This is a genomic window from Candidatus Enterococcus huntleyi, from assembly GCF_009933175.1.
Taxonomy (GTDB): domain Bacteria; phylum Bacillota; class Bacilli; order Lactobacillales; family Enterococcaceae; genus Enterococcus_K; species Enterococcus_K huntleyi.
On sequence record NZ_MAEJ01000032.1, the window covers coordinates 57672 to 112538 of the forward strand.

A 54867-nucleotide genomic window follows, 5' to 3' on the forward strand; every position below is an offset into this window, starting at 1 on the left:
GATTCTTTACCTGAAGCGAGTTCTATCAATCAACTTAGGAATGAAGAAGATTCGTTTGTCATGTTGGTTCGAGTTGATAGAGAGAAGTATTTGAAAGAGACAAAATTGATGTAAAGCATAGAGAAAGCCGTACCAATGAATCAAGACAAAAAATGAAGGGAGCAACGTTACAGAAACGTTCACTCTCTTCATTTTTATTTTAATCTATCTTCGTTTAATTTGCAGTCCGAATGGGTTTGATCGTTGCTTGGTTAGAATTGAAGCGTTGGATTACAAGCGAGCCGGCCAGAAAAACGAGACTAAAAGCGATGACAATTAAGATGTCAGTGGAGTTAGCGCTTAGAGATTCACCACCGACCCACGCGTTACTTAGGGCAGAAGATAGGCGAACGACTGGGTTGACCATTTCTAAAATGTTGCGTAGGTTTTCTGGGAACATTGCTACAGGAATCGCTAATCCGCCAGCAAACATTTGTAACATGAAGAGTCCAAGTCCAACACCTGAAAAAGTCGTCGCTTTCTTGATGAGGGCTGAGAGTAACATGGTTAAAGTAAATTGTAAGAAATGTGCCACAACCAGAATAACTAAGCAAGGAATCAGGTTATTCAGTGGTAAGCGGATGCCGTCAAAGACGACGCAGAATGTTAAGAAAAATGCGATTAAGATCAGCTCCAAGACCAATAAACAAAGGAATAAGGCCACCGAATACTTCATTTTGCTGATGCCCATCAGGCGGAATTTGATCAGATTTCCTGATTCCTCCGCGCTGACTAGTAACATACCAAAGATGTTCATGACGGCATTCAAGATGATAATTAATAGATAATTTGGAATCAAATATTGGATCATCGCTTGGGTGTCTGGCCCTGTATTGAAGAGAGTCGAGAAAGCGATGTAGAAGCCGATGGGCATTAAGAAGGCAAAGATAATGCCGGTATTGTCACTGACGATTCGTTTCATGCTGTATTTGAATAATGCGTTATTTTTTTTCATGGGTAAGTTCTCCTTTTTCTCCTAATGTATAGCCGATTGTTTTCAAAAAGGCTTCTTCAAAGCTGTAATCTTTCAGTTGGATATCAAATCCGCCACAGTTTACGATGGCGCCATAGACTGCTTTTTCTTCGGTTTTCGTGTAGTTCAAGACAATTTTGTTGCCACTTGTCGAATGCTCATAAGGGAAATGCTCGTAATCAAAGTTTGAATCCATCAGGAAGACGGCACTACGTTTATCTTCAAACGCCTCTTTGACAATGTCAGCGACCGTGCCTTCTTTGATGATGCGCCCTTCCTCCATGACCAACACGCGATCAGCCAGGTATTCGACTTCATCTAGGAAATGGCTGGTTAGAACCATTGTGATTTTCCGTTCCTCTTTAATCTTTTTCAATAAATCCCAGATCATTCGGCGAGCAACGCTGTCCAAGCCAGTCGTAATTTCATCGAAAATGATGAGTTTTGGATTGCCAATGACCGCTAATAAAATGGAAACCTTTTGTTTTTCGCCACCCGATAATTTATCTAAGTAGCCATTCTTCAATTTCTGAATTTGGAATAAATCCAGCAGCTCATCGACCGTTTCATTCGATTCATATAAGGCGATGTACAGCTCAATAATTTCTTTCACCTTGATGCCTTTTTCAAATATTGAGGTTTGCATTTGAACATGCACGTTCTTCGGTAAATCCTTTTTATCAAAGCTATAACGAATCTCGCCTTCGCTGGGAACCAGATCGACGATGGCTTTGATCAAGGTACTCTTGCCGGCGCCATTGTGACCCACGATTGAGACAATTTCGTTTTCATTCAATGAGAAAGTCACATCGCTCAAGGCATTTCTAGGTTGGTTTTTATAACGTAAGTAAAGATTTTTGCAAGTTAACATATGTATTCGCTCCTTTTTGTTTGTGTTGTTCTTCTTCTTGAATACATCATATCATCGGCCCAAGATGCGCACATGAGTAATTTGTGCAATCTTCATAATTTGAGAATTTATTTTAAAATTAGTTCCAGTTGTGCACCAGGAACGCTATCAGATAGGCCACTAGACAATTTCTAGACAAGCTATCTGAAAAGTGTGAGGAGCGCTAATAAAATACCGAAAAGAAATCCAATAAGAAAAATCATCAAAAAGTTCATTAAGAGAGTTCATTAAGAACGACCACTAAGAACGACCTGGAGAAAGTTAATTAGAAAGTTGAGCAAAGAGCGAATAAAACTCTCACCCACACAGCTGGTTTGTCGCACTATTTTAGACATAATTTTATACGTAAAGTCTACTTATATAATAAAGCTATTAATGGAGTAAGGATAGATGGTAAGGCTGATTTTTGAGGCAAGGTTGCTGATCGAGTAAAAATTAAGGCTGATAATGGCCCTTATATAGAAGGAAAGATGAATGATTCGGGGAAGACTTCGGAGGAAATAGCTGGCTAGAGTACAAATAAAGAGCCTGCACCTTGGACAGCGATGGTTATCGTGTCTAATAGGTGAGGCTCTTTATTTCCTGTTTCTTGCTTAATTATTTACGTATATATGAAACGTTTAGTAGTAACGTCTTGAGTGACCGCGACCGGTAATCATTCGAACAATCCAAACAGCGATAGCGATTGGGATGAGTAATTTAATGGCAAACCAAAGCAATCCGCTTACGATACCTAGCACGGCGCTTAGGATAATTCCACCGCCGATACAAAGGGCAACAAACATTAAAACTGTAACAACTGGATTATTATTTCTCATGGGAACTTCCTTCTTTCTTGTTTTCTATATACGTAGTTTATCAAACAAAAAGAATGCTGGCGTCCACCTTAAGACCTATTTTTAGCTACGACTTATTTCAGATATAGTGGGTAAGAAGTTGTTGTTTAAAAAGTTATGCACAACTCAGTGGCTGAATACCATGAATCGTGAGGAAAAATGAAGCTTCAAAATAGGTCGGTGAGTTATGCACAGCTGTTTATAACGAAAATATAGAAAACAAGCAAAAAATCATATGAAAATCGTAAAAATTAGCGGAAAATCATCAAAGAGAAACGATAAATATGCGAAATGAGAAAAAAGTAAAGGATTTTGAATAAAGTTATCAACTGTGGATAAATATTCTTTCGGAATAAAACACTGAAAAATTCAGATAATAATCGTCCTTTCTTGTGGAAAAATATTTTATTTTTCCGTTATTTTAAAATTTCAAAATAGACTTATCCACAACAGGTGGATAAGTCTAAGAACGAATTAGTTAAATTTTTTATTTTGATTAGGTTGAAAGATAATTCTTATATAAAAGGATTTATTTTCATTTTGATTAATTTTTTGAACGAATCAAGAGTGGATATCAAAAGTACAATAATTCCCTATTTATATATCAAATTTGTTATATAATTTGATGAAAATAGAGGCGTGCACGCTGAATTTAGTGTTAATTCTTCTAAAAAAGAGAAATTGATATTATGTTATTTTAAATTACTGAAAATAAATATACTAACAGCACTGTTTTTCTATTAGTTGCTGGAATATCTTAATAAATTAGCTTAAAATCAAGGTTTTTAGCGTCATACTGGCAGATTTACTTAATGCCTACTGAGTAATATTTTATTTTTATATGGAGATTCTATGGGAATTTATGTTTTTTTACTATAAATCATTTTTTTATCTGATTGATCAAAAAATGAATAAATATTCGATAATTCTGAATAGAAATTGGCTGAAAATAATTAGTGAAATACCTAACAAATAGGCTTATAATAGAAGAGACAAAAGAGCGTTGAGGAGGGTTCAAGAATGAAAGCAACGATTATGAGTGAAGATTTTTTAACTGAAGGCGGCTGTAATGCCTGTGCACCGGTACGGAGTGTGACCTATTTAGTAGAATTCTCGGAAGGACGTCCTGAGACAATTGAAGAGTTAGATGTGGAATCTCTTGTAGTAATGTTTGCTTTAAAAACAGGCTGGAAGCAAGCGATGATTATGACAGATGACTTTGAAGATGCTATCCAATTCAAGAAGGATCAAGCTAAAGTTGTGCAGACTGAGGATTATAAGAGTTTGACCTATGCGTCAAATGGGACTGTAATTAAAGCAGCAAAAAAAATAGATACATTGGATCAGTTGGCAGAAAAAACAAACGAAATTTTGCAGACTTTCTTTGGCGTAGAGCCAGTCGAATTTGAATTCAATGTCTAAACGAGTCACAAAGAGAAGAAATGACGGACCAATCATTCGAGAAGAGATGAAACTTGTCGCTTGTATGATTGAGCTGTACTACAAGAAGAATCAGGGTGATATTCCTGAGGGGCGGATGGCTAGCTATGCTGAGAAGCGCTTAGCATTCTGTCAATTTGGCGAAGGGAAAACAACTTGTCAAAAATGTCCAGTTCATTGTTACCAAGAAATTTATCGTGCCCAAATGAAATTGATTATGCGCTATTCAGGACCAAGAATGTTACTCGTTCATCCGATATTAACGCTGAGACATGGATTTCGAGGGCTAACAAGAAAATTATCTTAGTATAGTAATGGCAGACAAGTTAGATAACACAGCTTAAGCAGATAAACCTAGCAAATAGAATAGATAGAAATAATAGAATGACTAGAACCAATAAAAAAGCACGTTCAACGAATGATCATCCATCCGTTGAACGTGCTTTTTTATTTTTAATGAACGGTGTTTCCCTTGATATGCTTGACTAAATTCAAAAAATGTTACACGTGAAACATTTTCCGAAAATCAGTTGGTTCTTTTTCAAGTCCTTCATATTTTCTGGATTTATTTATTTTGTATGTAAAATTTTAGGGCTCATTGTGAGTTTTAGCTTTATTTTTGCAGTCTATTTTTCGTAACTAATCGATAGGGTTTAGCGAAAAAAATCCTTTTCAGAAAAAAACCTTACTATTTCTAAAAATAAAATTTTGTTTTTACAGTTAACTTACGTTACTACTAATGAAGGCAAAAATAAATTTAGGGTTGGAGGAAAATCATGAGTATCACTGGAGATTTAAAGAAAAAGAGTTCGTCATGGAAATATATCAAATGGGAAGACGTATATGTGGCTAAATATAAGAAGAATTTTCTGTTGATGCATTTAGACTACGTGTCCACGAATAAAAGCAAAAATAAAACTAGTAAGGGAGGAAAATGATATGAGTCAGTCAAGGCTTACAGTGAGAGAACTTTTTCAGGAGGATTTTGATAAGCTAGAAAAGCAAATTCAACACCAATACTTGAAGGATGGTTTGGCAGATGTAGCGTTGCAACAACATCGATGTCTGCAAATTAGAAGTCGTTTTACTGGAATATTACGGATGGAGTTGTACGGGGAAGAACTGATTAGAGGGATTTATTTGCATGGTTATCGGGCAGATGAGCAGTATTGGCCGGTGAGATTGTATCCCTATTTTAGGAAGTATTTTTCAAATAGGGAGGATAAGCAGATTACTGAAAATTTCAGATATTCTTTTAATTACCAATTAAAGGTTACTGGTGAGCTGGCGGTGGATATGGAATCATTGATTGTGAGTGAGGAAATTCGGGATGAATCGATTGTATTATTAATGAAATTATGATGAATGAAGGAGAGCGGGGGAGTCATGGAGAGGATAATATAACAAGGTAAAGGCACGCGATGAGAGAGAATCTTGAAAGTGAAGAGTTACATGCGTTGCTGACTAATAAAATAAGGACAGCCAACAACAGAGTGTTTTTCTCCGTCGTTGGCTGTCCTTTGTAGATTTCTTTCGTTTGGCTGACTTATTTTTCTTTCTTGGGTGGCATAATTGTGATGATGATTTTTGCTAAGAGTTTGCGCACGACGGTTACGACCTTATGTTTTGAGAGGACGTGGGTGGCTAACAGAGAGGCGAAGAGTAAGATGCCAAAATGTAACCAAGGGTTTTGAATCCATTGAGCCAAGTAGAGAACTGGACCGATGAAATAAATGTGCAGTAGATAGACGGACAAGGTATTGGCGCCCCAAGGTGTATAAAAGTGCTTCTTACTTTTCACGAGGGCAAGGAATACAAACACAAAGCCGAAGCCGATCAAATACTCGATGATATCTAGTAAAATATTTTGATAGAGCGGTAATTTGAAAAAGCTGAAGGGACGATCGCCCCATAATATTTCTGCGGGAAAGTCTAAGAGATTCCAAGTGATGGCTAGGAGGATTCCAGCTGAAATGATGCCGATACTAGCCAACTTTCGCCAAGGATATTGTCGAATTTTTTCAACGGAAGCTTCGTTAAAAAAGTAACCGGCTAAAAAGTAAGGCGAGAAGCTGAGTGTGCGTGCGAGCGCCATAAATGTGCCGAATTCAGTGACAAATCCTGCTAGAATACCGGCGAGTAGACTGAGCATAAAAACGTGGCGGACGCGGATCAGATCGGGCAGCAGTAAGCGCCAAATGAACATCGTGTAAAAATACCAGAGGGTCCAGCCGGGATTTAAAATCGTAAAGGAATCAATGTTTCCTGATAGAACTAGACCGATACTGAGGATCGAATTTAGCAAAAGAAAGGGAATTAAGAAATTAGTAACGGCTGTTTTGCGGCCTTTATTTAAATTTTTCGAGAAGTAGCCTGAAATAAAGACAAAGACGGGCATGTGAAAAAGATAAATGAAGGTATAAAGTGTTTCTATAAAGGGATTATCTAGTCGAAAGTATTCTAGCGCATGGCCGAAAACGACTAAAAAAATCAGAATTCCTTTGATATTGTCAAATAAAATACTGCGATTTGCTTGATGAGAGATGATGGTCTCCCCCTTTTTATAGTAGGTAGTGGAAGTGTAACACATTTTTATAGGGCATGGATAGGTTTACGTGATATAGTTAGGTAAGGTTATTAAATCAGGTTCGTGGAATACTCTATCGTACATAAAAAAGGAGGCGCCTATGCGCTATTCAGCTAATTTTGTCAAACAGGTCTTTAAAATTGTGAATATGAAAAAATTGGTGGGTAAAGCGATGGTTTCGCCCCCAAAACGTCGAAATATAACTAAAAAACAGCTAGAAAGAACGGATCTAAATATCGTCTATCAAAAATTGGGGACACATGAGCTACTAACATTGTTGCCTGATCAGCCGACGCAAAAACACGTTCTTTATTTGCATGGGGGTGGCTACTCTTTGGAGGCTTCACCATTCCACAAAGACATTCAAGAACGATTTGCTAAGAAATTCAATCTGAAGGTGAGTTATTTTGACTATCCATTGGCGCCTGAAAATACGGCAAAGCAAACAATAGAGACAACGGAAGAGGCTTTTGAGCGATTACAAGAGTTGTATCCAGATGATTTATTTTATTTGTTTGGGGATTCCGCAGGTGGAGGATTGGCAACTGCGCTAGCGCAACGGTTGCGAGATAAAGAAGTCAAACGTAGACCACGACGAATCGCGTTAGTGTCTCCTTGGCTGGATATTTCTTTGAGTGACCCTCGTTCAGACGAATTACAAGAAGCGGATGTTCTGTTGGAGAAAGAATTATTGGCGAAGGCTGGTAAAAACTATGCTGGGGAATGGGCATTAGATGATCCGAGAGTGTCTCCCTTGTATGGAAACTTCGATTTTCTTGGCTATTTATTAGTGATTGCAGGGACAGCTGAAATTTTGTATCCAGACGTTCTTCGTTTGCAACAAAAAATCCAACAATCGACGGGGACCAATCTTCAAGCGACGATTGTACCAGATATGATGCACGATTTTGTGGTCTATCCTTTGAGAGAATCGGTGCAGTATGTCGATCAGATAGGGCAGTTTTTTGGAGCTTGAGTTGAGAGATAGATAAGTGTGGGGAACGAGTGTAGTTTAGATAACTAAGAGGAAAGTTGACCGAATAATGGAAAGAAAATAATCTAACCTATGGGATTATTTTTGGAAAGAATAGTTTATTTCAAGATTTTCAGTTTTATTAAGTTGAAGACAATATCTTTGTACGTTATTTACGTGCCTAGATATTGTCTTTTTCTACTTAAAAGAGAAAAAAAGCACCTACCCAAATTAAACTTAGCTAGGTGCATTTTTATTAAGAAACATAGGTATACACTTTAATATGTTGAGGATAATTTCCCCAAAATTCGCCGAAAAGTGTTAATCCACCAACATTTTTTGAGATTTCTTCTGAAGCGATCCGTAGTGTAAAGAAATCCGAGTTCTCCAACCCTAGCTCATGAATATTTAGATTTGAAGTGGGAATCCCTCCAATACTAGAGTCAAATCGATCTACTCGAATATGTTTTCTTTCTCCGTATTGACTACAGGTATCCGGCCACCAACTAGGAGTCAAACGTCCTCTGACATCTGAGTAATTACCGGAAACAGTATCTACACCAATCTTGTGTTGATTAATGTAATACGTAATATCACTAGGCCAAGTGTTATTCGAAATAGGAAACTCTGAAGAGATTTCAAAACTAATTTCAAGAAGCTCGAGATGATCTTTAGGTTGGATTTGATTTGGAACCTTATATTCAAGATACCCTTTGCTTAACCAAACTAACTCAGCATCCACTCGGTTTGTATCGAGAAATGAGCGTGGTTGATCCCCCATCCCTATGAAACTATCTTTACTAGTTAGGCCACAAGTCGGCTCGACGCTGAAATCAGTAAAGTGGCCAATTTTTACCTCAGTCTCATATTTCCGATAATTGGGAAAAATCTTTTCTGGGAAATCGATTCCGATATTATCTACCCCTAGAGATGCCAGTTTTTGTAGCCCAGACTTGCCTGGAGATCGCCGAGTTTTTACAATGCCACATTCTTCTAGTTGTTTTATGTGCCTAGTGACCATAGCATTACTTATCCGCAATCGCGCTGCTAATTCACCAATATTCATTTCGTGGTTACCAAGAAGCTGAATAATCGAAAGTCGAGTCTCGTTTGCTAGCGCTTGAAAAATTGGTAGTGAGTCTCTAGTCGTGTCTATCCTCATATGGATTACCTCCTTTTGTTTACTAAATAGTAAAATGTAATCGAAAATTTGATTTATATTTCTCTTTTGGTTTACTTAACCGTCAACCGTATTAAGATTTACAATATAACATTGACTACGCTTACAATCGCTGATATTATTTCTTTATTGATTAAACAGTTAAATTCACAATCATTTTAGCACTTGATTAACCATTTAGTCAATAAAATTTTAGGTTAGGGGAAATGTTTATGTTAATGAAAAGAATTGTAAAACGGTCACTGGGTATGGGTATAGGTTTATTAGCAGTTGGTTTCTTATTAGCTGGATGCGGTTCTGCAAAAAAAGAAGTGACTCTATGGAACCCTTTTACAGGTAAAGATGGCGAGTATTTCCAAAAGATTGTCGATTCATACAACGAAACAGATCCAGAATATACAATTAAAAATGTAACTGTTCCTGAAATGTATACAAAAATTAACACAGTTATGAATTCAAAAAAAGATAAAGATGTACCAGATTTAACAGTAATGCACGTAGAGCGGGTAGAACTATTCCAGTCTCAAGGTGTAATTGATCCAATGACAGATGTCATTAAAGGACAAAAGAATTTAAATGAAGATAATTATATTGCACAAGCATGGGATTCTGGTGAAGTAGATGGGACTCGTTATACGATACCTTTAGATGTACATTCATCTCCTGTTTTCTATAATAAGGATCTTCTAGAAAAATATGGACCTAATGTGTTAGATGATGAAGTAATCACAGTACAAGAAATTGAAGAAGTTACGGAAAAAGCAAAAAAGGATAACATCATCACCTATCCAGTAAATCTGGAATCGTGGACATCGTTATCATTTACTACAGAGTTAGGTGGATCTATTGAAAAAGATGGTATGCCTAATTTAAATACTCCTGAGATGAAAAAAGCCATTGAAACATGGAAACATTTTGTAGATATTGGCGCTTGTCAAGAAGATGGTGATGACCCTGTTCAACTGTTCCAATCAGGACAAGCAGTTTTCTTCCAAGATGGAACGTGGGGTATTGCTGGTCATAAAGAAATCAAAGACTTAAATTGGGGAATTACTAATACTCCTGCATTTTCACCTGATAAAATTTCAAACTGGACTTCATCACATCAATTTGGATTGTTGAAAAAAGAACGTTCACCTGAAGTGATTGAAGCAATTGGTGCATTCCTTGAACATGTTAGAAAAAATTCTGAAATCTGGGCAGAATCAGGCCAAAACCCAGCTAGTCGAGTTATTTTTGAAGATGAAGGATATAGTAAATACCCTCAATCTTATTTAGTTAGTAATGAAAAAGAACTAGATTCACTTAAGATTTATAATTTTAAAAATAATGGAATCACACTTGACGCTCTTGGAACCTATGTTAGAGATATGATTTATGGTCGAATTGAAATTGATAAAGGACTTGAAGATGCTCAGAAACAAGCTGAGGATAAGTTAAAAGAGGGTATCTAATATGATGAATAGTGTAGTAAAGGAAAAAGGTAAGGAAAAAAAATCCAGAACAGGTAGAACGAATAATTCTAGACTTAGACCATGGATTTATGTCGGACCACATTTATTACTGTTTTTGATATTTGGTATGATCCCGTTAGTATACGGGATCTATATCTCCTTGACACAATGGGATATGGTTGGAACTGCCAACTTTGTAGGTTTACAAAATTATAAAGAAATTTTATTTAATACTTCTTCTACATTTCACACGCAATTCTTTAGTGGTTTAAAAAATACGCTGATCTATGTTGTGATCAGCGTACCTTGTTTCATTGTATTTCCTTTGTTAATTGCATTGGCTTTAAATGCAAAACCAAAAGGAGTTACTTTATTTCAGTCAATATTTTATGTTCCTGGTTTGTTCTCTATTTCAGCAGTTTCGATTATTTGGATGCTCGTATTTAACAAACGATTAGGACCAATTAGTAATGTTTTTGGTTCAAATGCCAATTGGTTTACAGAGCAGCCATATGCATGGATTGTTATTTTAGTAGTTTCTATTTGGTGGGGAGTCGGTGGAAACATGGTCATTTACCGAGCGGCACTCAATGGAATTTCCAGAGATTTATATGAAGCGGCAGATATTGATGGTGCAGGATCGTTCCGAAAATTTTTTAGTATTACCTTACCATCAATTAAATTCCAGTTGCTTTATACCTTTGTAATGACAACAATAGGTAGCTTTAATATATACGGACAGCCGGTGATGTTGACGAATGGTGGGCCTACCCAGTCTACTACGGTATTAATGATGTATATACGAAATCTTGCCTTCGGAAGTGGTCAATCAGTAGCGGGTATGGCATCCGCAATGGCTGTACTATTAGGAATTGTTATGGTTATAATTTCGGCATTTCAATTTGTTTTACTTAATAGAGATTCAACGAAAGGATAGGGGGAATAAGAATGAAGTTAACAAAGTCGAAAACAGTAGCTTATATATTCCTGATTGCATTGACCGTAATATGGGTAGTTCCATTGATATTTGGTATTTTTACATCATTCAAGTCTGAAACAGAAATAAGCGCCGTTGGGTTTAAATTGTTACCCATCCATTGGACCTTGGGTAATTATGTTGAAGTTTTATCAAATACGACAAATGCGCCAATGCTAAAATGGTACGTGAATTCAATTATTATCTCAGTTACGCATACAGTTTTAGTGTTAATTATTGTCTCCTTGGCCTCTTATGGCTATACAAGAATTAAATTTAAAGGAAGAGATCTTTTATTTTGGGTATTGATGTCAGCATCAATGTTTCCTTCGGTAGTGAATATTATTCCTACGTATAAAATCGTTGATAGTTTGGGCTGGGTAAATACTGTTTGGTCTTGTATTGTACCAGGGCTAGGCGGCGTCGCTAATATATTCCTTGTTCGCCAATTTATGCTAGGCATACCGATGGAATATGATGAGTCAGCTAAGATGGATGGAGCAAGTGATTTTACAATCTATTCGAGAGTTATTTTGCCTTTGATAAAGCCAATCCTTACCGTTGTCGCATTATTTACTTTCACTGGTTCATGGAACGATTTTCTATGGCCATCCATTGTATTTAACGATATCGACAAGATGACTGTGACCGCTGGGTTACAACTGCTTAAAGGCATCTATGGTGATTATATAAAAGTGGGAAGTTTAATGTCTTCAGCAGTATTGGCTTTAGTCCCAACCTTTTTATTATTTCTCTTTGCTCAAAAGTATTTTATGGAATCAATGTCTTTATCAACAGGTGTGAAAGGATAGATGTGTCATGAATCGGAAGAATGAACGGATTTTGGTACGTATCGGAGCTACTTGGAACATCATCAATGGTGTGATTACCTTGTTTTTTTATAGTCCTTGGATTCGTAACAGCGCTTTGATGGGTATGACAGAACAAAATAAAGGATCGAATTTTTTATCTGAGAATCTTAACACGTTTGTTATGACTTATGGGCTACTATTTATTCTATTAGGTGTTTTGAATTTATACTTAAGTTGGAGAATTATCGACAATGAAGTGAGCGTTAAAATACCTGCATGGTTCGTAGTTGTTGGCTTATTAAGTTATTTAGTGACAGATGCTATTAGCGCTATTGTATATATTATTGCAGGATTTCTGTGTTTAGCTAAAAATAAAGCAATAAAATTAAGCCATAGTTAGGAGTTTGGCATGTATAGAGAGGAATATCCAAGACCACAGTTCAAAAGAAACGATTGGGTAAATTTAAATGGAACGTGGCAATTTAGTTTTGATGATCAACAAGTAGGAAAGCAAGAAGGCTGGTATTTACAACCCTTTAATTTATCAGATGTTATTGAAGTACCGTTTGTTTTTCAGTCCAAGGCTAGTGGAATAGAAGATACTGGCTTTCATGATGTTGTATGGTATAAACGAGATTTTGAAATACCTAAGGACTGGAAAGACAAAAAAATTATTTTACATTTTGGTGCCGTTGATTATCAAACTTCACTGTATGTGAATGGACAATTTGTAGGAGAACATATTGGCGGACATACCTCATTTTCATTTGATATAACGCAGTATGTAACCTTCCAAGAGGATCAAATAACACTGTGTGTGTTTGATCCTTCAAAAGATGAACGAATCCCTAGAGGGAAACAATATTGGCATGAGCAATCGGCAGCAATCTGGTACACTCGCACCACTGGTATTTGGCAAACAGTTTGGTTGGAACCTCTTTGTAATGATGTATCGTTGGATAACGTATTTTTCACTAGTGATTTAGATAATGGGAGCATACAAATAGCTTATGATTTTTCTGGAAATATTCAAGGGAAAACACTTAAAACGGTAATTTCATATGGTGATAAAGTATTGATAGAATCTGATCAAAAAATTCATGATAGTGCAGTAAAAAATAGTTTTTATCTATTTAATCATGAAGCGGATCGCAGTGACTTTCATGGTTCAGGTTGGACATGGACACCAGACACGCCTAATTTATATGATGTGAAAATTGAGGTCTTGAATGAAAATCACCATATTTTAGATTCAGTGGATACCTATTTTGGGTTAAGAAAAATTCATGTTCAGGATGGTATGGTCCACTTGAATAATCGACCGTTTTACCAGAAATTAATTTTAGATCAAGGCTATTGGCCCGAAACATTAATGACCGCTAAAACGGATGAAGATTTTATTCGTGATATTGAGTTGGCAAAAAAAATGGGCTTTAACGGGTGTCGGAAACATCAAAAGGTCGAAGATCCAAGATTTTTATATTGGGCTGACCGATTGGGATTTGTTGTTTGGGGAGAATGTGCTTCGCCATCAGTTTTTTCAAGACTAGGTGTTGAACGTCTGACAGTTGAATGGATGGAAATTATTTCAAGAGATTATAATCATCCGTCAATTCTTACCTGGGTTCCAATTAATGAAAGTTGGGGCGTTCCAGAAATTAGTTTTAGCCGACAACAACAACATTTTTCTCAGTCAATTTATCACCTAATCCATTCACTAGACACCACTCGATTGGTAATTTCTAATGATGGTTGGGAAATGACCGAAACGGATATATGCGCTGTTCATAGTTATGTTCATGGAAATAAAGAGGAGAAAGAGAAATACCATCACTTTGTTGAATCTTTAAGAACGCGTGAAAATGTTTTAGGTTCAGAACCAAATCGTCGAAAGATTTATTGTCCAGGGTTTATCGATAATGGCGCGCCTATTCTATTAACTGAATTTGGTGGGGTTAGCTACACTAAAGAGAAAGAAGGCTGGGGCTATACTAATGTCAGTTCTCAAGAAGAATTCCTAGCTGACTATCGACGAATAATGGAAGCAGTCTATGCTTCTGAAGTATTGAATGGATTTTGTTATACCCAACTTACGGATGTTGAGCAGGAGCAAAACGGACTGCTAACAGCTGAACGCGAGCCAAAGTGTTCAATAGGAGCCTTAAAGGAAATAAATGATTTATGGCATCCTGATACGATAAACAAACGAGGAGAGAAGTTATAGTGAAAGTTAACCGTGTTGCATCAGTTCCGCTGATATTAAGTGATCCCTACTTTTCAATTTGGTCACCAGCAGATTGTCTTTATGATACAGATACTCAAAGCTGGACCGGAAAAGAGATGCCAGTTCGTGGTTTTATTCAAGTGAATGATACGACGTTCAGATTTATGGGAGATGATTTACTCATTCCTGAAATACCTCAAACAAATTTAGAAATTACGCCTACTCAGACAATTTATCAATTTGAGAATGAACTCATTTGTTTGGAAGTAATTTTTTCGACAAATCTAGATTTACAAGATTTGCAAAAAATATCTGAGCCAGTCACAATTATTACAACCAATTTAACAAAGAAACAACCAGATCTGCAAGTAAACGTAACTTGGCAATTTAGTGAAAAAATTTGCTGTGATACAACGATTGAAGCAGATATGAATTGGCGTCATGTAAAAACAGAAAAAAGCGATATTGTTTGGATGGGAAAAGCAAAACAGACTCCTTTGAATTCTACCGGTGATTTGATTGATATTGATTGGGGCTATCTTTATATCGCCGCTACAACAGATCAACAGATCAAAGCAAATAAGAATCTGGAAATGTTAACAGTAAGTTATCCTTTAGATTCGCAAACTAAATTTTTGATTGCTTATGATGATATTGTTTCCATACAGTATTTCGGTCACTATCGACCTGCTTTATGGAGAGAAAAATATACGAGTATGGTGGAACTTCTAGAGAACTATTTAACTCAACTAGAAGAAAATTACCAAAATTGTTGCCAGATTGATGAGACCATCCAAAAGCAAGTACGCCTTGCAGGCGGTGAGTCATTAGAGCTTATCACCACAATGTCTTATCGACAAAGTATCTGTGCGCATAAATTGATACGCGATGAAGAGGGCGAGATCATCTTCTTGTCTAAAGAATGTAGTTCCAATGGTTGTATTGGAACGGTTGATATTAGCTATCCTTCTGCTCCGTTATATTTCTTGTATCAGCCTGAGTTAATAAAAGGCATGTTAAGAGGCGTTTATCGATTCGCAGAGTTGGATGTTTGGGAGTATGATTTTGCTCCACATGATATAGGTCGCTATCCTTATGCTACTGGGCAGTTGTATGGAACGAACTTCCATGAGGGAGCAGTCGATGGATTGGCTCCTAAAGCGAGAGATACTATTTTTGATATCTATACCTTACCAAAGGGGCAAGACGTTTATCGAGATAAGGAGCAAATGCCGATTGAAGAGTCAGGTAATATGATTATTTTAAGCTCGGTACTTTATCTTCTCCATGATGATAAAAACTTTTTCAACAAGTATTTAACTAGAAATTTAAAATGGGCAAGCTATTTAGAGCGTTGGGGACAAAATCCTGAAAATCAGCTATGTACGGATGATTTTGCTGGTCACCTTGCTCAAAATGCCAATTTGTCTTTAAAAGCAATCGTCGCTTTAGCGCTATTAGGTAAAGCCTTGGAAAAAAATGGTGATGCTCAAGGAGAAGATTACATTAAAACAGCAAAAAAAATGGCAGATGTTTGGCAAGAAATGGCTAAAGAAAATGGGCACACTCGACTTGCTTTTAACCAAGAGGATTCTTGGAGTATGAAATATAATATTGTCTGGGATTATTTATTCGATTTGGACTTATTTCCTAAAGAATTAATTGATCAGGAACTTCAAACATACGCTGGCAAGGCTAATCGTTATGGAATTCCATTAGATAATCGTGAAAGTTATACAAAAGCAGATTGGATTATTTGGGTATCTGTACTCACTGAAGATGCGCAATTAGCAGAGGAAATGCTTGCTCCGATTGCTGCATACATTAAAGAAACAGAAACTAGAGTTCCTTTTTCTGACTGGTATGACACAATTTCGGGACGACAAATGAATTTCAAAAACCGCAGCGTAGTTGGTGCATCATTTATGCCTTTACTAAAACAAAAAATAATGACTTCTGATAAATAATGAGAAAGTAGGATGAAAGAATGACGCTAAATCGACAAATGCATCCAAGACCACAATTCATTCGAAAAGATTGGCAACTGTTGGATGGTGAATGGGATTTTGCTTTTGATGACAATCAAATCGGATTAAAGGAAAAATGGTTCAATGGTTTGCCAGAATCAATCAAAATCAATGTACCTTTTACTTATGAAACAAAATTAAGTGGAATAGAACGCTATGAACAACATAAAGTTGTCTGGTATCAGCGGGAACTTATTTTGGATGATAGTGATTATGTCCTAAATTTTGAGGGAGTAGACTATCATGCTGAAGTTTGGCTAAATGGTGTCCAAATCGGCACGCATACTGGAGGCTATACCCGTTTTAGTCTTGATCTAGAGAACTTTGCAGTTTCAGGCTCTAATCAATTGGTCGTTCGGGTGCAAGATTCTTTAGCCAATGAACAACCAAGAGGTAAGCAAACTTGGAAAGAAGGTCGTTTTGGTTGTTGGTATATTGGTAATACAGGCATTTGGAAGTCGGTTTGGCTAGAGAAGGCTCAGTCTCAAAGACTAGCGGCAGTAAAAATGACGCCCGACTTGGATGATAATTGTATTATTCTAGAACCTATTTTGCAAAATCAATTAGTCGGAACTACACAACCAGCTTATTTTTTGGAAGCAACAGTTGAATTTGATGGTGAATTTGTGAGCTATTACAAGGGCTCATTCGTTCATGAAATGACGCCGATTAAGATGGATACTCGAGTAAGATCTGATTCGAATTGGGGAACTAAAAAATGGTTGCCACAGCTGCCAGATTTATATGATATTCGTTTTGTTTTATACGATGAAAAAGGGAATCAACTAGATGAAGTATTTTCTTATTTTGGTATGAGAAAAATTTCTATAGAGAATGGGCACGTCTTGTTAAATAATGAAAAACTATATCAACGCTTAATTCTGGATCAGGGTTATTGGGCTGAATCAGGACTTACGCCACCTTCAGTTGAAGCGCTAAAAGTTGATGTACAGAGAATTAAAGATCTAGGTTATAACGGTGTTCGGAAACATCAAAAGATTGAAGACGAGCGATATATGTATTTGTGCGATAAGCTAGGGCTATTAGTCTGGGCTGAAATGCCATCGACTTATGTCTTTAATGATTTAGCTATAGAAAACCTGACTCAGGAATGGATGCAGGTAGTAAAACAGCATTATAATCACCCTTGTGTTATTACATGGGTACCTTTCAATGAATCATGGGGGATTAACGGAATAGTTAATCTAGTGAAGCCTCAGCAACTTACTGAAGGAATTTATCATCTAACAAAAGCCTTTGACAGTAATCGACCAGTGGTTACGAATGATGGATGGGAACATACGATTTCAGACATATTAACACTGCATGACTATGAGGAATTTGGCAAGTTATTTACCGAACGGTATGCTGACAGAGATAAAGTCACATCTGGTGAAATTATGTTTAACAATGACTGGTTTGCTTTTGCTGAAGGTTATGAATATCAAGGACAACCAATCATCATATCAGAATTTGGTGGTATCGCTTTTTCAACAGATGAAAAAGAGAATTGGGGATATGGTAATCAAGTAAAAAATAATGAAGAGTTCATGAAACGGTTTGATTTGATACATGAGGCTATTCAAAAAACTTCGTATATTTCTGGGTATTGCTACACGCAATTAACAGATGTAGAACAAGAAGTAAATGGCTTGTTAAATCCTGACCGAGAGTTTAAAGTACCTGCAGAAGAGGTTCGCAAAATAAATGAACGTCGGATGAAATAAATCAAAGAAATAATTTAACTGAAAAAGGTATCGAAATCAATATATTTCGATACCTTTTTGCTATCTTAGAAAGTATTTTTCTTAAGCCTTGCATACGTATTAGGGAATAAATTCAAACTACTTGTTTTATCGAACGGTTCTCGTAGACATTTCCGGGAAGACCCACAACTAGGAAATAGGCTCGGTCAATAACCTCCCCTAGTTAAGAAATCATTACATAAAAGGCTTTGTACTTTCAAATACACTCGTTGTTTATTACACTGTAGAGTGAAGTTATGTCATAATTTTGAGAATAGTCCGGAAAAGAATGAATGTATTTTTTTCAGGGCGAGGGATGAGCGAATCATCTCGGAAAAGAGTGTATATGAAAGGCGAAGAAGGAGAAAGTAAACCAATGGATAGAAGATCTATGAATAGAAAACCAAAACGATCGAAAGGACCTTGGTTGATTGGCGCAGCGTTGGTTGTATTGATTGCAGCTGGTGGCGCGGGGTTCGTGTGGTACCAAAAAGATCAGAATGAGAAGGCCAGTCAAACAGCGATTACTCAGTTTACTCAGGCAATCGAAAAGGAAGATTTTGAAAAGTTGGAGAAGCTAGTATCTAAGGATTCAGCGAAGGATAGTGGTTACAAGCCGAAAGAGGTTGTAGAAAAATATCAAACAGTTTTTACGGGTATCTCGGCGCAATCGCTCAAAATTTCTGATGTAAAGACGGTCAAAAAGGATCAAACAGTTCAATTTACCTATCAAATGCAGATGACGACGCCTTTAGGTGAGCTAGCACCTCAGAGTTATAAAGGAAGCTTGGTGAAAGAAGGCGATGATTATAAGGTGAAGTGGCAGCCAAATTTAATTTTTCCTGAGATGGAAAAAGAGGACAAGGTTAGCTACGCTTTGACTGAGGCAGTTCGTGGGGAAATCACGGATAGAAATAACAATAAATTAGCTCAAAATGCACGGTTAAATCAGCTTGGTGTGGTTCCTAGCGCACTGGGTGAGGGCGATGAAAAAACAAAAAAAATCAAGGCAATTGCCGAAGAATTTTCGTTAACGGAAAAAGAAATTACGCAGGCTATGGAGCAAAGTTGGGTCCAGCCAGATTATTTTGTACCGTTAAAAATTCTTGATAGTCGACCAGAAAATATTCCTGATGGGGCTACCTTGCAGGAGGTAACCGCTAGGTATTACCCACTCAAAGAAGCGGCGGCTCACCTGATTGGCTATGTTGGATCGGTGACGGCGGAGGATTTAGAAAAAAATCCGGAATTGAGTACTGATGGTGTAATTGGCCGTTCAGGGTTAGAAATGGCCCTTGATAAAGAATTACGTGGTCAAAATGGTGGGAAGATCGTGATTACCTCAAAGGATGGCGAAGAAAAATCAGTCGTCCAAGAAGTTGAGAAAAAAGACGGGACAACGATTCAATTGACCATCGATCAAGAAGTGCAACAGCTAGCGTTCGATGAGCTGGCAAATGATAAAGGTGCCAATGTGGTAGCCCAGCCGAAAACAGGGGACTTATTGGCCGTGACGAGTTCACCAAGTTTTGATCCGAATGCGATGACTCAGGGGATCTCTCAAAAAGATTATGATGCGTATCAAAATGATAAAAACTTACCTTTCATCAATCGTTTCGCTACTGGCTACGCGCCTGGTTCGACATTTAAAACGATTACGGCGGGGATTGGCTTAGATAGTCAGACGCTGGATCCTGCAAAAGAGGTTGCGATTGATGGGTTGAAGTGGCAAAAAGATGCTTCGTGGGGCGATTATTTTGTGACGCGGGTGGCGGAAGCTTCACCAGTTAATTTGCGCAGCGCTTTAGTCAATTCAGATAATATTTATATGGCGCAAGCAACTTTAGCGATGGGAGAAAAAACGTTCCGCGCAGGCTTGAGTAAATTCATTTTTGGTGAAGAATTAGATTTGCCGATTGCCATGACACCAGCTCAAATTTCAAATGAGGATACTTTCAATTCAGAAATTTTATTGGCGGATACAGGCTATGGGCAAGGCGAATTATTGGTGAACCCGATCCAGCAAAGTGCGATGTACTCAGTATTTGCTAACAAAGGAACCTTGGTTTATCCTAAATTATTGATGGACAAAGAAACGAAAACGAAGGCAGATATTCTGTCAGAGGGCACAGTCAATCAGATTGTGGATGACTTAAAGGCTGTTGTCACAGATGAAAATGGCACGGCTCATTCATTGAGTGCGTTAGGAATTCCGTTGGCTGCCAAAACAGGAACAGCTGAAATTAAGACAAAACAAGATACAAAAGGCCAAGAAAATAGCTTCTTATTTGCCTTTAATCCGGATACATCAGGTTATCTGTATGTAAGTTTATTAGAAGACCGACAAGAAAATGACTCAACAACCAGCCGGTCCAGTGACCTATTGGCGTATTTGAATGAGCATTATAGTTGAGTAATTGATTGAAAAAGACTGTTATAATAGAAAGACTAGGGAAAACTTAACGTAGAAAATTTTTAGGGGTGGCGAGATGAAGCGTCAGGGCAAGAAAAAATCACTGGGTAAAAAAATAGGTATTGGGTTGGTCGTTGTTCTTATCTTGCTGATAGGTAGTGTAGGTATTTACCTCAAATTCGCTACCTACCAAGCGACAGATGAAGCACAAAAAATCAGTCAAACCGCGCAGAATGAAGGGTCCTACACTTTGTATGCCAGCGAAAATGATGAATCAGTGGGGGTAATTTTTTACCCAGGTGCCTTAGTTGCACCAGAAAGTTACAGTCTGTGGGCGACCCAAGTAGCTAAAGCTGGCTACGATGTTTATGTCATGCATCCGACCTTTAATTTGGCGGTCTTATCACCGAATATTGCAGACAAAGTGAGTGAAGACCAACCAGATCGTAAATTTGTTTTAGCTGGGCATTCATTAGGTGGTGTAATGGCCAGTCGCTATGCTAAAAATAATCTAGCGCAGGTTGCTGGAATGCTGTTTTTAGCGAGTTATCCAGATGAGAAAGGCTCATTGAAAGAGACGGACTTGCCGGTATTGTCTATTACGGCGACCAATGATGGTGTCTTGAACTGGGACAACTATGAGCGTGCGAAACAATACCTACCGAAGGCAGCAGACTACTTGTCTATTGACGGTGGAAATCACGCCGGCTTCGGGAGTTACGGCGCTCAAAAAGGCGACAAAGAAGCGACCATTTCCAACGCTGAACAACAAGAAGAGATTGGCGATGCAATCAGCCAATGGCTCGGAACAATCGAGTAAGAAGAAGCCTTGAGCAGTTATTTTGCTTGAGGCTTTCGTCTTAGCGGTGCTTATTGTCAGCTTCTACAGCGATAAGAATAGCACATAAAAAAACCATCCAAAACTTTAGCCAGTCGGATGGTTTAATGATGCATAATCTTTAAGTTTTAAGGCAGCTATCATCTAATGACTTAGCTTGCAAGACATGTTAGCGCATGTCTTTTTAATTTGCAATATTGTAGCATTGAAAATTAAAAATAAATATTCGACGTTTGTGTATATACACAAGTAATAAGCATATATACGAAATCTAAGAAGTTTAATGGGTTGCTGCCTTTTGTGAAGGGAGTGACGTCCATTCATAAGATTTTGCTTTTCTATCAACTGAAAGGGAACGCTAATGACTTAGCTTGCGAGACATGTTGAAGCATGTCTCTCTAATGCTCACTTAGTGTACGCTTAAATAATTAATAATACAAGGGTTTTCAAGAAGTGTCTATACTACAGGTACTTTACTAATAAAAACAAGCAAATATCTATAAATTATCTCATCAATTCTCAACAAAAGTAATCACAATCGCTTTATTTTCGACATCACATTGGACAGTGACTGACCAAGTTAGCGCGGTTATGGTCACCACAGTTTCAGAAAGCCTAAATGAGCAGAGAATATTCTGGTCGCCTAGGTCGTCTTTATTCAAAATAATGTACTCCTCTTCGTTTGAGAGGTTTCGAAAAGCGCTCGCCTCAAATCCATGAGTGATCAATTTCCAATCATAATCGAGGGTCATATTGCTATCTACTTTTTGGTTATTGTCATTTGTCATGCTAATGTTGCCAACGAATTGGCTGAATGAGTCACTATTCACGAATTTGGCCCTCCCCATAAATGATATATTTTGTAGACGTTAATTCTTCAAGTCCCATCGGTCCACGAGCGTGTAGTTTTTGTGTTGAGATGCCGATTTCGGCGCCAAAACCAAAGACAAAGCCATCGGTGAAACGAGTCGAAGCATTGACGTAGACCGCTGCTGCATCGACTTCTTTGAGGAATTTTTGAGAAGCAAAGTAGTTATCTGTAACGATTGCCTCAGAGTGTTTTGTGTTGTAGCGATTGATGTGGGCGATGGCTTCCTCAAGTGTATCGACGACTTTAATCGCAAGAATGTAATCAGAAAATTCGGTTCCCCAGTCAGCTTCGGTTGCTGGTGTTGCTTGCGTCAGGATTTCGCACGCGCGCTCGTCACCACGAAGCGCTACCTGTTGCTCCAGCAAGGCTTTTTCCATCAAAGGTAGGAAGGTTTTGGCAACATCTGCGTGAATCAACAAGGTTTCTATCGAATTACAAACGGAAGGCCGCGATGCTTTGGCATTGACCGTAATATCAATCGCCATTTGCAGCTGGGCATCTTTATCAACGTAGACATGATTGTTTCCAGTCCCTGTTTCAATAACAGGAACAGTCGCCGTTTCCTTGACTCGACGAATCAATCCAGCGCCACCGCGAGGGATTAAGACGTCCAGATAATCAGTCAGGCGCATCATTTGATTAGCGACTTCGTGTGAGGTATCGCTGACAAATTGAATCGCTTCAACAGGTCCATTATTTTCGCGCAAGGAATTTTGTAGAATTTCAACCAAAATTTGATTGGATTGAAAGGCCTCTTTTCCACCACGTAAAATAACAGCATTTCCAGTTTTGAAACAAAGACTTGCAGCATCAGTTGTGACATTTGGTCGCGATTCATAGATAATACCAATCACGCCTAATGGCACTTTTTGGCGACCAATCATCAAGCCATCCTCATTTTTCCACATTTTTTCGACTTCCCCGATTGGATCAGCTAGTTGAATGACTTGGCGAATCCCCTCAGCCATCTCAATAATGCGTTCTTCGGTCAAACGGAGTCGGTCCTGCATGGTTTCACTAATACCATTTTCAACAGCTTTGGCTAAATCCAGTTCATTCGCTTTTAATATCTGTGGAATCTGTGCTTCTAGCGCTTGAGCCATCTTATGTAGCAGTTGATTTTTTTCCTGTGTCGATAGCAGTGAAAGGGTCTGGGCGCTTGTTTTTGCTTGCTTTCCCATTACTTGTAAGTCCATTAGCTTTCCTCCTTAAATAGTGTCCCAATTGTTTCGCCGGCAAGAATATCAAAGATGATTTTAGGCTGTTTCCCATTGGCTAACACCATCATACTATTGTTATTTAATACCCGTTCAGCAGCCAGTAATTTACTTTGCATACCACCTGTTCCGAAAGCTGAGCCTGAGCCGCCAGCCTGCTCCATTAACTGTTCATCAATTTTTGAAATGCGTGAATAAAGTGTCGCTTGTTTATTTTTCAGAGGATTATCTGAGTAAAATCCATCAATATCTGAAAGCATCAGTAAAACATCCGCTTGTACCAGCTGCGAGACAATAGCCGAAAGCTGGTCATTATCGCCAAATTTGGTTAAATGATCCAACTCATCAACGGCAACCGTGTCATTTTCATTAACGATCGGGATAATTCCCATTTTCAGTAGCTGCTCGATGGTATTGGTCACGTTTAGTCGGCTAGTAGGGAATTCAATCACATCGCGAGTCATCAAAATTTGACCTGTCAATTGACTATAAGTCGAAAATCGTTGCGTATAGATGTTCATTAACTCCGCTTGTCCGACCGCTGCGACTGCTTGCTGTTCTCTGATTGTTTCGGGGCGACTGCTCAAACTCATCTTATTTAAACCAACACCAATGGCTCCAGAAGAAACAAGGATGACTTCTTTCCCCTGATTTCTAAGGTCAGTTAAGACAAAGGCTAGCTGGTCAATCGCCGCTAAATTAATGTTTCCATTTGGGTAGATTAAGGTACTCGTGCCGACTTTTACGACAATCCGTTTTGCCTGCTGTAATTGTGCGCGCATCTGAGCACACCTCCTTGTTATAGAAAGAAACTGGGTACACAATTATGCCCCAGTCTTCTGTTTATTCAATACAACGATTAAAGAAACCCACAGTGTAAGGATTCTTCTATAGTTTACTAGTCTTTTAGTTCAAATGAAAGAGGTATATTACCTACTCTTTACCTAGGTTAACCAGGTACTATTTTCTATCTGAATTTTCCCAATCTTTTGAGATACACGGTGGCATGCTGCCAGGCTCTTCGGAGATTTCAGAGCTGTCAAAGAATACGAAGAGCGTATTCCCTGCCATCTCTTCCAATCTCTCAAGCCTAATCGGCAGTCTGCGCAACCTTTGATAAACGGTGGTCAACCGGCAGGTTCTTCGGAGATTTCAGAAAAGCCAACACATGCGAAAAGCGCATGAGTCGTCGTTTCTTCCAATCTCTCGAACCTAAACGCCATTTGCCGCAACCTTGTTTACAAATAACCCGCTTAATAGTTTTGGTTCGAACCAGGTTGATTTTGGTGGCATGATTTTGTCTGCGTCTGCGACGGCTAGTAGGTTGTCCATGGTTGTTGGATAGACGGCGAAGGCGAGTGTCCATTTGCCACTGTCGACTAATTCTTCTAATTCTTTCATACCGCGGATGCCGCCGACGAAGTCGATGCGTTTGTCGGTTCGGATGTCCATGATACCAAAGATGTCTTCAAAGACGTTTTTTTGTAAGAGCGAGACATCTAATTGTTGTACAGGATCATTTGGTACAAGTTCTTCTTTGATTGTCAGCTTATACCAGCTGCCATCGAGGTATAATCCAAAGGTTTTGGCTTCCATCGGTTTGCCTTCTGGGACCTTTTCGACGGTGAAGATTTCTTCTAATCGAGAGAAGAAGTCTTCAGGAATGGGTACGTTTAGCACGCGATTATAATCAAGAATTTCTAATTCTTCTTTTGGAAAAATAACAGATAAGAAGAAATTGAACGGTGCATCTTCAGGCGCATCTGGGAATTCTTGATGACGTTTTTGACCAACCTTGACGGCAGATTCTGTCCGATGATGGCCGTCTGCGATATATAAGGCAGGCACGTTGTCTGCAAAGGATGCTGAAATTTGTTGGATAATAGCTGGATCATCGATGCACCAGACTTGGTGATTCACATCATGAAAGCTATCAAATTGATAAATGGCTTGGTGTTGTGCTTTCCAGTTATCCATTAGGTCTTGAATTGTAGCTTCTTTTCGATACGTCAGGAAAATTGGGCTAGTATTAGCATCGCAGGCATCGATATGTTTGATACGATCGACTTCTTTTTCTGGTCGCGTGTATTCATGTTTTTTAATTTTGCCGGTTTCATAATCTTGAATCGACGTACAGGCGACAATACCGGTTTGACTGCGGCCATTCATCGTCAGTTGATACAGATAAAGCATTGGTGCTGCTTCTTGCTGCAACCAGCCTTTTTTCAGAAAGTCGGCTAAGTTTTCAGCGGCTTTTTGATAGACTTTTTCATCGTAAGGCGAAAGGTCACTAGGTAAGTCAATCTCAGCTTTATCGATGTGCAAATAAGAGTAAGGATTATCTTTGGCTAAATCAGCGGCTTCGCTAGAATTTAGCACGTCATAGGGCAGTGTGGCTACTTCGGCCACATGCTCGACGCTTGGTCGGATGGCTTTAAACGGACGAACAACGACCATTAATAATGCACTCCTTCCTGATTCTTGATAGTCCGGACATAAATGATTTTATCCGAATTTTGAATTTTTTCAGCGACAGCGGCAATTTTTTCTTCATCGGTTTCAGCAATATCAATTAGTGTGTAGGCATAATCGTCTCGACTTTTGTTAATCATCGTGTCAATATTCATGCCCAAGTTAGCAATCCCAGATGAAATGAGACCCAGCATATTCGGCACATTTTCATGGATAATTGCGAAACGGTATGGCGAATTAAATGACATTTCAACTTCAGGGAAGTTAACTGAGCGTTTGATTTCGCCAGTTTCTAGAAATTTCTTCAAGGTTCTAGCAGCCATTTTGGCGCAATTGACTTCGGCTTCTTCAGTTGAGGCACCTAAGTGTGGCAACACAAGAATTTGTTCGTTATGCAATAAGCGCTCGTCAGCGAAATCCGTCACATAGCGGGCAATTTCGCCAGTCTGGATGGCTTCTAACACAGCGGCTGTATCAACGAGTTCTCCACGGGCAAAATTTAAAAGAACGGCGTTTTTCTTCATTTTTTTCAACTGTTGCGTACTTATTAAATGACGGGTCTCTTCATTTAAAGGAATATGAATCGAAATAAAATCACAGTTAGCAAAAATGTCCTCTATAGAGGTGGCACGATTGACCCGGCGCGAAATGCTCCATGCAGTATCGACGGAAACGAAGGGATCATAACCTGTAACTTCCATGCCGAGGCGGTAGGCGTCGTTGGCAACCATGGCACCGATCGCACCTAAACCGATCACACCTAGATGTTTGCCTTCAAGCTCATGGCCAGCAAATTGTTTTTTATTGGCTTCGGCTTGGTCTTCGACGTCATCACCTGCTAAGGTTTGAACCCATTGCGCACCTTGCACAAGGGGGCGTACAGAGACTAGTAAGCTAGCTAAGACGAGTTCTTTCACGGCATTGGCATTAGCGCCAGGCGTATTAAAGACGACGATGCCTTTTTCAGCACAGTCTTTCACGGGGACATTATTGGTCCCAGCACCAGCGCGGGCGATTGCTAGCACTGATTTTGGAAAGTCATAGTTGTGAAGGTTTTGACTGCGCAAAATGATCCCAACTGGATTTTCAGTTTGATTGATGGTGAATTTATCAGCCGTGAAGCGCTGTAAGCCTTCTGGCGCAATTTCGTTAAAGGTTTTAATATCATACATGTGCTTAATTTCCCCCATTTTCTTGAGTAAATTCTTGTTCAAAGGTCTGCATAAAATCGATCAGCGCGTGGACGCCTTCTATTGGAAAGGCATTATAGAGACTCGCACGCATGCCGCCGACTAATCGATGGCCTTTAAGATTTTCGAATCCTTGTTGGGTAGCTTGTGCGACAAATTTTTTGTCCAAGGCTTCATCACCGGTTACAAATGGGATATTTGTCAGTGAGCGGAAAGCTGGATCGACGGGACTTGAGAATAAGGCTGAGCGATCGATTGCTTCATACAATAAGGCTGCTTTTTCTTGGTCTTGTTTTAGAATGCCAGCAATCGCACCTTGTTCTTTAATCCATTCAAAAACTAACTTGGCAATATAAATTGAGTAAGTTGGTGGCGTATTGTAGAGTGAATGATTGTCGGCTTGTAATTTGTAATCTAGCATGGCGCTTGGCACTTCGCATAGACCGAGTAAGTCGTCACGAATGATAACGACAGTTAAGCCAGCGGGGCCAATATTTTTTTGCGCACCGGCATAAATCACGCCGAAGTCAGAGACCTTGTAGTCATTGGCTAGGATATTTGAAGACATATCGGCCACCAAAGGAACATTTCCAGTGTTTGGTAAGTCGGTAAAGGCTGTCCCTTCAATTGTATTATTCGTAGTGATATGCACGTAGGCAGCGTCTGGATCAATCATTGCTTCAGTAACCTCTGGGATATAGGTGAAGTTTTTATCTTCGCTACTCGCCAGTACATCAACTTCGACGGTCGCCAGCTTCTTCGCTTCGGATATGGCTTTTTTCGACCATGTCCCAGTATTAATATAATGTGCTTTTTTATTTTGAGCGAGGTTTAACGGCACCATCGTAAATTGAAGGCTTGCCCCACCTTGTAAAAATAACACTTGGTAGTTATCAGGAATTTGCATGAGCTCTCTTAATAATTGCTCCGCATCTTGAATAATAGCTTCAAATAAGGATGATCGATGACTCAGTTCCATAACGGACATTCCACTGTTTTGATAATCCAAAAGTTCGGATTTTGCTTTTTCCAATACAGGTTTCGGTAAAACGGCAGGGCCAGCTGAAAAATTATACACAGTTGTCATACATCTATCTCTCCTTTTTTGTGATTATTCAATTAGAATTGAATAAAAATAAATGTGAAAATAATTATAACAGAAAGAGTTAAATGATAATAGTCTAATTTTTCAACAATTGAATGGAAATAACGGGTAGAATTCGTCCAAAAAAAGAAAATTTACTGAATATTTACTTAAGTTCGGTAGAAAACCTCCCTTGCTATGTTAAAATAATTCTAAGAGAAATTAGGAGGTTTTTTAATGAAAAAAAGAGGCTTTGAGATTGTGTCAACATTTGAAAACGACGGGATTCATTTACCGAAAAGAGCGACGAAAGATGCGGCAGGCTACGATTTTGAAGCAGCTAGCGATGTGACGATTCCTAGCATCTGGAAATTAGGAATTTCGCAAGGATTGAAGACACTTTTAGGAAAAGACGAACAATCGATTGAACAAGAAGAAAAGAAATTAAAGCCAGTTTTAGTACCGACGGGCATTAAATCATATATGGGCGAAGACGAATATTTACAGTTGGCGAATCGCTCGAGTAATTCTTTGAAACGTTTTTTACTGCTGCCTAACGGTGTCGGCATCATCGACAGTGATTATTATGGCAATCCATCGAATGAAGGGCATATTATGTTCCAATTTATCAATTTTGGGATTCGTGATGTGCATATTAAGAAGGGTGAACGAATTGGGCAAGGAATTTTCCTACCGTTTTTAAAAGCAGATCAGGATACAGCCGAAAACGTTCGAACTGGTGGCTTCGGCTCATCAAATAAATAAGAAGAAAATGGGTCAAATACGTAATTTATTGCAGGAATATGATAGAATAAAGGAACAGCAAAATAGCTGACTGATGTAGGTAGAAGTGATGACTGAAATAGTCAGAATTACGCAGCATAAATAGTCAGTAGCGATTGCCAAAAAATGGTCAACATTCAATGGTCAACATTTGATGATCAGGGTTCGCGCAGATTTTGCATAAAGTAGATAGAATAGTAACTATAGATTTAAGAACAGATTATCAGCGGAAAATGACTAATGGCGTCATATTTGACGATAGATTAGCGAAAAGGTGAGGAGACGAGAGATGGCTAAAAAAGCAAAAGCACAGTTCGTTTGTCAATCTTGTGGGTATGTATCACCTAAATATTTAGGCCGATGTCCCAACTGTGGGCAGTGGAATTCTATGGTAGAAGAGATTATTCAAGACACCACGGATCGCCGCGTGCGCACGAGTATTACGGGTCAAAAAGCCCAACCAATGAAACTAACTGACATTGTTCCCAAAAAGGAACCGCGCGTTCAAACGCAGTTATCCGAATTAAACCGCGTCTTAGGTGGCGGTGTGGTGCCAGGCTCCTTAGTCTTAATTGGTGGGGATCCAGGGATCGGGAAATCGACGTTACTATTACAGGTTTCTCAGCAGCTAGCAGCGACTGGCGGTAAGGTTTTATACGTATCTGGTGAAGAAAGTGCTGACCAAATCAAGATGCGGGCAGAACGTTTAGGGGCGATTAATAACGAATTTTATATTTACCCTGAGACAGATATGCACGAAATTAGTCGGTCGATTGAGAATATGGCACCGGATTATGTCATCATTGACTCGATTCAGACGATGACACAGCCGGATATTACCAGTGTGGCAGGCAGTGTCAGCCAAGTGCGTGAGACAACGGCTGAGCTCTTAAAATTGGCAAAAACCAATGGGATTGCGATCTTTATCGTTGGGCATGTGACCAAGGAAGGTTCGATTGCGGGACCGCGGATGTTGGAGCATATGGTGGATACCGTGTTGTATTTTGAAGGCGAAAAACACCATAGTTTCCGAATTCTACGAGCAGTTAAGAATCGTTTTGGTTCAACCAATGAGATTGGGATTTTTGAGATGCGCGAGCAGGGCTTAGTGGAAGTCGCCAATCCTTCCCAAGTCTTCTTGGAGGAACGTTTGGCGGGTGCTACAGGTTCGGCGATTGTTGTGACGATGGAAGGCAGTCGGCCAATTTTGGTTGAGGTCCAAGCGTTAGTCACGCCAACAATGTTCGGTAATGCTAAGCGAACGACGACCGGCCTAGACTTTAATCGTGTGTCATTAATTATGGCGGTTCTTGAGAAACGCGCAGGTTTACTGTTGCAAAATCAAGATGCTTATTTGAAGGCCGCGGGTGGCGTGCGCTTGAATGAGCCAGCGATTGACTTGGCTGTGGCGGTGAGTATCGCTTCAAGTTATCGTGAAAAAGGCACCCAATCGACGGAATGTTTTATCGGCGAGATGGGTCTGACTGGTGAAATTCGGCGGGTAAGTCATATCGAACAACGTGTTCGGGAAGTGAAAAAATTAGGCTTTACTAAAGTTTATTTGCCTAAAAATAATCTCAGTGGCTGGGATCCGCCCAAAGGGATTGAAATTGTGGGCGTTGCAACGATTGGCGAAACGCTCAGAAAAGTCTTCGGTGCCTCTTCATAGAAAGAACGTTTCATAAGGGAAGTTTCGCAAAGATAGTTTTGTAGAAAGAACTAAAGAATAGAATTGAACTGTAGAACTAAAGAATAAAAACTGAACATTAATAACTAAGGGCTGCAGATGAGCGCGTAGGTGTGCTGATCTGCTTGCTCCTAATACCTAGAGCGTGCGATGAGGCGCTCAAAATAACAACAAAAACAAAAATAAACTGGAGGGATGAACATGCAAAAACGAGTAATTACTTTGTTAATGATCATTGCTGGCGCAAGTCTGGGCATTTCTTTTTTACCGGCTGCGTGGACAGCATTAGGCTATGAAAACAATAGCTGGCTTAACAATCATTTAGTCAATAGCTTGGTTGGTGCACTTATTTTCTTTTTATTATCTTTACTATTGGCGAAAAATATTGTGACTGGCTTGAAACGTGTGGAAACAAAATTGAGTGAATTGAGTCTGACGTACCTATTATTTGGTGCGGTCGGCGCGATTATTGGGTTGACTTTAGGAGTTATTTTATCGACTCCTTTATACAATTTAGATATTCCATTTATTAATAGTGTGGTACCAATTCTCCTGATGATTATCCTGGGTTACCTAGGGTTTCGTATGGGGACAACTAGAATTGACGAGTGGAAGAAAATCTTTACGCCGAAGCAGAAGAAGACGGATGCTGCACCTGAGAGTCAAATGTTGGATCGGAAAGTCGAAGATCATTTCCACAAATATAAAATTCTTGATACGAGTGTCATCATCGATGGTCGAATCTATGATATTGCCAAGTCAGGATTTTTAGAAGGTGTTATTTTAATTCCTAATTTTGTGTTGTATGAATTGCAATATATTGCGGATTCTGGTGATAGCTTGAAACGTGTCCGTGGTCGCCGTGGCTTAGATATCTTGAATTCTTTGCAAAAAGAAGAGGGTATTACGGTTGAAATGTACGATGGTGATTTCGAAGATATTGCCGAAGTTGATAGCAAATTAATCAAATTAGCGAAATTGTTAGATGGCGTCGTTGTGACGAATGACTACAATTTAAATAAAGTATCAGAGTTTCAAAATGTTCCTGTGCTAAATATTAATGCCTTGGCAAACGCGGTGAAACCGGTGGTCATTCCTGGGGAAACGATGGAAGTTTTACTGGTTAAAGCAGGAACTGAGCGCCAACAAGGGGTGGCTTATCTAGATGACGGCACGATGATCGTGGTGGAAGATGGCCAACATTATATGAACGAACGCATCCAGGTTGTGGTAACGAGCGCGCTGCAAACAGCGGCTGGACGGATGATTTTTGCTAAACCGGCTCACTCGGGTCGTGGGATTGATGCGACAAAAAGTGCGTCAAATAAAAAAGATAAATAATAGGAATCAATCTTCAAAGGGAACTTTGAAGTCTTAGCTTTACTAATTGCGCTATTGATTGTACAATTTTAGCTGAACAGTTAATCAAAATTTAGTGAGAAAAAGGCGGAAATGTAAACCTGATTTTCACTGAAGAACTAATTTGAGTATTAATTGAAGAAGCAATTATACACGAAGGAATCAACTAAAGAGAGTAAGGAAAGAGGAAAAACTATGACTAAAGTACGTGTACGTTATGCACCAAGCCCAACTGGTCACCTACACATTGGGAATGCGCGAACAGCGTTATTTAACTATTTATTCGCTCGTCACAATGGCGGAGATTTTATTATTCGAATCGAAGATACAGACCAAAAGAGAAATATCGAAGATGGCGAAAAAAGTCAGTTAGAAAATTTAGCTTGGTTAGGCATGGAGTGGGATGAATCTCCTGAAAATCCTGGCGAATATGGTCCTTACCGTCAATCAGAAAGAAAAGATATTTACCAACCGCTGATCGATCAATTATTGGCCAGCAATCATGCGTATAAATGTTATTGTACAGAGGATGAATTGGAAGCAGAACGTGAAGCACAAAGAGCGCGTGGCGAAATGCCGCATTATGCTGGAACCTGTGCCAATTTGAGCCCTTCTGAACAAGCTGAGAAAGAAGCGCAAGGTTTAGAACCTGTGATTCGTTTCCGTGTCCCTAGAAATTCTTCTTTCACTTTTGAAGATATGGTTAAAGGGGAAATCGTCTTTGAATCAGATAATGTCGGTGGCGATTTTGTTATTCAAAAACGTGATGGCATGCCAACTTACAACTTTGCCGTAGCGGTGGATGATCATTTGATGAAGATTACCCACGTTTTACGTGGCGATGATCATATTGCAAATACGCCGAAACAGTTGATGGTTTATGAAGCATTTGGCTGGACACCGCCAGTTTTCGGTCACATGACATTAATCATTAATACTGAAACGGGTAAAAAATTAAGTAAACGTGATGAGTCAATTTTACAATTTATCGAACAATATCGTGAATTGGGTTATTTACCTGAAGCGATGTTTAACTTCATTTCATTACTTGGCTGGTCACCAGTCGGCGAGGATGAATTGTTTAGTCAAGACGAATTAGTGAAAATGTTTGATCCGAACCGTTTGAGTAAATCACCGGCCGCTTTTGATGCGAAAAAATTAGAGTGGGTTAACAACCATTATATGAAGGAAATGGATTTAGATGTCTTAACTGAGATGTGTATCCCTTACCTTGCAGCGGATGGTCGCATCGAAAAAGACTTATCACCTGAAAAATTAGAATGGTTGAAAAAAGTCGTGAGCTTGTACCAACCACAAATGAGTTATGCAGCGGAAATCGTTGAAGTCTCAAACTTATTCTTCATCGAACATCCCGTTTTAGATGAAGCAGCTAAAGAAGTCTTAGCTGGCGAAACAGTACCAACTGTCTTAGCTGCTTTCAAAAAAGAATTAGAAGCTTTGGATACTGTTGATGTGCTAAGCGTTAAAGCGGCGATCAAAGCGGTACAAAAAGAAACAGGCGTTAAAGGAAAGAACCTATTTATGCCGATTCGTGTGGCTGTTTCAGGACAAATGCACGGACCAGAATTAGGTGAAACGATCGAATTATTAGGTAAAGAAAAAGCCTTGGATCATTTAAATAAAGTATTATAAGAATAAATTGGAAATAAACGCTGTGAACAGAAGGAAGTAACAAAAATAAATTGCTCAGAGAGACTGTGGTTGGTGGAAACAGTTGGTTTATTTTTGCGAAATGCATCTGGAAGTGGTTTGGGCGAAGACGGAAGAAAGCTTCGGGAAAGTAGTCCAAAACGAGTCGCGCTCGTTACGCGTATTGAGGCAATCGCTGAGTAAGTTGGGTGATTGTGAAGAAAAGTGGAACCACGCAGAAAAAGTGCGTCTTTTAGATAAGGAGACTTATTTAAGAGGCGCTTTTTTGGTGGTCAGAATAAATAAGAGGAAACAAACTTAAAGCAATGATAGAGCGAAATAAATGGGGAAATAGAGCCAAGGGCGTGGATAATTCTGCTCCCTGCCCTCTAGAAAGGAGTCTTGAGATGGGTTGGTTTAAACAAGGAATTGATGCGGCCAAAAAGAATGATCCAGCGGCTCGTTCAACGGCAGAGATTGTCTTGACGTATCCAGGGTTTCATGCGCTTTTTTGGCATCGAGTGTCGCATTTTCTTCATCGACATCATCTGTACCTTTTGGCGAAGATGCATGCGCAGTTTTGGCGCTTCATTACGGGAATTGAAATTCATCCGGGGGCCAAAATTGCGGCGGGCGTTTTTATTGATCATGGCATGGGTGTTGTGATTGGCGAAACGGCCGTGATTGAGGAAGACGTGGTTCTTTTTCATGGAGTGACTTTGGGTGGCACAGGAAAAGATCATGGTAAACGGCATCCGACGATTAAAAAAGGAGCGCTGATTTCAGCGAATTCTCAAATACTGGGTCCAATTACGATTGGTGAATATGCCAAAATTGGTGCTAGTGCGGTAGTTATTAAAGATGTTCCTGATCGAGCGACTGCTGTGGGAATCCCGGCAAAAATTGTTCGAATTGATGGAAAGAGAGTGAGGAGTTCAAATGATTAAAATTTATAATACATTGACGAGAGAAAAGGAAGTTTTTCAACCGATACAGGAAAATAAAGTCAGCATGTATGTCTGCGGACCGACTGTTTATAACTATATTCATATTGGGAATGCTCGCAGCACGATTGCTTTTGATACGGTGCGTCGCTATTTTGACTATCGTGGCTATGAAGTGAATTATGTTTCAAATTTTACGGATGTCGATGACAAAATCATTCGCACAGCGAAGGAGTTGAATTTGACGGCGCCAGAAGTGGCAGATCGTTTTATTGCTGCATTTAAAGAGGATACGCAGGCCTTGAATGTCTTGCCGGCGACCCTTCATCCGCGAGTGATGGATCATATGCCTGATATTATTACGTTTATCGAGGCGTTGATTGAAAAAGGCTATGCCTATGAGTCGTCTGGCGATGTTTATTATCGGACGCGCAAATTTGATCAGTATGGTCAGTTGAGTGACCAGTCGGTGGATGAGCTGGAGGTTGGTGCCAGTCAGCGAATGGGTGCTGAACAACAGCTGAAGGAAGATCCATTGGATTTCGCTTTGTGGAAGTCTGCTAAAGTGGATGAAATTTCGTGGGATTCGCCGTGGGGCAAAGGGCGTCCGGGCTGGCATATTGAGTGCTCGGTGATGGCAACGAAGCATCTGGGTGAAACGATTGATATTCATGGTGGCGGTCAGGATTTAGAATTTCCGCATCATGAAAATGAGATTGCTCAGAGTGAGGCCAAAACGGGCAAGAAATTTGCTAATTATTGGATGCATAATGGCTATGTGACAATTGGTGACGATGATGAAAAAATGAGTAAATCGTTAGGTAATTTTGTGACGGTGCATGAATTGGTGAAGGAAGTCGATCCACAGGTCTTACGCTTTTTCATGGCAACCACCCAATATCGTCGCCCGATTCGTTACAGTGAAACGACGTTGAAAGAAGCAGCTACCAATCTGCAAAAGTTACGGACAGCCTATGAAAATACTCTGTTTCGACTAGCTACGGCTCAGGAGACTGGTGCTGCAAATGGAACCGATGATGCGCAGAAGATTCAGGAATTGACGGTGCTGGAAGAGCGCTTTGTCGCAGAAATGGATGATGACTTCAATACAGCAAATGGGCTGACGGTTATCTATGAATTGGCCAAATGGTTGAATACTTATAGCGAGTCTGCAGAAGTCAGCGCAGCTGTTTTATCTGCTGGAGTTGAAAAATACCGCCAATGGCTAGCAATCTTTGGGATTGTCTTTGTTTCTGACGAATTGTTGGATGAGGAAATTGATCAATTAATTGAAGAACGGATTCAGGCACGTAAAAATCGTGATTTTGCCCGGAGTGATGAAATTCGTGATCAGTTGAAAGAACAAGGAATTATTTTAGAAGATACCCCACAGGGAACGAGATGGAGAAGAGAATAATGAGAGATCACACACAACTAAATGGACTGGCGCTGGCGTATGTCGGGGATGCAATTTATGAAGTTTACATTCGTGATTTCCTAGTTGAACAAGGTTTAACTAAGCCCAACCAGCTGCATCGAACAGCCACACACTATGTCTCAGCAAAGGCTCAAGCCATGTTGATTAAGGCCTTGTTAGAGGAAGATGTGTTGACTGATGAAGAAGAATTATTTTACAAACGTGGTAGAAATGCTAAGAGTCATACTAGTGCTAAAAATGCAGATATTACCACCTATCGCGTGGCGACAGGATTTGAAGCGTTGATGGGTTATCTCCATTTAACAAAGCAAGAAGCACGGGTCAAAGAGTTAGTAGACTGGTGTATAAAGAAAGTGGGTGAAAACGAATGAGAAATGAACGTGGGCAAGGCCAACGGGATAAATTCCCCAAAAAGGGTCGTGGAAATGATGGCAAAAATTTTGCTGCTCGAGGGAAAGAAACCAAGCAAAAAAATGATGGCTATTCAAAAAAGAATGATTTTCGAGGAAAGAATAAGGATGTTCGTTTTACTGGCAAGGACCAATCAATAGGTGGCGTAGCTGAAGAAAGAGGCGCAGACATTCCAGGTACTTCTGAAGAATTAGCAGATAATTTTGTGTTCGGTTTTCATGCAACGGTGGAAGCTTTGCAACAAGGGCGCGGGAATAAGTTATTTTTACAAGAAGATGCCCGTGGTGAAAAGATTGAAGAGCTGAAAGAATTGGCGAAGACACAGGCAGTTCCAGTCAAATGGGTACCGAAACAAAAGCTTGATACGTTGAGTGATCATGGCGTGCATCAGGGAATGGTTTTAGCGATTACGCCGTACGAATATCTGACGTTAGATGAGCTATTGGAAGTCGGTGACAAAGAGGAAGAGCCGTTCTTTTTAATTCTTGATAGCTTGGAGGATCCACATAATTTTGGCTCGATTTTACGAACAGCTGATGCCAGTGGCGTGACGGGGGTAATCATTCCCAAACATCGTGCTGTCGGCATTACACCGGTTGTGACGAAGGCTTCAACAGGGGCGGTTGAGCATGTGCCAATCGCGCGCGTTACGAATTTAGCACAGGCGATTGCCCAGCTGAAAGAGAAAAACTTTTGGATTTTTGGCACGGATATGGCGGGTACTAATTATCAAAAATGGAATACGAAGGGCTCAATTGCCTTAATCATCGGTAATGAAGGGCGCGGCATGAGTCAGGGCTTGAAAAAAGAGGTTGATGAAATGCTAACAATTCCAATGACTGGGCATGTGCAAAGCTTGAATGCTGGGGTGGCAGCGGGGCTATTGATGTATGAAGTCTTTCGAAAACGTCAGGGAGGCTAACGGCTATGAAGAGTCAATTATTGATTGTGGATGGCTACAATATGATTGGTGCTTGGCCGGAGTTGGTACAGTTAAAGAAGCAGGATTTGTTAGAGGATGCCCGTGAAGCGTTATTGAATCGTTTATCTAATTACGCAAAATATGAGGGAATCGAGATTATTGTCGTATTTGATGCTCAATTGGTGCCAGGCATTCAACAAAATTATAAAAAGTATCAGTTGTCAGTTGTTTTTACGAAAGAAGAGGAAACCGCAGATAGTTATATTGAGCGGATTGCAGGTGAGCTTAATACAAGGCTCACCCAAGTAACCGTAGCGACCAGCGATTTGGCAGAGCAGTGGATGGTTTTTTCGCAAGGGGCATTGCGGACCTCGGCTTACGAATTATATAAAACAATTAAAAAGACGGAGAAATCTATTGCGCAAGATAGTAAAGATATGCATTTTATCGATTTTAGACGAAATTCACCTTGGAATGAAGAACAATTAAAAAAACTTTCAAGAAAACTGGAAGATTTGTCAAAAGATAGATAATTTTACAGTAACATACGGTAAGTGTCCTTATAAAAGTGTTATGCTTTCCACGTACGATAATGGAAGGAGAACTTCATGAGTCTTATCGATGAGGCAAAGAAGGGAAACGAGGATGCACTGGCGGCACTGTTCCTGCAGTACCGACCGATTATCTATAAGTTACAGAAAAAATACTATGTCAGAGATTTTGATTCAGAGGACTGGGTACAAGAAGGACGCATTGTGTGTTACCAAGTGGTTAATGCATTTAATGTAGATAATGGAGCAACTTTTGGTAGTTTTTTTAAAATTGCCATGGAAAACCAGATTCGTAGCGTATTGCGCAGACAACATGCATTGAAAAGACGGGCAGCAGAGTACTCAGTTTCACTAGACGAAAAGATGGAGACAGAAGGATCAGAATTTTTGGCCGATACTCAATTTGAAGAAACCTATGTGCTACAAAACATGATTATTAGAGAAGCATTAGCAGATTATGAGTTGATTTTCTCAAAACTTGAAAAAGAGATAATGAGCGCCTATCTTGTCGGCGACAGTCTAGAGAGAATTGCTACAAACAAATCATTGACTTCACAAAAGGTTCGAAGCGCCTATGACCGCGCGAAGAAAAAATTAGAGAGTCAGATAAGCGAAGGGTAATAAAATTGTTGGAAAATGATAAAAAGGAAAGAGTTTCTCATGTTTTTGTAAAGAAAATAAGTTTGCAATTCCTTTTTTTCTGTGGTAAACTTGTATTTTTTCATAATGTGTGCTATTATGGTAAATGAGGTGAACTTTTATGCCAACAACTTTAGCAACGATTAAAAAGGATTTAGAAGGCCGTATCGGTAGTGAAATTATGTTAGTTGCTCAGACTGGAAGAAAACGCCAAACCGAACGCAAGGGTGTACTTACAGAAACTTACCCTTCTGTTTTCGTAGTGGATTTAGACCCTGATGAAAACTCTTTTGAGCGCGTTTCATATAGCTATTCTGATGTATTAACAAGAACTGTCGAAATCGAATTCTTATCTGAAGCAATATAAATTGGGGAATGGGTGAACTATCCATTCTTCTTTTTTTATTTTGAAAGGAGTTTTTTCATGAGCTATCACGTACGAACATTTGACGAATTAACGACAGCTGAACTTTTTGAAATTTATCAAACGAGAGTCGCTGTTTTTGTGGTTGAACAAAATTGTCCTTATCAAGAAGTCGATGAGATTGATCCAATCGCTTGGCATACATATATCGGCAGCAGTCAGGATGTCCAAGCGTACACTCGAGTCTATCTGAGTGATGGAGCGGTACATATGGGGCGGGTGTTAGTGAAAGCAGCCTATCGTAAACAGCAGTTAGGCAAAAAAGTTGTTCAGCTTACGTTGGACTGGATCAAGGCCAATTTTCCTAATCAACCCATCGTGATTGGTGCCCAAGCCCACTTGCAGGATTTCTATGGTGCGTTCGGCTTCGAAACGACTTCCGATGTATATTTGGAAGATGATATTCCACACATTGATATGGAAATCCCTATATTATAAGGCTTATTAGATGGTTTGCTAAGGTTTGAATACCATAGTGAATACCAAAACTAGGAATTCATATATTTTAAGAAATTATTTCCAACATTCTTCTCTACATCTTTTGTAACATGAGTATAGATGTTTAGCGTTGTTTTAATGTCACTATGCCCCAACCTTTCTTGTACTTGTTTAATAGTAGCTCCTGATTCAAATAAAAGTGAAGCATGAGTGTGTCTAAATCCATGAGGTGATATGTGTACATTTTTATATTTTTTTAGCTTTTTGCCAATTATACTATTAGTCAAAATATCATTTTTAGTATTGCTAAAAACAAGTTGCTCTTCATCTTTCTTCAAAGCAATTCCTCTAGATAAAAATAATTTCTTTTGTTCAAACTTCCATTTTTTTAAAATAGCTATGGTTTTTGGATCTAAGGAAATTATTCTATCTGATGAAGATGTTTTAGTAGTGCTAATATACTGTGATTTAGCAAGTATTGCGACATTTTTATTTATAGAGAGAGAATACTCTTGAAAATTAATGTCTGACCACGTTAAAGCAAATAATTCGCTTTTTCGCATTCCTGAGTAAGCTAACAAATGGAAAATTGTAAAATATTGTGGTTCTTCTTTCCTTTCTGCTTCTTTCAAAAATTCAATTAATTGTTTTTTATCCAAGAAGTTTTGTGATTCTTTATTTTTAATTGTTCTTTGTTTACGAGGTAAGATTACTTTATCCATAGGGTTCTGAGAAATTATATTTTGATTTAAGGCAAATTTAAAAATCCTACTAGTATACATAGCCATCGTACCAAAAAGTTTATATTGAAGTGACCAATCGTTTATAATTTTTTGACAATACATAGGTGTTATTTTGTCTATTTTTTTATCACCAAAAGCTGGAATGATTTGTTTTGTAAAAAACCTCTCTATTCTATATGCCGTCGTATCCTTAACAGTATTTTTGTATTGTTCAAACCAAAGTTCATATATTTGTTTGAAAGTACTATAGTCTTGTTTTACAAAATCGTTATTCTCATATTCTAATTGTAATTGAGCGAGCGCTAGTTTTGCTTCTTTTGGAGTTTTAAATCCACGTCTTGTAGTACGTTTACTCTTTCCAGTTAATGGGTCAACGCCTAGATATGTATTAAACATATAGGCAGTTGACCCATCTTTTTTTGTGTATTTCTTTATGACTGCCAATTCTAAAATCTCCTTTCTTGAACTTTTTTTGTATTTTTGATAAAAAGAAAAGCCCGAAGGCTAATCTATTTAAATATGTCCCAAATACTAAACGATGTTTTCTTATAAACTTTATTATAAGCAGCCTTCTTAGGATTTTTAATCCAACCAGTACCTTTTTTACCGTATCCAGGAATGACTGCTTTTTTCACTGCTCGTTTAGCTTTACCAGTAGTACGTGCTTTTATGCTCTTTTTTATGCTCGGTTTTCTAACTCCTACTTTCATGATTCCCCTCATTTCTGATATAATAATTTTGATATTAAATACTAACCCTAGCCGCAGCGCCAACTACGACTGGGGTATTTTTATAGGTCAAAGCTTACTTTTACCGCTTTGCCTAAAATTCTAGCGGGCGTGTCAGGGGTAATAATAATAGGCGCATATTTAGAATTATCAGCTAATAGCATAACAAGCCCGTTTTGACGTTTAACCCTTTTTAAAGTTGCTTCAGTATCGCCATTTACCAAGACCGCTGCAATCTCTCCATCTTCCACATCTGGCTGTTGTCTAATAAGTACATAAGCGTTATTTGGAATAGTTGGTGCCATGCTATCACCTTTGCAATGCAGATAAAATAAATTTCCTGTTGGTAGTGTGTCAGCAACTTCGTCTCGATAGCCTTGGATATTTTCCTCGGCTGTGATTGGGTCTCCACAAGCAATATCGCCAATAATCGGAATCGGAACCAACTGGCTAACTTTTAACATTCCTTCGATCTGTTCTTCTGTAATTCTAGACCGCGGAACATTAAAGTAATCTGCTAACGCTTGAATTTTATCAAGTCTTGGATATTTTTCGCCATTAAACCAACTTCTAACAGTCGCTTCTGCAAAACCAGTTTCTCGTATCACATCAGCTTGCGTTTTTCTTTTTAATTCAAGTAATTCGTTTAAGTTATTTGCTAAAATTTCTCGTTGTTTTTGAGCTGTTTTTAATTGTTTCATACTACTTTATACCTCCTTTCAATGTATTAATCATACACCCAAAGTGAGGAAAAGTAAAGAATTAAACGTAATTTTTTTTTACTTTAAGTGTTGACTTCGCACTTTTAGTACGGTATAGTATAGACACAGACAAGGAAACGAGGTGATATAAATGCCAGAACAATTATCAATTTCAGCATGGCGGGAAGAGAAAGGTTTTACACAAGAAGCTTTAGCACAAAAGCTTGGCGTAAACGAAAAGACGGTTAGCGAGTGGGAAAATAAAAAAGTATCTATTAAACCTATGCACATTTTCGCCATTGCTTATGTACTAAAAGTGGATGCTGATAGAATTCGTCCCTGATTTTTTTTAATATAAACCGCACTTTAAGTGAGGTTTGAAGGAGGCACACAAATGAAAACACAAAAATTTGAAAACAATCTATTTCAATTAGAAATCAAAACGGAAAATGGCGAATCGTTGTTCGATGTTGAGACGGTAGCAAGAAGTTTAGGGATTGTCGATGTAAAAAATGAAATTGAATATGTACGTTGGCAACGAGTAAATAATTATCTTGGTAAAAATTCTCCACTTGTGGCGAAAGGTTCATTCATCAGCGAACCCATGGTTTACAAGCTAGCATTCAAAGCAAACAACGCACTCGCTGAAAAATTCCAAGACTGGTTAGCATCGGAAGTCCTGCCAACAATCAGAAAACACGGCATGTACGCAACAGATGAATTACTAAACAATCCAGACTTGCTGATTGAAGTAGCAACCAAACTCAAAGAAGAACGCACGTTACGATTGGTTGCCGAACAACGAGTAAATGAATTACAACCGAAGGCGGATTATTACGACCGAATCTTAAACAACAAAGGATTGGTAACCGTTAGTACAATCGCCAAAAACTACGGTATGAGCGCTGTATCGTTTAATAAATTACTACATGAGTTGGGGATTCAATTCAATCAAAGTGGCACATGGCTGCTATACAGTAAGTTCCAAGACAAAGGATACACGCATATTGAGCCATTTGATTATGAAGACAAAAACGGCAATCCGCAAGTAAAAACACGCATGAAATGGACGCAAAAAGGACACATCTTCTTATATGAAACATTGAAGAATAATAATTACTTACCGATGATTGAACGTGAACAAACAGCATAGGAGGAGGTAACAAAATGAAACGAGATATTTTAAAACGATTTGAACAGTTAGAAAGACATGTTAAGCATGAGGTGGAAACAATTTCCAAAGATTTAATTCTTGAATGCGATACGTATGAAGAAATCATTGAAGATATTTGTCAATACTATAAAAGCGAGTTCAAGCTAGACGATTACGTATACCAAGAGATCCATCAACAAGCAATGAAGCAAGCTACTAAAAGATAGCAGCTTGCAAACCAATTATCTTAGCCCATTCATTCGGTCTTTGCGATTAGATTCGAATACGGCTTTATCATTAATTTCTTTTGCACACGAATTAATGATTTCTTGAATTGCTACCAACAATTCAGGAGACGATTTAAGACCATGCCTAGATAAGATAGCTTCTATTTTGTCAGAATGCATATTTTCACCACCTAATGACTATTTCAGCAGACCACTTGCTGATAACTCATTATAGCAAAGGTTAGATTAAATAAGTAAAAGTCACGGAAAGGAGGCTCTATTAAATGAATAACACATCACAAGAACTAGCTAATATCATTGAGAAAATGATTAACGAACAGGTTTCAGAACAGATGAAAATACTTGAAGATACGTATTTTGCTAAATCAAAACAGACTTTATTCACAAAAGAGGAACTAGCTAACAAATGGAGATGTTCAATAACAACAACACACCGCATTCTAAAAGCAAGCAATATTAAGCCAAAAGAAAAGAGTGGCAAAAATTTCTTATTTGATATTGAAAAAGCTGAAGAAGCTAAGTCTAGTTATGATGGCGAAGAATTACGCAAGCATGAATTAAATCGTAAAGTACAGACAATGTAGTGATGAGTTAATTAAAGGAGGAACACAGATGAACACACAAAAATTTGAAAATAATTTATTTGAATTAGAAGTCAAAACAGAAAGTGGAGAGTCATTATTTGATGTTGAGACAGTAGCAAGAAGTTTAGGATTCACTCAAACGAAGAACGGAAAGGAATATATCCGATGGGAGACAGTTAATAAATATTTGAAAAAATATCTTTCCCAAGAAGTTGGGAAAAATGACTTTATCAGCGAACCAATGGTATACAAACTAGCATTTAAAGCGAACAACACTCTAGCCGAAAAATTCCAAGACTGGTTAGCTGCCGAAGTCTTACCGCAAATCAGAAAACACGGTATGTACGCCACAGACGAATTGTTGGATAATCCAGATTTGCTAATTGAGGTGGCAACGAAATACAAAGAAGAACGCACGCTACGATTGATTGCTGAGCAACGAGTAAACGAGTTACAGCCGAAAGCAGATTATTGCGACAAAATTTTAAAAAACAAAGGACTCGTAACGATTACTAGTATTGCTAAAAACTACGGTATGTCTGCACGAAAATTTAATGAGTTGCTACATGAATTAGGCATTCAGTTTCCTCAAAGTGGCGCATGGTACCTATACAGAGCTTATCAAGATAAGGGTTATACGCATACTGAGCCATTTGATTATGTAGATGGAAACGGAAATACACAGGTGAAGCCAAGAACAAAATGGACTCAAAAGGGGCATCTATTCATCTATAACACATTAAAAGATAACGGTATTTTACCACTTATTGAACAAGAATATATTGCATAGGAGGGAACACAGATGAATGACAGAATCATATTTTACTCAAAGAAAAATGGGGTAAACCAATGGTTACCTATATCGGGAGCAAGTTTATCAGGAATTGAGAAAGTATTCGATATGAAGGAACTTAAAGAGCATAAGCCATTTGCCTACGCTCTAATTGATGGAGTGGAAATAAAATTGTTTACAGACCAAGAAAGATTAGTCGCAATTGACATTGCATAGGAGGAAAAATGAAGATTCCGAAAAAGCCAAGTTTCATAAAAAAACCTTATTCAACAAAAGAAGAGATTGATGCTTGGAATAACTTTGTGACTTTGGTTATAAGCATATCAGCATTTGTATTCTCTATTATTCTCTATTTTCTGAGATAAGAAAGAACGCTAATTACAAGAGCTACTATGGAAATCACTCTAGTTACTATACTGCTTTGAAATGAAAATAATTCTTTCTTTCCACAAACGGTAATCTTGTAATAGTCACCATAATTCATTGCTGGAAACCCAGCAACTTCACCCCAAGTGCCATCAGGTAATTGTTCAATTAGATCATTTTCAATTAAAAAGTCTAGATGCTTGTACTTTTCTTTAATTTTGACTTTCTTAAATAAGTTAGCAATCCATAATTTTAAATAAATAGATGTATTCAATTTATCGCCACCAGTTTTTAAACTAATTATACCAAACGAAAGGATGAATAGCATGATCGATTCAATATTAGAAGCAAACAAGACAATGACTGCCGAATGGCACACAGAAAATGATAAGCCTGAGCCAGTCAGAAAATCGCTGAAATAAATCAAACAACAGAAAGAAAGGTTGGGAATCAAATGAAGCATGTAACGTTTAGTAAGTTTTTAGAAAAAAATATATTTCTTGCAATGACTTGTTTTCTTGTCGGAGTTTTTATTTCAAGATATCTAAGTTCTCAAGTGCTTATATTTCTATTAGGAATTTATGCTGCTGTAGTTGCATTGTATATTAACAGCTTGCGATACCTTGTTAAAAAAGACAACAAAAAAGCGACTACGCCGGCCAGCAGTAAGTCGCAAAAGTAATATTCTCTTACAACTATTATAGCACATTTTAACAAAAATAGAAAAACTCTTGTAACCGTTGAGAGAGTAAGACTATAAGCGTTAAGTGATACTTGCGATTATATTACGTATTCGCAAAGAGGAGGAGAAGAAACTTGTTGGATTTAGCTGCTTACAAAATGCATTTGATTGAAAATGAAATCCGTATAAATACTATTAAAAATTATATGAATACTCTTGGTCAGCTTGATAAATTTTTAACTGACAACAACTTTGATTTAAGTAAGGAGAATGTGATTTTATTCAAGGATTTTATGCGTACAACCGAATATTCAAAAGGGAAATATTATAAAACGAAGACAGTTAATCAAAAAATAACTGCAATCAATATCTACTTTAACTGGTTGGATCGTAAAGAACTTTGTTTGAAATTGGTAAACAATCAAACAGATTCACATAGAGAATCAATTGATCGTAATGAGTATCGAAAGCTTTTGAAAACCGCTAGTAAAGAAATGTATCTGTTCATGCTGACCGTTGCGAACACTGGTCTAAGAATTACAGAGCTATGCCAGTTGAAAGTAGCAGACCTGGACAGCAAATTACAGTATATAGAGAATAAAGGAAAGATTCGATATATATCAATTCCTGTATTTGTGAAGAAACAGTTAAAAAAATACTCATTAGATAATGGGATTGAAGAAACTATATTTTATAAAAATCAAGCAACCTATCGGACAAATTTAAAATCGATTGCTGGGCGAGCAAAGGTTAGAAAAGACAAGGTTTACCCTCACTCATTCAGACATTATTTTGCCAAAGAATTTATTAAAAATGGTGGCGACGCTACAGAGTTACAACAAATGCTTGGCCACGAAAATATTTCAACTACGACGATTTATACAAAGTACAATCCTAATGAATTAGGAGAGCGTTTCAGATCAATTAAAAATATTTAGGAGTGATAACGTGGCAGAAAGAAGAATGTTTGCTAAGACAATCATAGACAGTGATGCATTTTTGGACATGCCTTTGTCTAGCCAAGCTTTATATTTCCATCTATCCATGCGTGCTGACGATGATGGATTCATCAACAATCCGAAAAAGCTACAACGAATGGTGGGTTGTGGTGACGATGATTTAAAACTACTAATGGCCAAACGATTTATCTTAGTTTTTGACAACGGGGTAATCGTGATTAAACACTGGAAAATCCACAACTACATCAGAATGGATAGATATAAACCTACTTTATATCAAGAAGAAAAATCAGAGCTGATAGAAAATGAAAACAAGTCTTATACCTTTAAAAATGAGGTTGTCGATACATCAAAAAATGTTGGTATACCAAGTGACGACCATCTGCCATACCAAATGGATACACAGGTTAGGTTAGGTAAGGTTAGGTTAGGTAAGGATAGGGTAGTAGTAAACAAGGAAATCCACGACTACTACGAACAAAATGGTTTTGGTGCAATTACTCATAAAACTATGACTGATTTTGATTACTGGGTTAAAGATTTGGTTAAGGTTGGAGCGACAGAAGAAAACGCAAAATCAATGATTATTCATGCGTTAGGAATTGCTATTGATAATAACGTCAGAAAATATGCCTATGTCAACTCAATTTTGAAAGACTGGGAAAAGCAAAAATATGTTTCTGTCGAACAAGTCAAAGCAGAGGATAAGAAGAAACCGAAAGAAAAAAATAAGTTGAAAAATAGTGGATCAACAGATTACGAAGATTTAGGTTGGTAAGCCAATGGAAAATACTAGAGATATTTTCGGTGCGCTAATTGACAAAATGCTTGAAATAACAGGAACATGTCCACGATGTGAAGACAAACTGTACAGTTGGAAAACAAAAAATAAGGACGGAACTGATAGATGCGCTCCAACGTGTATGCACTGTGGATATAAAGATTTAAAAGCAAAAGCAGATGCTGAAACAAACCTAAGGTATATAGATAATTTGAAGAAACGAGCTGTAGACATGTTGAAATATAGGTCTGTCATTACGGATAGCGAATTATTCGATAAGACCTTAGATAATTATGTGACATCTGATGAAGAATCTGCACAAGCTTTAGGATACGCTGTGGAGTTTGTAAATGAGGTTGTCAAAGGTAATTCGACCCATATGATTTTATCTGGAAAGTCAGGGGTCGGAAAGAGTCATTTGTCAATGGCTGTTTGTTGGGCTGTTTTAGAGGATAGCAAGTATAACAAGAAAGTATTGTTTATTAATTATCGCGAGCTTTTAGAAAGAAGAAAAGCTTCTTTTAATGATAAAGCAGAAAATAGTAACCAAATTTCTTTATTAAAGGATATCAAAACGGTAGATTTTGTGGTTATAGATGATTTGGGAGCAGAATTAGGAGGAAACAAGTATTCTGATGCAACCAATTTTAACAATGATGTTTTATATTCTATTCTTGAAGCACGCCAGAACAAAGCTTTAATAGTAAATACGAATTTGACTTCGAAAGAAATCAAAGCAGCATACGGTGAGAGGATATTATCAAGAATGATGAAGAACGCTATGCGATACAGTATGCAGTTCAATAAAGCTGTTGATAAACGAATTAAAGGAGTCAGAACATGAAAAAATCAAAAGTTAATGTCGGAGCTGTCTATATGGGAAAACCTAGGGGATTTATTAATCGGATCAGATGCCAAGTTTTGAATGTATATGAAAACTCTGTGCATGTAAAAATAATTTGTTGCGTTGACTCAAGGGACGAGGATAGACAACATAATTTAGATGAACAAACTGTCTGTCCACTCAGCACACTAGAAGAAGTTTAGGAGGATACCTATGGAAATCAAAGAGAATAAAATTACTATGGATTTGGTAGATTTCGAAGAATTAGTAAATAAGCAAGTTGAAATAGCCTTGTCGCAAAATAAGAAAAGATATACTGCTCAAAATGTTTTTATGTCAGTTGCTATTAAAGGGAATGATATAAAGCAAATCAATATGACAAGCCCATTAGTTATTAATTGGATAGATAAGTGTAATGCATACAGCGGAGCGGTCTACACGAAAAATATGTTTAACACTAGTGGTTACGGTAGCACATACAAAGTATCCGATACTGGTGTTCACACTCTTCTAAGAAAATTAGCAACTTCTGTATTGGGTCATGGGAATAATGGAGAAATAAGATACGATGAGTTTGAAATGGCTATTGAATACTATGCTCAGTTTAAAGAATTATGGTTAAGTTTATATGCTGAACGACTAAGAATTGAAGGCGAAAAGTTTTTCCTGTCTGATTTAAGTAGTCATGAATAAGAAAAGAATCTTTTTAAAGATAGTTGAGTTAACCAAACTCCAGTCTTGGATGGACAACGAAGAAACTGTAAACAAAGTCGCTAATTTAGGCGCACAACTTTGGTTAATGAGTGATGATGTTAAACAGCCAGATAACGAGAATATCCATAAAGGTAAAGGAATCAGAGTGATTTACCCAGACGGACAGGAACAGATATTTGTTTCCCGAGCACACGCAAAACGAGTGGCTAAGATATCTGAAATTACAATACGTAAATATTTAGACACCGGGCAATGTGATTCGCGGGGCAGATTGTATGAGAGTTATTAATTAAACGAATAAGAGGAGTGGAGTTGCGGCCGCATGAAGTACTGCTCCATTTAACCAAACCAAAAAAAGCACACGAAACCCATACCACACAAGCGATACAGCGATATTTATTGACTTGTGATTATGTAGGGTATTCGCAAATTAGGAGGAAAACGAAAATGAATGGAATTAACTTAGCAGGAGAATTAAATGGGGCTATCAGAAAATTAAGAGAAGAGGACTTGATAGTAACTGGTGATATTTCCGATACACACCATACATTTGATGAATTGTATGAGCACCGCTGTTTCTTGTTTGCTGTAATATGTAACCTTTTTCCTCGGAAGGCTTGGAAGTCATTACACCATAGTGATGGCACAATGTATGAAGGTATGTTTATTGTTGGGATTGATACGCCAGAAGGAACGTACAGCTATCACTACGAAATGGAACAGTGGAGCTTGTTTACTGTTCCTGAGTGGGATCGTGCGCCTGAATGGGATGGCCATAAGCCTAAAGATATTGATAGATTGTTTTCTTTGTTGAAACAGGAGGACTGACATGAGAGAGATTAAGTTTAGAGCGTGGGATTTTTATGAAAAAGAAGTTCTTGAAAATGTCACACCATTGTTTGATGAATTAGGGAATATGATAGCTATTGTTACAGATTTTCAAATTATTGGAAGTCCTGGAACATCAGAAATAGAAATCGGGAGTTATGATACCACTTTGAATTGGGATGATTTCCCTTACATTCTCATGCAATACACAGGATTAAAAGACAAAAATGGTGTTGAGATTTATGAGGGGGACATCGTAGAAGCGTCTTGGGGAAGTGATTATCCTGAAGGTTATCATCCAATTTCTATTTATAGAGGTTCAGTGAAATTCGGTGAATATGAACAAGATGGCAGTGGTGGAGAGTATCGTGGTAGCCCGTGTATTGGATTTTACGGTGAGTTTGTACAAGGAGCGGATAGTGACCGTGAATTTACGAATCTCGATTCCTGGGCATATGAACGTTTCCAGTCTCTTCTTAAATTCGACGAAATTAAAGTCATCGGCAATATCTATGAAAATCCGGAGTTATTGAAGGAGAGTGGAGCGAGTGAGTGAATTAATAAGAACCCTTGAAAAAGAACGAGAAACTTATATTGCTAGTGGTAGCTCAGAGGATAAGGCGGTAGCGTTTGGCTTATCTATCGCTATTCGTGAGATTGAGAAACAACCACAGCTCAACGATAATCAGAAGATTGTGCTTGATTGGCTACAACTACAGACAAACTCAGATAGTACACCGATGCAAACAATTTTTTGGATGATGAATAAAGCAGCATGGGGGAGACTTGACGAATTAAGAGAGCCAATCATGGGCTTAAATAGGGAGCAACAAGCCCAAGTCCTAGAAGTATTTGCTAAGTGGGCGCAGGAAATGGAGTGTGAGTAAATGAGTGATGGATTCAGCACTTTAGACGAGTATAAAGTCGGTTGGTGGAAAAAAGGAAATCACTATAGATATTGTTATGGAATATTTTGGGGCGGATTGACACCTTTTGTAAAGTATCGTACAAAATCAAGTCATTTATCCAACTCTAGAAAAGCAACTGCAATTAATGCTGTATGCGACAACTGGTTTCCAAAAGCGGAATACCTCGGAATGGAATTAGAACAGGAGGGTGAAACGGAATGAAAGCCTATATCATCGGTTTAGAAAGTGATCCAGATGTTGGCAATGAAATAGTTTTTGCCAAAAACAATAAAGAAGCAAGAAAACAAGCGCTTGGACTTGATTTAACTGACACGAGAGAGAATTACATTGATGTGACTGTTAGACGCTATTCAGCCTTAGATAACATGGAAAATAGTTCACATCGAGATATATCGTTAAAACAATGGCAGCTAGGATGGTATTTTTTTCAAGACGGTTGCCCATCACCACCAGAAGAACACACAGATGAAGATTTTTACGAGTGGTATGACAGGGTATATAAAAAATGAATGAGGTGGATTAATTGAAATTTAAAGCTAAACCAATCAAAGAAATGTCAAAAGAAGATTTAGAATACATTGAGTTCAAACCAGATGCCGAAGGTTATATCCATGGTTTTTATGTTGATGGATACATTGTAGGAAAAGTAATAGAAGCAAATAGTGAGTACATTTCTCTAGAAAACTGGTGTCCAGTAGACGTGGATACATTACAAATGGAGGACGAAGAATGAATAATAGGCACCGTAGGCTTAAAAAAATAAAAGGTAAAAAAATCAAATACTTGTTTCTCAAAAAAGGAGCAAAGGGATATCACAAGACCATAACTTTCACATCTTTTGGAGAAATTATCGATGTACACAGTCAGACTAAAAGGTGGTTCATTGGCAACTTAGCTCAACCTTATGGAATGTTAATGATAAATGTTAAGTTCCGAAAAAAAGACTGCATACAGCTTTCTCCACAAGAAACCAAACGTATCTTTTTAAAACATCCTTATCACGATGAAAATGACTATAAGTATTGGTTTGGCGAAGATGCTGTTTAAAGGAGTGGATTAAATGTACACATACGAAGTGAACTACATCAACTACAAAGGCGTTCCAAAAAAAGAGTACATCTTTGCCGATGGTCAGAAGGACGCAGAAGCAAAAGCTATGGTGGTTCAAGGAATTTACAGGCTGGTTAGTGTGGAGGAGGTCAGAGAATGAAAATCATATCTGGAGCAAGGCGTAGTGGGAAAACTGCTCAGTTGATAAAAGAATCGGCTGAAACGGGAAGATATATTTTAGTAAGGTCAACTTCGGAAGTTGATAGCTTGGTTCGTTTGGCTAGAGAGTTAAATGTTAGCATGCCATACCCTGTAACCATATCAGAAGTGACTAACGGAAAAACAAAAGGTTCTTCAATGGAACGTGAAGGAATATTAGTTGATAACGCCATGAATGTATTACAAGAGCTATTACAGGTCAAAATTATGGGAGCAACAGTAGAGCTTGATTTAATAGAAAAAAGAGACAGCTGACCACTCGCTGTCTCAATGTAAAAGCAAGTCCTAGTTTCCGCTAGGTACTAGACGAACCACAAAACGTTAGTTCTCAAACGTGGTTCGTTTATATAATAGCATAACACGATGTATTTTTTAAGGGATTTTAGAAAGTTCTAATATGGAGGTCAAGGATGGGAAAAACTAAATCAAAAATAAAAAAGAAAAAGCGTCGCTTGCAGGAAAAAGCATCAGCAAACGGCACTCAAAAAAAGTCAAAATAAAAAGCCGAGATTTCTCCCGACAGCCAAGTTAATTATACCATATAGGAGGAATCTAGGGAATGACATTACTACCAGAACTGGACTATAAACAAACGAGAGACAACGCAAGAGACGTTCTTAAAAGTTGCAGAAGCCTGCAACGCAGGAGTGGAGTAGTTGTTGCCTTGGAATCTCCTGTATTGTCAGATATGCCGAGACACCATAGCAACCGAAACAACACTGAACATTCTATGATAAAGTCGCTTGAGTTAGTTAATAAAGGCTATATCAATATGCTAGCTGATGAACGAAAGAAACTACAAGCGATTGTCTCAGCGCTCAAATCTCTATCTGATGTCTCGCAAAGCATACTTTATTATTCATACTGTGTAGCGAATCCTAGCAGCACGATTAAATTAAGCAGAATGATTAAAGTATACAGAGAAGACGAATTAGGAAAATCAGAAGTCTTGCACTATAGTGTGAAAAATATCGAAAAGCTTAAAGCTTCAGCGTTAATAGAGTTTGCAGAAGCATATCATTATGAAAATCTGTTAGCTTTTAAAAAATAGGGTTTTTTTAGGGAAAAAATAGGGAAATAGTAGGGTTTTTCGGTTAAAAAGCGAGTTATTATGATATTGTCGAAAGTATTAGTTAACGAGCAACGAGACACACAATCAAATTATGAGGACGTCGGCTCAGATTGACTAATCAGAGATAATCTAGCTATATAAGCTTAACGACAAACTAAAAAAATCAATTAAATTTCTGTATCGGTAGCTAGATTTTACACATGCAAACAGGAGAGCAAAGTTTTAAACCTGTTCACACAAAAAATAAAACATCAATTGTTTTCATGTGAAATTGCGGCAGTCAATTGCAAGTAGATGGACACTATTGTAGTTCACTGCCGCTTAATATTTTATTAATTAGGAGGAGATACGAATGGATAACAATAGATTTATTGAAAAATGCAAAGATATTATTGAAGCTAGAGGGATTAAGAGAGAGTCGATTTTCGTTGTATGGAGCTGTAAGACATTGCAAAACAACAAAGCAATCTTATCTTACGCTGAAAAAGGCGCTCCTTTATACGAGTTAACCCATAATGGAGATAAGAAAGAAATATATGTTGATACTTATCAAAAAGAATCAAATGAATGTGTAGAAGTTTAGTAATTATTAAGTCACTGTGGCGGAAAGGGTAACGCCTATCTCAGTTTGAGGTACGACTTGCAAGGTTCGATTCCTTGCCAGTGACATTAGTAAGTGTGGCGGAATTGGATAAACGCGCGGTGCCGACCGTGACTGCTAAAAAGGGTGCGCGCCGAATGCAGTCGTTGCAGGTTCAAGTCCTGTCACTTACGTTGCAACCGAGGACAGGTGGATATGTGGAGAGTAAAACTCGTGTAGGTTGCTTAAGTTAATACAATCAAGTCACTCTCACGAGTGGCTTTTTTAGTACATAGGGAGGAGAGCTTATCATGAAAGTATTTTATGAAGCGAAAGTGGAGATAGTTGTTGCTGACGGATTTGTGGATGTTTATAAAAAAGCGATTGAGCTTGAAAATGAACGTTACTTTATAAATAATCCTATTTTTAATAGCGACAATCAATTAGTTAGTGATTCTGTGAAATCTGTTTGGTCTGGAAATACTGTTTCTATTATCAAGAATATTGATGATTCACTTACTATCTTTATTATCTCAAGAACATTGCAAAATTTAGAAGTCGCTGTTAAGTCATTCGAGAGTATGGGTGGGACTGCTGTGTATACAAATTATAGGGAGGATAGACAATGAAAGTATTAGTTAGGAAGTCGATTGCTGGTAACGAGTATTGGGATACAAAAAAGAAAAAATCATTATTTGTACCAAAAGGAACAGAGCCAAGTTTTAAAGTAACTGAAAATCCTAAGTCAATGATCACACATGAAGGGGATAAGTTGATTGTCGCTTATGACGAATCAGGAGATAAGGATAAAACAGTTTATTCGGAAATGGTCCAGAACAAAGACGAGACAGTTGAAGAACAAGATATTACGGTTGTTGAGAATACTGTTCAAGATGAACAGCCATCTGAATTGGATAATATGAAAGCCAAGGAGTTACGAGCATATGCAGAAAAGAACGACATTGAAATTCCATCTGCTATCCGCGCTAAAGGCGACATCCTAGAAATCATCAAAGAATATAAAGGGCGAGGTAAATAGAATGACTTTCAAACTTAACCTAGAAACTATGGAAGAAATATCAGAAAAATACAAAGGCAGGTTTACCGAATTTGAAAAAGGGATAAAAGAAGACGATCCTAAAGCAATGTTTACTCTTATAGAAGTAGCTCTTTCTCATAAAGAAGATAGTTCATTGTTAAAAATACTTTATTGTATGGGAGTAAATGGATTCAGTATTGTAGAAAGATCAGTTACCGAAGAAATACTTAATGGGTTTTTAAGTTCTCTTTGGGACACAACGGACTTAGAAAATGTTTTAAAATGAAGTACTGTGGATTTGACGGATGTCAGGTCAAGATAGAACGTGGCACCTATTGTAAAGAACA

Annotated in this window: 69 protein-coding genes, 1 tRNA gene and 1 other annotated feature (2 of these 71 running past the window's edge); of the genes, 54 read left to right on the top strand and 16 right to left on the bottom strand. The window is 38.2% G+C overall.

The genetic code is table 11. The features are described 5' to 3' along the window. Positions 1 to 114: the end of a type II toxin-antitoxin system HicB family antitoxin gene (locus BAU15_RS14695; protein ID WP_161843480.1), read on the top strand. 189 nt of this gene lie to the left of the window's left edge; the window shows 114 of its 303 coding nt (coding positions 190–303); its start codon lies beyond the left edge, outside the window; the stop codon is at positions 112 to 114. Between the two features lie 100 nt (positions 115 to 214). On the opposite strand, the gene BAU15_RS14700 is transcribed toward BAU15_RS14695, so the two are convergent. The 3 genes from BAU15_RS14700 to BAU15_RS14710 form a co-directional block, all read right to left on the bottom strand. Then, on the bottom strand, positions 215 to 994 hold the full coding sequence (locus tag BAU15_RS14700) for an ABC transporter permease (protein WP_161843481.1): 780 nt from the start codon (positions 992 to 994) through the stop codon (positions 215 to 217). Then, the gene (locus BAU15_RS14705; protein WP_161843482.1) at positions 981 to 1883 is read right to left on the bottom strand and encodes an ABC transporter ATP-binding protein; all 903 of its coding nucleotides are present in this window, start codon (positions 1881 to 1883) and stop codon (positions 981 to 983) included. Before BAU15_RS14705 ends, BAU15_RS14700 begins: the two co-directional genes overlap by 14 nt. Before the next feature lie 659 nt (positions 1884 to 2542). Beyond that, positions 2543 to 2707, bottom strand: a complete 165-nt coding sequence (locus BAU15_RS14710; RefSeq protein WP_237580209.1) for a hypothetical protein — start codon at positions 2705 to 2707, stop codon at positions 2543 to 2545. Positions 2708 to 3778: 1071 nt separating this feature from the next. Between BAU15_RS14710 and BAU15_RS14715 the strand changes: the two genes are divergently transcribed. From BAU15_RS14715 to BAU15_RS14725, 3 genes are all read left to right on the top strand, one after another. Then, positions 3779 to 4180 (top strand): DUF4809 family protein, encoded by a 402-nt coding sequence (locus tag BAU15_RS14715; RefSeq protein WP_161843484.1) that lies wholly within the window; start codon positions 3779 to 3781, stop codon positions 4178 to 4180. Next, positions 4173 to 4505: a nitrous oxide-stimulated promoter family protein gene (locus BAU15_RS14720; protein WP_161843485.1), complete on the top strand. Its 333-nt coding sequence runs from the start codon at positions 4173 to 4175 to the stop codon at positions 4503 to 4505. Before BAU15_RS14715 ends, BAU15_RS14720 begins: the two co-directional genes overlap by 8 nt. Positions 4506 to 5137: 632 nt before the next feature. Next, positions 5138 to 5560: a hypothetical protein gene (locus tag BAU15_RS14725; RefSeq protein ID WP_161843486.1), complete on the top strand. Its 423-nt coding sequence runs from the start codon at positions 5138 to 5140 to the stop codon at positions 5558 to 5560. A gap of 184 nt (positions 5561 to 5744) precedes the next feature. Here the strand turns inward: BAU15_RS14725 and BAU15_RS14730 are convergent, their stop codons facing one another. After that, positions 5745 to 6788, bottom strand: a complete 1044-nt coding sequence (locus tag BAU15_RS14730; RefSeq protein WP_161843487.1) for an acyltransferase family protein — start codon at positions 6786 to 6788, stop codon at positions 5745 to 5747. 97 nt (positions 6789 to 6885) lie between these two features. Here BAU15_RS14730 and BAU15_RS14735 point away from each other — a divergent pair, with 97 nt between their 5' ends. Continuing rightward, a complete protein-coding gene (locus tag BAU15_RS14735) occupies positions 6886 to 7761 on the top strand; it encodes an alpha/beta hydrolase fold domain-containing protein (RefSeq protein ID WP_161843488.1) in 876 nt (291 codons plus the stop codon). Between the two features lie 253 nt (positions 7762 to 8014). Here BAU15_RS14735 and BAU15_RS14740 read toward each other — a convergent pair whose 3' ends face one another. Continuing rightward, entirely contained in the window at positions 8015 to 8920 is a 906-nt protein-coding gene (locus tag BAU15_RS14740) for an ArsR/SmtB family transcription factor (protein WP_161843489.1), read from the bottom strand. A 230-nt stretch (positions 8921 to 9150) separates the two neighbouring features. Between BAU15_RS14740 and BAU15_RS14745 the strand changes: the two genes are divergently transcribed. From BAU15_RS14745 to BAU15_RS14785, 9 genes are all read left to right on the top strand, one after another. Next, positions 9151 to 10392: an extracellular solute-binding protein gene (locus BAU15_RS14745; RefSeq protein ID WP_161843490.1), complete on the top strand. Its 1242-nt coding sequence runs from the start codon at positions 9151 to 9153 to the stop codon at positions 10390 to 10392. Between the two features lie 4 nt (positions 10393 to 10396). After that, entirely contained in the window at positions 10397 to 11329 is a 933-nt protein-coding gene (locus BAU15_RS14750) for a carbohydrate ABC transporter permease (protein WP_161843491.1), read from the top strand. Positions 11330 to 11340: 11 nt separating this feature from the next. Beyond that, complete coding sequence (locus BAU15_RS14755) at positions 11341 to 12180, top strand: carbohydrate ABC transporter permease (RefSeq protein WP_161843492.1); 840 nt, start codon at positions 11341 to 11343, stop codon at positions 12178 to 12180. 7 nt (positions 12181 to 12187) lie between these two features. Further along, on the top strand, positions 12188 to 12580 hold the full coding sequence (locus BAU15_RS14760; protein WP_161843493.1) for a hypothetical protein: 393 nt from the start codon (positions 12188 to 12190) through the stop codon (positions 12578 to 12580). 9 nt (positions 12581 to 12589) lie between these two features. Further along, on the top strand, positions 12590 to 14404 hold the full coding sequence (locus BAU15_RS14765) for a glycoside hydrolase family 2 protein (protein WP_161843494.1): 1815 nt from the start codon (positions 12590 to 12592) through the stop codon (positions 14402 to 14404). After that, positions 14404 to 16371, top strand: a complete 1968-nt coding sequence (locus BAU15_RS14770; RefSeq protein WP_237580210.1) for a glutaminase domain-containing protein — start codon at positions 14404 to 14406, stop codon at positions 16369 to 16371. The genes BAU15_RS14765 and BAU15_RS14770 overlap by 1 nt, the downstream gene beginning before the upstream one ends. Before the next feature lie 20 nt (positions 16372 to 16391). Continuing rightward, positions 16392 to 18158 carry a glycoside hydrolase family 2 protein gene (locus BAU15_RS14775; protein ID WP_161843495.1) on the top strand — a complete coding sequence of 589 codons (1767 nt, stop codon included), beginning with the start codon at positions 16392 to 16394 and terminating at the stop codon, positions 18156 to 18158. A 409-nt stretch (positions 18159 to 18567) separates the two neighbouring features. Next, a complete protein-coding gene (gene pbp4, locus BAU15_RS14780) occupies positions 18568 to 20589 on the top strand; it encodes a penicillin-binding protein PBP4(5) (protein WP_237580211.1) in 2022 nt (673 codons plus the stop codon). 76 nt (positions 20590 to 20665) lie between these two features. Beyond that, positions 20666 to 21409, top strand: coding sequence for an alpha/beta hydrolase (locus BAU15_RS14785; protein ID WP_161843497.1), 744 nt, complete (start codon positions 20666 to 20668; stop codon positions 21407 to 21409). 530 nt (positions 21410 to 21939) lie between these two features. Here the strand turns inward: BAU15_RS14785 and BAU15_RS14790 are convergent. The 6 genes from BAU15_RS14790 to serC form a co-directional block, all read right to left on the bottom strand. Beyond that, positions 21940 to 22257, bottom strand: coding sequence for a hypothetical protein (locus tag BAU15_RS14790; protein ID WP_161843498.1), 318 nt, complete (start codon positions 22255 to 22257; stop codon positions 21940 to 21942). Then, positions 22250 to 23494: a glutamate-5-semialdehyde dehydrogenase gene (locus BAU15_RS14795; RefSeq protein ID WP_161843499.1), complete on the bottom strand. Its 1245-nt coding sequence runs from the start codon at positions 23492 to 23494 to the stop codon at positions 22250 to 22252. The genes BAU15_RS14790 and BAU15_RS14795 overlap by 8 nt, the downstream gene beginning before the upstream one ends. Then, positions 23494 to 24297, bottom strand: coding sequence for a glutamate 5-kinase (gene proB, locus BAU15_RS14800; RefSeq protein WP_161843500.1), 804 nt, complete (start codon positions 24295 to 24297; stop codon positions 23494 to 23496). The genes BAU15_RS14795 and proB overlap by 1 nt, the downstream gene beginning before the upstream one ends. A 430-nt stretch (positions 24298 to 24727) precedes the next feature. Further along, positions 24728 to 25972 (bottom strand): DUF1015 domain-containing protein, encoded by a 1245-nt coding sequence (locus BAU15_RS14805; protein ID WP_161843501.1) that lies wholly within the window; start codon positions 25970 to 25972, stop codon positions 24728 to 24730. After that, entirely contained in the window at positions 25972 to 27159 is a 1188-nt protein-coding gene (locus BAU15_RS14810; protein ID WP_161843502.1) for a 3-phosphoglycerate dehydrogenase family protein, read from the bottom strand. The genes BAU15_RS14805 and BAU15_RS14810 overlap by 1 nt, the downstream gene beginning before the upstream one ends. Before the next feature lie 4 nt (positions 27160 to 27163). Then, positions 27164 to 28264, bottom strand: coding sequence for a 3-phosphoserine/phosphohydroxythreonine transaminase (gene serC / locus BAU15_RS14815; RefSeq protein WP_161843503.1), 1101 nt, complete (start codon positions 28262 to 28264; stop codon positions 27164 to 27166). Positions 28265 to 28498: 234 nt separating this feature from the next. Here serC and BAU15_RS14820 point away from each other — a divergent pair, with 234 nt between their 5' ends. From BAU15_RS14820 to BAU15_RS14875, 12 genes are all read left to right on the top strand, one after another. Then, positions 28499 to 29026, top strand: coding sequence for a dCTP deaminase/dUTPase family protein (locus tag BAU15_RS14820; RefSeq protein ID WP_161843504.1), 528 nt, complete (start codon positions 28499 to 28501; stop codon positions 29024 to 29026). A gap of 307 nt (positions 29027 to 29333) precedes the next feature. Next, the gene (gene radA, locus BAU15_RS14825) at positions 29334 to 30713 is read left to right on the top strand and encodes a DNA repair protein RadA (RefSeq protein ID WP_161843505.1); all 1380 of its coding nucleotides are present in this window, start codon (positions 29334 to 29336) and stop codon (positions 30711 to 30713) included. Between the two features lie 219 nt (positions 30714 to 30932). Next, positions 30933 to 32072, top strand: a complete 1140-nt coding sequence (locus BAU15_RS14830) for a PIN/TRAM domain-containing protein (RefSeq protein ID WP_161843506.1) — start codon at positions 30933 to 30935, stop codon at positions 32070 to 32072. Positions 32073 to 32285: 213 nt separating this feature from the next. Beyond that, positions 32286 to 33743, top strand: coding sequence for a glutamate--tRNA ligase (gene gltX, locus BAU15_RS14835; RefSeq protein ID WP_161843507.1), 1458 nt, complete (start codon positions 32286 to 32288; stop codon positions 33741 to 33743). 13 nt (positions 33744 to 33756) lie between these two features. Next, positions 33757 to 33997: a binding site (T-box leader), on the top strand. A 150-nt stretch (positions 33998 to 34147) separates the two neighbouring features. Next, positions 34148 to 34687, top strand: a complete 540-nt coding sequence (epsC, locus tag BAU15_RS14840; protein WP_161843508.1) for a serine O-acetyltransferase EpsC — start codon at positions 34148 to 34150, stop codon at positions 34685 to 34687. Further along, on the top strand, positions 34680 to 36101 hold the full coding sequence (gene cysS / locus BAU15_RS14845; protein WP_161843509.1) for a cysteine--tRNA ligase: 1422 nt from the start codon (positions 34680 to 34682) through the stop codon (positions 36099 to 36101). The genes epsC and cysS overlap by 8 nt, the downstream gene beginning before the upstream one ends. Continuing rightward, the gene (locus tag BAU15_RS14850) at positions 36101 to 36493 is read left to right on the top strand and encodes a Mini-ribonuclease 3 (protein ID WP_161843510.1); all 393 of its coding nucleotides are present in this window, start codon (positions 36101 to 36103) and stop codon (positions 36491 to 36493) included. Before cysS ends, BAU15_RS14850 begins: the two co-directional genes overlap by 1 nt. After that, positions 36490 to 37455, top strand: coding sequence for a 23S rRNA (guanosine(2251)-2'-O)-methyltransferase RlmB (gene rlmB, locus BAU15_RS14855; protein WP_237580212.1), 966 nt, complete (start codon positions 36490 to 36492; stop codon positions 37453 to 37455). The genes BAU15_RS14850 and rlmB overlap by 4 nt, the downstream gene beginning before the upstream one ends. A gap of 5 nt (positions 37456 to 37460) precedes the next feature. After that, the gene (locus BAU15_RS14860; RefSeq protein WP_161843511.1) at positions 37461 to 37988 is read left to right on the top strand and encodes an NYN domain-containing protein; all 528 of its coding nucleotides are present in this window, start codon (positions 37461 to 37463) and stop codon (positions 37986 to 37988) included. A 75-nt stretch (positions 37989 to 38063) separates the two neighbouring features. Then, positions 38064 to 38627: a sigma-70 family RNA polymerase sigma factor gene (locus BAU15_RS14865; protein ID WP_161843512.1), complete on the top strand. Its 564-nt coding sequence runs from the start codon at positions 38064 to 38066 to the stop codon at positions 38625 to 38627. A 139-nt stretch (positions 38628 to 38766) separates the two neighbouring features. Then, positions 38767 to 39012, top strand: a complete 246-nt coding sequence (locus BAU15_RS14870) for a Veg family protein (protein WP_161843513.1) — start codon at positions 38767 to 38769, stop codon at positions 39010 to 39012. Between the two features lie 57 nt (positions 39013 to 39069). Further along, complete coding sequence (locus tag BAU15_RS14875) at positions 39070 to 39507, top strand: GNAT family N-acetyltransferase (RefSeq protein WP_161843514.1); 438 nt, start codon at positions 39070 to 39072, stop codon at positions 39505 to 39507. 50 nt (positions 39508 to 39557) lie between these two features. Here the strand turns inward: BAU15_RS14875 and BAU15_RS14880 are convergent, their stop codons facing one another. The 3 genes from BAU15_RS14880 to BAU15_RS14890 form a co-directional block, all read right to left on the bottom strand. Beyond that, entirely contained in the window at positions 39558 to 40694 is a 1137-nt protein-coding gene (locus BAU15_RS14880) for a site-specific integrase (RefSeq protein WP_161843515.1), read from the bottom strand. A gap of 65 nt (positions 40695 to 40759) precedes the next feature. Beyond that, on the bottom strand, positions 40760 to 40960 hold the full coding sequence (locus tag BAU15_RS14885; protein ID WP_161843516.1) for a hypothetical protein: 201 nt from the start codon (positions 40958 to 40960) through the stop codon (positions 40760 to 40762). Between the two features lie 80 nt (positions 40961 to 41040). After that, the gene (locus BAU15_RS14890; protein ID WP_161843517.1) at positions 41041 to 41679 is read right to left on the bottom strand and encodes a LexA family protein; all 639 of its coding nucleotides are present in this window, start codon (positions 41677 to 41679) and stop codon (positions 41041 to 41043) included. Between the two features lie 151 nt (positions 41680 to 41830). Between BAU15_RS14890 and BAU15_RS14895 the strand changes: the two genes are divergently transcribed. The 3 genes from BAU15_RS14895 to BAU15_RS14905 are packed head-to-tail and all read left to right on the top strand — an operon-like array spanning position 41831 to position 43059. Then, a complete protein-coding gene (locus tag BAU15_RS14895) occupies positions 41831 to 42022 on the top strand; it encodes a helix-turn-helix domain-containing protein (RefSeq protein WP_161843518.1) in 192 nt (63 codons plus the stop codon). 51 nt (positions 42023 to 42073) lie between these two features. Continuing rightward, positions 42074 to 42832, top strand: coding sequence for a phage antirepressor KilAC domain-containing protein (locus BAU15_RS14900; RefSeq protein WP_161843519.1), 759 nt, complete (start codon positions 42074 to 42076; stop codon positions 42830 to 42832). 14 nt (positions 42833 to 42846) lie between these two features. Continuing rightward, the gene (locus tag BAU15_RS14905; RefSeq protein ID WP_161843520.1) at positions 42847 to 43059 is read left to right on the top strand and encodes a hypothetical protein; all 213 of its coding nucleotides are present in this window, start codon (positions 42847 to 42849) and stop codon (positions 43057 to 43059) included. 15 nt (positions 43060 to 43074) lie between these two features. On the opposite strand, the gene BAU15_RS14910 is transcribed toward BAU15_RS14905, so the two are convergent. Further along, the gene (locus BAU15_RS14910) at positions 43075 to 43239 is read right to left on the bottom strand and encodes a hypothetical protein (RefSeq protein ID WP_161843521.1); all 165 of its coding nucleotides are present in this window, start codon (positions 43237 to 43239) and stop codon (positions 43075 to 43077) included. 104 nt (positions 43240 to 43343) lie between these two features. Here BAU15_RS14910 and BAU15_RS14915 point away from each other — a divergent pair, with 104 nt between their 5' ends. The 3 genes from BAU15_RS14915 to BAU15_RS14925 are packed head-to-tail and all read left to right on the top strand — an operon-like array spanning position 43344 to position 44673. Further along, positions 43344 to 43664 (top strand): MarR family transcriptional regulator, encoded by a 321-nt coding sequence (locus BAU15_RS14915; protein WP_161843522.1) that lies wholly within the window; start codon positions 43344 to 43346, stop codon positions 43662 to 43664. A gap of 28 nt (positions 43665 to 43692) precedes the next feature. Continuing rightward, a complete protein-coding gene (locus BAU15_RS14920) occupies positions 43693 to 44454 on the top strand; it encodes a phage antirepressor KilAC domain-containing protein (protein WP_161843523.1) in 762 nt (253 codons plus the stop codon). A 12-nt stretch (positions 44455 to 44466) separates the two neighbouring features. Next, positions 44467 to 44673: a hypothetical protein gene (locus BAU15_RS14925; RefSeq protein WP_161843524.1), complete on the top strand. Its 207-nt coding sequence runs from the start codon at positions 44467 to 44469 to the stop codon at positions 44671 to 44673. A 133-nt stretch (positions 44674 to 44806) separates the two neighbouring features. On the opposite strand, the gene BAU15_RS15810 is transcribed toward BAU15_RS14925, so the two are convergent. Further along, the gene (locus tag BAU15_RS15810) at positions 44807 to 45286 is read right to left on the bottom strand and encodes a hypothetical protein (RefSeq protein WP_237580213.1); all 480 of its coding nucleotides are present in this window, start codon (positions 45284 to 45286) and stop codon (positions 44807 to 44809) included. A 353-nt stretch (positions 45287 to 45639) separates the two neighbouring features. Between BAU15_RS15810 and BAU15_RS14940 the strand changes: the two genes are divergently transcribed. The 22 genes from BAU15_RS14940 to BAU15_RS15045 all read left to right on the top strand — a co-directional run. Beyond that, positions 45640 to 46443 (top strand): tyrosine-type recombinase/integrase, encoded by an 804-nt coding sequence (locus tag BAU15_RS14940; RefSeq protein ID WP_161843526.1) that lies wholly within the window; start codon positions 45640 to 45642, stop codon positions 46441 to 46443. Between the two features lie 25 nt (positions 46444 to 46468). Next, a complete protein-coding gene (locus BAU15_RS14945; RefSeq protein WP_161843644.1) occupies positions 46469 to 47242 on the top strand; it encodes a DnaD domain protein in 774 nt (257 codons plus the stop codon). A 4-nt stretch (positions 47243 to 47246) separates the two neighbouring features. Then, positions 47247 to 48089 carry an ATP-binding protein gene (locus BAU15_RS14950; protein ID WP_161843527.1) on the top strand — a complete coding sequence of 281 codons (843 nt, stop codon included), beginning with the start codon at positions 47247 to 47249 and terminating at the stop codon, positions 48087 to 48089. After that, the gene (locus BAU15_RS14955) at positions 48086 to 48292 is read left to right on the top strand and encodes a hypothetical protein (protein ID WP_161843528.1); all 207 of its coding nucleotides are present in this window, start codon (positions 48086 to 48088) and stop codon (positions 48290 to 48292) included. The genes BAU15_RS14950 and BAU15_RS14955 overlap by 4 nt, the downstream gene beginning before the upstream one ends. 10 nt (positions 48293 to 48302) lie before the next feature. After that, positions 48303 to 48782 (top strand): hypothetical protein, encoded by a 480-nt coding sequence (locus BAU15_RS14960; protein WP_161843529.1) that lies wholly within the window; start codon positions 48303 to 48305, stop codon positions 48780 to 48782. A 49-nt stretch (positions 48783 to 48831) separates the two neighbouring features. Further along, positions 48832 to 49092, top strand: a complete 261-nt coding sequence (locus tag BAU15_RS14965; RefSeq protein ID WP_161843530.1) for a hypothetical protein — start codon at positions 48832 to 48834, stop codon at positions 49090 to 49092. A gap of 158 nt (positions 49093 to 49250) precedes the next feature. After that, a complete protein-coding gene (locus BAU15_RS14970) occupies positions 49251 to 49631 on the top strand; it encodes a WDGH domain-containing protein (RefSeq protein WP_202622752.1) in 381 nt (126 codons plus the stop codon). Position 49632: 1 nt separating this feature from the next. Beyond that, complete coding sequence (locus tag BAU15_RS14975) at positions 49633 to 50187, top strand: YopX family protein (RefSeq protein ID WP_161843531.1); 555 nt, start codon at positions 49633 to 49635, stop codon at positions 50185 to 50187. Then, positions 50180 to 50518, top strand: a complete 339-nt coding sequence (locus tag BAU15_RS14980; protein ID WP_161843532.1) for a hypothetical protein — start codon at positions 50180 to 50182, stop codon at positions 50516 to 50518. The genes BAU15_RS14975 and BAU15_RS14980 overlap by 8 nt, the downstream gene beginning before the upstream one ends. After that, the gene (locus BAU15_RS14985; RefSeq protein ID WP_161843533.1) at positions 50519 to 50761 is read left to right on the top strand and encodes a hypothetical protein; all 243 of its coding nucleotides are present in this window, start codon (positions 50519 to 50521) and stop codon (positions 50759 to 50761) included. Further along, the gene (locus BAU15_RS14990) at positions 50758 to 51069 is read left to right on the top strand and encodes a hypothetical protein (protein ID WP_161843534.1); all 312 of its coding nucleotides are present in this window, start codon (positions 50758 to 50760) and stop codon (positions 51067 to 51069) included. The genes BAU15_RS14985 and BAU15_RS14990 overlap by 4 nt, the downstream gene beginning before the upstream one ends. A gap of 14 nt (positions 51070 to 51083) precedes the next feature. Next, positions 51084 to 51293, top strand: a complete 210-nt coding sequence (locus BAU15_RS14995) for a hypothetical protein (protein WP_161843535.1) — start codon at positions 51084 to 51086, stop codon at positions 51291 to 51293. Next, positions 51290 to 51607, top strand: a complete 318-nt coding sequence (locus BAU15_RS15000; protein WP_161843536.1) for a hypothetical protein — start codon at positions 51290 to 51292, stop codon at positions 51605 to 51607. Before BAU15_RS14995 ends, BAU15_RS15000 begins: the two co-directional genes overlap by 4 nt. 13 nt (positions 51608 to 51620) lie before the next feature. Then, positions 51621 to 51770, top strand: a complete 150-nt coding sequence (locus BAU15_RS15005; RefSeq protein WP_161843537.1) for a hypothetical protein — start codon at positions 51621 to 51623, stop codon at positions 51768 to 51770. Beyond that, positions 51767 to 52084 (top strand): replicase, encoded by a 318-nt coding sequence (locus BAU15_RS15010; protein ID WP_161843538.1) that lies wholly within the window; start codon positions 51767 to 51769, stop codon positions 52082 to 52084. Before BAU15_RS15005 ends, BAU15_RS15010 begins: the two co-directional genes overlap by 4 nt. Positions 52085 to 52388: 304 nt before the next feature. Continuing rightward, positions 52389 to 52880, top strand: a complete 492-nt coding sequence (locus BAU15_RS15015; RefSeq protein ID WP_161843539.1) for an ArpU family phage packaging/lysis transcriptional regulator — start codon at positions 52389 to 52391, stop codon at positions 52878 to 52880. Between the two features lie 373 nt (positions 52881 to 53253). After that, positions 53254 to 53484: a DUF6275 family protein gene (locus tag BAU15_RS15020; protein ID WP_161843540.1), complete on the top strand. Its 231-nt coding sequence runs from the start codon at positions 53254 to 53256 to the stop codon at positions 53482 to 53484. A gap of 89 nt (positions 53485 to 53573) precedes the next feature. Then, positions 53574 to 53675: transfer RNA gene (locus tag BAU15_RS15025), tRNA-OTHER, on the top strand. A gap of 117 nt (positions 53676 to 53792) precedes the next feature. Then, on the top strand, positions 53793 to 54110 hold the full coding sequence (locus tag BAU15_RS15030) for a hypothetical protein (RefSeq protein ID WP_161843541.1): 318 nt from the start codon (positions 53793 to 53795) through the stop codon (positions 54108 to 54110). Next, positions 54107 to 54520: a hypothetical protein gene (locus BAU15_RS15035; RefSeq protein ID WP_161843542.1), complete on the top strand. Its 414-nt coding sequence runs from the start codon at positions 54107 to 54109 to the stop codon at positions 54518 to 54520. The genes BAU15_RS15030 and BAU15_RS15035 overlap by 4 nt, the downstream gene beginning before the upstream one ends. A gap of 1 nt (position 54521) precedes the next feature. Next, entirely contained in the window at positions 54522 to 54806 is a 285-nt protein-coding gene (locus BAU15_RS15040) for a hypothetical protein (protein ID WP_161843543.1), read from the top strand. Further along, positions 54803 to 54867, top strand: the beginning of a protein-coding gene (locus BAU15_RS15045) for an HNH endonuclease (RefSeq protein WP_161843544.1). It continues 304 nt past the right edge of the window; only the first 65 of its 369 coding nucleotides appear in the window; its start codon is at positions 54803 to 54805; its stop codon lies off the right edge, out of view. The genes BAU15_RS15040 and BAU15_RS15045 overlap by 4 nt, the downstream gene beginning before the upstream one ends.

What these genes read in the sequence shown, in the direction of transcription:
- BAU15_RS14860 (WP_161843511.1), top strand. Translation starts at nt 37,461, where the DNA reads ATGAAGAGTCAATTATTGATTGTGGATGGCTACAATATGATTGGTGCT.
- BAU15_RS14870 (WP_161843513.1), top strand. Translation starts at nt 38,767, where the DNA reads ATGCCAACAACTTTAGCAACGATTAAAAAGGATTTAGAAGGCCGTATC.
- serC (WP_161843503.1), bottom strand. Translation starts at nt 28,264, where the DNA reads ATGACAACTGTGTATAATTTTTCAGCTGGCCCTGCCGTTTTACCGAAA.
- BAU15_RS14875 (WP_161843514.1), top strand. Translation starts at nt 39,070, where the DNA reads ATGAGCTATCACGTACGAACATTTGACGAATTAACGACAGCTGAACTT.
- BAU15_RS14975 (WP_161843531.1), top strand. Translation starts at nt 49,633, where the DNA reads ATGAGAGAGATTAAGTTTAGAGCGTGGGATTTTTATGAAAAAGAAGTT.
- BAU15_RS14775 (WP_161843495.1), top strand. Translation starts at nt 16,392, where the DNA reads ATGACGCTAAATCGACAAATGCATCCAAGACCACAATTCATTCGAAAA.
- BAU15_RS14890 (WP_161843517.1), bottom strand. Translation starts at nt 41,679, where the DNA reads ATGAAACAATTAAAAACAGCTCAAAAACAACGAGAAATTTTAGCAAAT.
- BAU15_RS14760 (WP_161843493.1), top strand. Translation starts at nt 12,188, where the DNA reads ATGAATCGGAAGAATGAACGGATTTTGGTACGTATCGGAGCTACTTGG.
- BAU15_RS14730 (WP_161843487.1), bottom strand. Translation starts at nt 6,788, where the DNA reads ATGTGTTACACTTCCACTACCTACTATAAAAAGGGGGAGACCATCATC.
- BAU15_RS14910 (WP_161843521.1), bottom strand. Translation starts at nt 43,239, where the DNA reads ATGCATTCTGACAAAATAGAAGCTATCTTATCTAGGCATGGTCTTAAA.
- epsC (WP_161843508.1), top strand. Translation starts at nt 34,148, where the DNA reads ATGGGTTGGTTTAAACAAGGAATTGATGCGGCCAAAAAGAATGATCCA.
- BAU15_RS14985 (WP_161843533.1), top strand. Translation starts at nt 50,519, where the DNA reads ATGAGTGATGGATTCAGCACTTTAGACGAGTATAAAGTCGGTTGGTGG.
- BAU15_RS14905 (WP_161843520.1), top strand. Translation starts at nt 42,847, where the DNA reads ATGAAACGAGATATTTTAAAACGATTTGAACAGTTAGAAAGACATGTT.
- BAU15_RS14715 (WP_161843484.1), top strand. Translation starts at nt 3,779, where the DNA reads ATGAAAGCAACGATTATGAGTGAAGATTTTTTAACTGAAGGCGGCTGT.
- proB (WP_161843500.1), bottom strand. Translation starts at nt 24,297, where the DNA reads ATGCGCGCACAATTACAGCAGGCAAAACGGATTGTCGTAAAAGTCGGC.
- BAU15_RS14705 (WP_161843482.1), bottom strand. Translation starts at nt 1,883, where the DNA reads ATGTTAACTTGCAAAAATCTTTACTTACGTTATAAAAACCAACCTAGA.
- BAU15_RS14965 (WP_161843530.1), top strand. Translation starts at nt 48,832, where the DNA reads ATGGACAACGAAGAAACTGTAAACAAAGTCGCTAATTTAGGCGCACAA.
- BAU15_RS14795 (WP_161843499.1), bottom strand. Translation starts at nt 23,494, where the DNA reads ATGGACTTACAAGTAATGGGAAAGCAAGCAAAAACAAGCGCCCAGACC.
- BAU15_RS15040 (WP_161843543.1), top strand. Translation starts at nt 54,522, where the DNA reads ATGACTTTCAAACTTAACCTAGAAACTATGGAAGAAATATCAGAAAAA.
- BAU15_RS14755 (WP_161843492.1), top strand. Translation starts at nt 11,341, where the DNA reads ATGAAGTTAACAAAGTCGAAAACAGTAGCTTATATATTCCTGATTGCA.
- BAU15_RS14805 (WP_161843501.1), bottom strand. Translation starts at nt 25,972, where the DNA reads ATGGTCGTTGTTCGTCCGTTTAAAGCCATCCGACCAAGCGTCGAGCAT.
- BAU15_RS14955 (WP_161843528.1), top strand. Translation starts at nt 48,086, where the DNA reads ATGAAAAAATCAAAAGTTAATGTCGGAGCTGTCTATATGGGAAAACCT.
- BAU15_RS14920 (WP_161843523.1), top strand. Translation starts at nt 43,693, where the DNA reads ATGAACACACAAAAATTTGAAAATAATTTATTTGAATTAGAAGTCAAA.
- gltX (WP_161843507.1), top strand. Translation starts at nt 32,286, where the DNA reads ATGACTAAAGTACGTGTACGTTATGCACCAAGCCCAACTGGTCACCTA.
- BAU15_RS14900 (WP_161843519.1), top strand. Translation starts at nt 42,074, where the DNA reads ATGAAAACACAAAAATTTGAAAACAATCTATTTCAATTAGAAATCAAA.
- BAU15_RS14820 (WP_161843504.1), top strand. Translation starts at nt 28,499, where the DNA reads ATGAAAAAAAGAGGCTTTGAGATTGTGTCAACATTTGAAAACGACGGG.
- BAU15_RS15030 (WP_161843541.1), top strand. Translation starts at nt 53,793, where the DNA reads ATGAAAGTATTTTATGAAGCGAAAGTGGAGATAGTTGTTGCTGACGGA.
- BAU15_RS14745 (WP_161843490.1), top strand. Translation starts at nt 9,151, where the DNA reads ATGTTAATGAAAAGAATTGTAAAACGGTCACTGGGTATGGGTATAGGT.
- BAU15_RS14735 (WP_161843488.1), top strand. Translation starts at nt 6,886, where the DNA reads ATGCGCTATTCAGCTAATTTTGTCAAACAGGTCTTTAAAATTGTGAAT.
- BAU15_RS15015 (WP_161843539.1), top strand. Translation starts at nt 52,389, where the DNA reads ATGACATTACTACCAGAACTGGACTATAAACAAACGAGAGACAACGCA.
- BAU15_RS14960 (WP_161843529.1), top strand. Translation starts at nt 48,303, where the DNA reads ATGGAAATCAAAGAGAATAAAATTACTATGGATTTGGTAGATTTCGAA.
- BAU15_RS14740 (WP_161843489.1), bottom strand. Translation starts at nt 8,920, where the DNA reads ATGAGGATAGACACGACTAGAGACTCACTACCAATTTTTCAAGCGCTA.
- BAU15_RS14785 (WP_161843497.1), top strand. Translation starts at nt 20,666, where the DNA reads ATGAAGCGTCAGGGCAAGAAAAAATCACTGGGTAAAAAAATAGGTATT.
- BAU15_RS15000 (WP_161843536.1), top strand. Translation starts at nt 51,290, where the DNA reads ATGAATAATAGGCACCGTAGGCTTAAAAAAATAAAAGGTAAAAAAATC.
- BAU15_RS14765 (WP_161843494.1), top strand. Translation starts at nt 12,590, where the DNA reads ATGTATAGAGAGGAATATCCAAGACCACAGTTCAAAAGAAACGATTGG.
- BAU15_RS15810 (WP_237580213.1), bottom strand. Translation starts at nt 45,286, where the DNA reads ATGCTTCATTTGATTCCCAACCTTTCTTTCTGTTGTTTGATTTATTTC.
- BAU15_RS15035 (WP_161843542.1), top strand. Translation starts at nt 54,107, where the DNA reads ATGAAAGTATTAGTTAGGAAGTCGATTGCTGGTAACGAGTATTGGGAT.
- BAU15_RS14850 (WP_161843510.1), top strand. Translation starts at nt 36,101, where the DNA reads ATGAGAGATCACACACAACTAAATGGACTGGCGCTGGCGTATGTCGGG.
- BAU15_RS14810 (WP_161843502.1), bottom strand. Translation starts at nt 27,159, where the DNA reads ATGTATGATATTAAAACCTTTAACGAAATTGCGCCAGAAGGCTTACAG.
- BAU15_RS14830 (WP_161843506.1), top strand. Translation starts at nt 30,933, where the DNA reads ATGCAAAAACGAGTAATTACTTTGTTAATGATCATTGCTGGCGCAAGT.
- BAU15_RS15010 (WP_161843538.1), top strand. Translation starts at nt 51,767, where the DNA reads ATGAAAATCATATCTGGAGCAAGGCGTAGTGGGAAAACTGCTCAGTTG.
- pbp4 (WP_237580211.1), top strand. Translation starts at nt 18,568, where the DNA reads ATGAATAGAAAACCAAAACGATCGAAAGGACCTTGGTTGATTGGCGCA.
- BAU15_RS14750 (WP_161843491.1), top strand. Translation starts at nt 10,397, where the DNA reads ATGAATAGTGTAGTAAAGGAAAAAGGTAAGGAAAAAAAATCCAGAACA.
- BAU15_RS14885 (WP_161843516.1), bottom strand. Translation starts at nt 40,960, where the DNA reads ATGAAAGTAGGAGTTAGAAAACCGAGCATAAAAAAGAGCATAAAAGCA.
- BAU15_RS14895 (WP_161843518.1), top strand. Translation starts at nt 41,831, where the DNA reads ATGCCAGAACAATTATCAATTTCAGCATGGCGGGAAGAGAAAGGTTTT.
- BAU15_RS14945 (WP_161843644.1), top strand. Translation starts at nt 46,469, where the DNA reads ATGTTTGCTAAGACAATCATAGACAGTGATGCATTTTTGGACATGCCT.
- BAU15_RS14710 (WP_237580209.1), bottom strand. Translation starts at nt 2,707, where the DNA reads ATGTTTGTTGCCCTTTGTATCGGCGGTGGAATTATCCTAAGCGCCGTG.
- rlmB (WP_237580212.1), top strand. Translation starts at nt 36,490, where the DNA reads ATGAGAAATGAACGTGGGCAAGGCCAACGGGATAAATTCCCCAAAAAG.
- cysS (WP_161843509.1), top strand. Translation starts at nt 34,680, where the DNA reads ATGATTAAAATTTATAATACATTGACGAGAGAAAAGGAAGTTTTTCAA.
- BAU15_RS14950 (WP_161843527.1), top strand. Translation starts at nt 47,247, where the DNA reads ATGGAAAATACTAGAGATATTTTCGGTGCGCTAATTGACAAAATGCTT.
- BAU15_RS14925 (WP_161843524.1), top strand. Translation starts at nt 44,467, where the DNA reads ATGAATGACAGAATCATATTTTACTCAAAGAAAAATGGGGTAAACCAA.
- BAU15_RS14725 (WP_161843486.1), top strand. Translation starts at nt 5,138, where the DNA reads ATGAGTCAGTCAAGGCTTACAGTGAGAGAACTTTTTCAGGAGGATTTT.
- radA (WP_161843505.1), top strand. Translation starts at nt 29,334, where the DNA reads ATGGCTAAAAAAGCAAAAGCACAGTTCGTTTGTCAATCTTGTGGGTAT.
- BAU15_RS14915 (WP_161843522.1), top strand. Translation starts at nt 43,344, where the DNA reads ATGAATAACACATCACAAGAACTAGCTAATATCATTGAGAAAATGATT.
- BAU15_RS14990 (WP_161843534.1), top strand. Translation starts at nt 50,758, where the DNA reads ATGAAAGCCTATATCATCGGTTTAGAAAGTGATCCAGATGTTGGCAAT.
- BAU15_RS14720 (WP_161843485.1), top strand. Translation starts at nt 4,173, where the DNA reads ATGTCTAAACGAGTCACAAAGAGAAGAAATGACGGACCAATCATTCGA.
- BAU15_RS15005 (WP_161843537.1), top strand. Translation starts at nt 51,621, where the DNA reads ATGTACACATACGAAGTGAACTACATCAACTACAAAGGCGTTCCAAAA.
- BAU15_RS15020 (WP_161843540.1), top strand. Translation starts at nt 53,254, where the DNA reads ATGGATAACAATAGATTTATTGAAAAATGCAAAGATATTATTGAAGCT.
- BAU15_RS14970 (WP_202622752.1), top strand. Translation starts at nt 49,251, where the DNA reads ATGAATGGAATTAACTTAGCAGGAGAATTAAATGGGGCTATCAGAAAA.
- BAU15_RS14700 (WP_161843481.1), bottom strand. Translation starts at nt 994, where the DNA reads ATGAAAAAAAATAACGCATTATTCAAATACAGCATGAAACGAATCGTC.
- BAU15_RS14865 (WP_161843512.1), top strand. Translation starts at nt 38,064, where the DNA reads ATGAGTCTTATCGATGAGGCAAAGAAGGGAAACGAGGATGCACTGGCG.